Consider the following 55,772-nt stretch of genomic DNA (forward strand, 5'->3'; position numbering starts at 1 on the left):
TTGTGGGAGCGGCGATGCGGCGACCCGACTTGCCCCGCGATCGGTTCTCAAGGATAAGGCGGTGGACTCAGTTCCAGCCAGCCCGATCCATCAAGCGAATGGCTTCGGCCTGGCGCTTGCCAGCGACTTCCACCGGAATGCTGTCGGCCTTGAAGCTACCCCAGGCCGCCACTTCCGCCGATGGCTTCACCTTCGGGTTGGCCGGGAACTCCTGGTTGATGTCGGCAAACAGCTTCTGCGCCTCTTCGCCGGTCATCCACTCCACCAGTTTCTTTGCCGCTTCCGGATGCGGCGCATGCTTGGTCAGGCCGATGCCCGACAGGTTGACGTGCACACCGCGGTCACCCTGGTTGGGCCAGAACAGCTTCACCGGCAGATCGGGCTTTTCCTTGTGCAGGCGCCCGTAGTAATAGGTGTTGACGATGCCCACGTCGCATTGGCCGGCGGCAATGGCCTGAAGCACTGCGGTGTCGTCGGAGAACACGTCGGTCGACAGGTTGTTGACCCAGCCCTTGATCAGTTTCTCGGTCTCAGCCTCGCCGTGGTTCTCGATCAGGGTGGCGGTCAGCGACTGGTTGTAGACCTTCTTCGCCGTGCGCAAGCACAGGCGGCCTTCCCAGTGCTTGTCGGCCAAGGCCTCGTAGGTGGTCAGCTCGGCGGGTTTGACCCGGTCGGTGGAGTAGGCGATGGTCCGTGCGCGCAGGCTCAGGCCAGTCCAGTCGTGTGACGAAGCGCGGTACTGCGGCGGAATGTTCTGGTCGATGGTGGCCGACTTGATCGGTTGCAGGATGCCCATCTGCTCGGCTTGCCAGAGGTTGCCGGCATCGACGGTGAGCAGCAGGTCGGCCACGCCGTTCTCGCCCTCGGCCTTGATGCGCTGCATCAAGGGCGCTTCCTTGTCGGTGATGAACTTGATCTTGACGCCGGTCTTGGCGGTGTAGGCGTCGAACACCGGCTTGATCAGCTCGTCGATGCGCGAGGAGTACACCACCACTTCTTCCGCCGCCTGGGCGGTGCCGCCGAACAGAGTGAGGACCAGGGCGGCCAGTAGGGGCTTGCGGGGCAACATTGGGGTACTCCTCGCTGGGTTGAGAGCTGCAAATGGTAGTGAATCCCATTTTCCCGCTCATCTGCTTAGCCGTTACCGAATGTTGCAAGGGGCTGCTGCGCAGCCCCAGCGACCCTCAGGCCTTGGCCAACTCCGGCAGGTCCCCGGACAACCCCAATGCCTGGCGCACGAACAGCGCCTTGGCCTCCGGCATCTGCTCCACCAGCTTCAGCCCACTGTTGCGCAACCAGCGCAGCGGCAACGGGTTGGCCTGGAACAACCGCTCGAAGCCTTCCATCGCCGCCATCAGCGCCAGGTTGTGCGGCATGCGCCGCCGTTCGAAGCGGCTCAGCACCTTCACATCGGCCAGGCGCTCGCCGCGCTCGCTGGCACGTACCAGCTCTTCGGCCAGCACGGCGGCATCGAGGAAGCCCAGATTGACCCCCTGCCCCGCCAGCGGATGGATGGTGTGGGCGGCGTCACCGATCAGCGCCAGCCCTTCATCGACGTAACGCTTGGCATGGCGCTGGCGCAGCGGCACGCAGACCCGCGGATCAGCCTCGAGCACGTCACCCAGACGGCCTTCGAAGGCACGCTCAAGCGCCTTGCGGAAGGCCGTATCGTCCAGCGCCATGGCCTGCTCGGCCTGCTCCGGCGTGGTCGACCAGACGATCGAGCACCAGTCCTGGCGGCCATCACGCGACAGCGGCAGGAACGCCAGCGGGCCTTCGTCGGTGAAGCGTTGCCAGGCCGTGGCGCGGTGCGCCTCACTGCACCGCACGCTGGTGACGATGGCGTGATGCAGGTAATCCCATTCGCGGGTCTGGCAACCGGCCAGGCGACGTACGGCCGAATTGGCGCCGTCAGCGGCGACCACCAGCGGCGCGCGCAGCTTGCGACCATCGGCCAAGGTCACCAGCCACTCGTCACCGGAGCGGCGCAACTGCTCCAGGCGGGCATTGGCCAGCAGCCCGACATCGCTGTCGTGCAGGCGCTCCAGCAGGCCGTCCTGGACCACACGGTTCTCGACGATATGCCCCAGCACCTCGGCATGCACACTGGCCGCGGAAAAATGAATCTCGCCGGTGCCGCTGCCATCCCAGACGTGCATGTCCGAGTACGGCGAGACACGGCGCCGGGCGATGCCCTCCCAGGCCCCCAGGCGCTCGAGAATGCGCTGGCTGGCCGCCGACAGGGCACTGACCCTTGGTTCGAAAGGCGCCTCGCCGTCAAACGGCTTGACCGACAACGGCCCACCGTCGAGCAGGAGCACCTCCAGGCCACTGTGGCGCAAGGCCAGGGCCAGGGCGCTGCCGACCATACCGGCACCGACAATCAACAGATCTGCGCGCATTTCCATGCCTTACGCCTGCCTCGCTTGCGGCTTGAGCCGCACGTATAAAGTTTTGTCGACCCGCGCCACCAGCTCGCCGGCGCCATCGCGGATCTCCACCTGCAACCGCGGCAGGTACTTCTTGCCGCTGGCGGTCTGCTGGCGGATCTCGTCCAGCAGCGCGTCGTCGACGTGGAATTCGGCATACACCGGGCCCTTGCCCGGCGAGATGAAATCGATGGAAGCGGCCTTGTCCCAGACGATGTACTCGCGCCCCAGCTGCTCGATCAGCAGCAGCATGTAGAACGGGTCGACCATCGCGTAGAGGCTGCCACCGAACTGGGTACCGACGTAGTTGCGATTCCACCGCGTGAGCTTCATGCGCACCTTGACGCTGCGCATGTCCGGGCTGATTTCCTGGATGTGGATGCCGGCGCCCAGGTAGGGCGGGTAGAAGTTCAGCAACCAGCGCAGCATCCGCGCTCGCCGTGCGAGCCGGCGCGCAGCGCTCATGGGCGGCCCCGCGGGTCGGGGCGAGTGCCGAGGCCCATGGCCTGGCGGGCGAACCAGCTTTTCGCCGGCGGCAGCAAATCCAGCCCGAGCAGGCCAATGTTGCGCCCGGCCGCCAGCAGCGGCTGGCTGCTGCCGAACACACGGGTGACCTGGTCGGAGAAGCCGATGGTCAGGGCCTGGTCGAGGCGCTGGCGCTGGTGATAGGCCTGCAGCGTGGGCAGATCGCCCGGCAGCGCCGGGCCGGCCAGCAAGGCGTCCGCCAGCGACTGCACATCGCGCAGCGACAGGTTGAAGCCTTGGCCTGCGATCGGATGCAGGCTGTGGGCGGCATTGCCCAGCACCACCAGGTGCGGGCGCACCTGCTCCTCGGCCTCGACCAGCGACAGCGGGTAGAGATGACGGGCACCGACCTGGCGCAGGGCGCCGAGGCGGTAGCCGAAGGCTTCCTGCAGTTCGCGCAGGAAGCTGCGCTCGTCGAGCTCGGCCAGGCGTTTCGCATCCATCCCCTGGCGGGTCCAGACCAGCGCGCAGCGGTTGTCCGCCAGCGGCAGCAGGGCCATCGGCCCTTGCTCGGTGAAGCGCTCGAACGCCTGCCCGGCATGGGCCTCGCCTGGGGTGATGTTGGCAATCAGCGCGCTCTGGTCATACGGCGTGTGACGCACATGGATGCCCAACTGCTCGCGCAGGCCCGAACGGCCACCATCGGCCAGCACCGCCAGGTCGCACTCCAGCACGGTGTCGTCGTCCAGCTGCAACCGATAGCCACCAGCGATGGCCTGCATCGCCTGCACTTGCGCCGGGCAGCGCCAGCTGACCACCTCGTTGTCGATGGCCTGCCACAGGCACTGGCCGAGCCAGGCGTTCTCCACCACATAGCCGAGCGCCGGGACGCCTTCCTCCAGCGCATCCAGGCGCGTTGCGCCGAAGCGGCCACGGTCGGATACCTGGATCTGCCGGATCGGCTCGGCGCGGCGGCTGATGGCCTGCCACAACCCCAGCCGCTCGTAGATCTGCCGGGTGCCGTAGGACAGTGCCGAGGAACGCGCGTCGTAGCTGGGCTGGAAGCTGTCGCCCGGGGCGAACGGCTCGATCAGCAGGATCGTCCAACCACGCGCCTTGGCCGCGGCCTGCAGCGTCAGGGCCAGGCTGGCGCCGACCAGGCCGCCACCGATGATCGCCAGGTTGACCCGGTTCATGCGGCGTCCTTGCGGGCTTCGTGCATCAGTGCCTCGATCTCGGCGACCGTGCGCGGCACGCCTGAAGTGAGGATTTCACAGCCTTGTCTGGTTACCACCACGTCGTCCTCGATCCTTACGCCGATGCCGCGCCATTTCTTCGCCACGGCCTGGTTGTCGGCCGCGATATAGATGCCCGGTTCGACGGTTAACGCCATGCCCGGCTCGAGCACGCGCCACTGGCCACCGACCTTGTATTCGCCCACATCGTGCACGTCCATGCCCAGCCAGTGTCCGGCGCGGTGCATGTAGAAGGCACGGTAGGCCTCGCTGTCGATCAGCGCCTGCACCTCGCCCTTGAGCAGGCCCAGCACCACCAGCCCTTCGGTGATCACCCGCACGGTCGCCTCGTGGGCATGGTTCCAGTGCTTGCCCGGGGCGATCTCGGCGAACGCCGCGGCCTGGGCTGCGAGCACCAGCTCGTAGATGGCCTTCTGCTCGGGCGAGAAGCGCCCGCTGACCGGGAAGGTGCGGGTGATGTCGCTGGCGTAGCAGTCGATCTCGCAACCGGCGTCGATCAAAACCAGGTCACCGTCCTTGAGCGGCGCGTCGTTCTGCTGATAGTGCAGGATGCAGCCATTGCGCCCGGCGGCGACGATCGAGCCGTAGGCCGGCATCTTCGCCCCGCCCTTGCGGAACTCGTAGTCCAGCTCGGCTTCCAGGCTGTACTCGTGCAGCCCGGCGCGACAGGCCTGCATGGCGCGCACATGGGCACGGGCGGAGATCGCCGCGGCCTCGCGCATGACCTTCACTTCCGCCGCCGATTTATACAGGCGCATGTCGTGCAGCAGATGATCCAGGGCAACGAACTCGTTCGGCGGCTGGGCGCCCAGGCGGGCCTTGGAGCGGATCACATTGATCCACTCCATCAGCCGGCGGTCGAATTCGGGATTGCCGCCCATGTTGCTGTAGACCCGCTCGCGGCCCTCGATCAGGCCCGGCAGGATCTCGTCGATATCGCTGATGGGGAAGGCATCGTCGGCGCCGAAATCACGCACCGCGCCTTCCTGGCCGGCCCGCAGGCCATCCCACTGCTCACGCTCGGGATTGCGCTCGCGGCAGAACAGCACGTACTCGCCATGCTCGCGGCCCGGGATCAGCGCGATCACCGCCTCCGGCTCGGGGAAGCCGCTCAGGTACTGGAAATCGCTGTCCTGACGATAGACATGCTCGACGTCGCGGTTGCGGATGGCAACTGCGGCGGCGGGCAGGATGGCGATGCTGTTGGGGACCATCTGCGCCATCAGCGCCTTGCGCCGACGGGCGTACTCCGCCTTGGGTATGTGGCTCATGGGCAAACGACCCCGATCAGATCAGTGCAGCGATGGCTTTGGCGCGGGCGCTTCGGGCTTGGCCAGCTCGGTGTACAGCAGCAGCGGGGCGACGCGCAGGTACTCCATGACTTCCATGTAGTCGCTTTCGCCGTCCTCGGACTCTTCCAGCGCTTCCTGGACCTGCGAGATGGCCACCAGGTCCTGGAGCACTTCCTTGGCATCGGTGGACAAGTCCTTGCCACCGGCGTTCAGGCCGAAGCCGGTGATGAAGCCCTGGCACCACTGGCCCAGCGCGGTGGCGCGGTCGCTGAGTGCGGCATCATCGGAAGGCAGCAGCAGGACGATGGCGACGTCGTCGCCGGTCAGCTCGGCCTTGACCATCTCTTGCAGGCCGACCAGGGCGTTGCGGACAGTGTCACCGGGTTCGGTCTCGAGCAGCTGGGCGGCGTCGGCCAGCCAGGCATCGGCATCGAAGCCGGCGCCGGCGCAGCTGCGGCCGATCAGCAGGCCGTGCAGCTCGGCGGGGGTGACTGGGTGGCCATTGCTCGAAAGCAACATGGCGAAGGCAATGTAGGGCGATTGGGTATTGGGCATGGGCAGCTAGGCGCCAGACGGCGCAATGACTAGAATGGAGACCTTGTATCCTAGCACCGGCAGGCGCGCCAAGACCATCGGCACTGGCCGTCGCGCCCTTGGGGCAGGCATGATCGCCAGGCGAGTCACGGAATCGAGTGCAATCCATGCAAGAGAACGACCTGCAAGCGCTGATGAGCCGGTTCGAGTTGCTGATCGAACGGGTCGAGCAACTAAAGCGGCAAAACGCACTCTTAGTAGCTCAGGAACGATCCTGGCGCGAGGAGCGCGCCCACCTGATCGAAAAGAACGAGATCGCCAAACGCAAGATCGAATCGATGATCCTGCGCCTCAAGGCCCTGGAGCAAGACTCATGAGTTCAAGCAATAGCGTCACCGTCCAGATCCTCGACAAGGAATACTCGATCATCTGCCCGCCCGAGGAGCGCAACAACCTGGTCGGCGCCGCCCGCTACCTGGATGGCAAGATGCGCGAGATCCGCAGCAGCGGCAAGGTGATCGGCGCCGACCGTATCGCCGTGATGGCCGCGCTGAACATCACCCACGAGCTGCTGCACCGCCAGGAACGCCCCGAAGTGGCCAGCGGCGGCACCACCCGCGAACAGGTGCGAGACCTGCTGGAACGGGTCGACCAAGCCCTCTCCGACGATCCGGTTAGCAAAAACGACTGAGATTGGTATACTGGCGCCACTCCCTGGGGGATGCGCCAGTCGGTTATGTCCCTGAGCCGATACGCACAACCACGGGGGTTGCACGCTGGGGCAGGTGTGCATGTCCGCCCGACGGAAAGCCTTAACGCCCCCTGCAATCTCCACCTTGAACTTTCGGGTTCAAGGGCTACACCGATAGCGGTCTTGTCGGGGAGCCTGCTTTCAGAACTGCCCGCCTTCCACGGCGGGCTTTTCGTTTCTTCAGGGATCGCCCGTGCCATGACCGACACCGCGCCGCTTACCCGCCCCCAGCTTCGCCGCCTCCTGCGCAATGCCCGCCGCGCCCTCACACCCGCCCAGCAACGCCAGGCCGCCGAAGGCCTCTATCGCCAGTTGGCGCAGCATCCACTGTTCCGCCGCGCCCGGCATATCGCCCTGTACCTGCCCAATGATGGCGAGATCGACCCGCGCCTGCTGCTGCGCGAGGCGCATAGGCGCGGCAAGCACGTGTACCTGCCCGTGTTGCACGCCTGGCCCGCCACACGCATGGTGTTCCAGCGTTTCGAGCCAGGGGAAAAGCTGCGACCCAACCGCTTCGGCATCGCCGAACCTGTAGTCGAGCGCAAACGCCAAAGGCCGATCTGGGCGCTGGACCTGATCCTGCTGCCGCTGGTCGGTTTCGATGAGATGGGGGGGCGCCTGGGCATGGGCGGGGGCTTCTATGACCGCAGCCTGGCCTATCAGGGCCGGCGCAAGGCCTGGAAAAAACCATTGCTGCTAGGGCTGGCGCATGAATGCCAGAAGGTGGAGCGGCTCAACCAGGCAAGCTGGGATGTACCGTTGCAAGGCACGGTGTCAGACCGTGGTTGGTACCTGGCGGCGAAATGAACCCGCGATCAGCGGTGCTGTTGCTGCGCCGGATCGACGGGCGCCTGCTGATAGGCGGCATCGAGCTTGCGCTCCCACAAACCTTGCGCGTAACCGGTGGTGACCACGCCCAGGCCGAAGATGAAGGCCAGGATCCAAAGCAGGTCCGGTTTACGTTGTTTCATTGATTGCCCCCCAAGAACAACTGTCCAGGCTCGGCGGCTTTCTTGATGGCTGCCGGAGCGTATAGCTTAAAATCGGCGCATTTTCCGACAACATGAGTCGCTAGGCAAACGTTGACGCCAACCGACTGTCGGTTTCATGCAACGAGTTATTTCAAACTCTTTCAGGAGCAGCATCCATGGCCTACTGGCTGATGAAATCCGAGCCCGACGAGCTCTCCATCGAAGCCTTGGCACGCCTGGGCAGTGCCCGTTGGGACGGGGTACGCAACTACCAGGCGCGCAATTTCCTGCGGGCCATGAGCGTAGGCGACGAGTTCTTCTTCTACCACTCCAGCTGCCCGCAACCAGGGATCGCCGGCATTGCCCGGATCAGCGCCGCGACCTACCCGGACCCGACTGCCCTCGACCCGCAAAGCCACTACCACGATGCCAAGGCCAGCGCCGAGAAGAACCCGTGGAGCGCGGTGGATGTCGAGCATGTGCAGACCTTCCGCCAGGTACTCGGCCTGGGCCTGCTCAAGCAGCAGGCGGCACTGGAGGAACTGCCACTGGTGCAAAAGGGCAGCCGCCTGTCGGTGATGCCGGTGACCGCAGAGCAATGGGCGGCGATCCTCGCGCTGAGCTGATTGTGCGTCTATTGTCAGGGGTTTGACCAATATCAACGCGCCAGGATGCGCGTCGCGCCAGGATAAGGCGTGCAAGCCGCAGGATGCAGACCGATGAATCGAAAAGCCCCCAGAATCTTCGCCTCCGCCTTGGTGTTGCTGCTATTGGCGGCTGGCGGGCTGGGCTACTGGAAGTCCCTTCACGATCGCCTGCCCGAAGGCCTGAGCATGGGTAACGGGCGCCTCGAATCCACCGAAGTGCAGATCGCCAGCAAGGTCCCCGGGCGCCTGGCCGAGGTGCTGGTCGATGAAGGCGACAAGGTCACCCGCGGCCAACTGCTAGCGCGCATCGACACCCGCACCATGGAGGCCCAGCGCAGCCAGGCCGAGGCCGAAGTGCTGCGCGCCCGCGAGAACTACGCCGCCGCCCAGGCCAGCGTGCAGCTGCGCCAGAGCGAACTGCTGCTGGCCAGCCAGGAGCTCAAGCGGGTGCGCGAAATCTACCAGCGCAAGTTCGCCAGCCAGCAACTGCTCGACCAACAGCAGGCCCGCTACGACACCGCCACCTCTGCCGTGGTCGCCGCCCGCGCCCAGCTGGCGGCGATCAAGGCGGCCATTGGCGCCGCCGAGGCCCAGGTCGCCCAGCTCACCAGCGAAATCGACGACAGCAGCCTGCGTGCCCCCATCGACGGCATCATCCAGCTGCGCCTGGCCGAGCCTGGCGAGGTGCTCGGTGCCGGTGGCCGGGTGCTGATGCTGATCGACCCCAGCGACCAGTACATGAACCTCTACCTGCCCGCCGCCACCACCGGCCGGCTGACCGTGGGCGACCAGGCGCGGATCGTGCTCGACGCCCTGCCCGAGCAGGCCCTGCCGGCGAAGATCGCCTTTGTCGCGGCCAAGGCGCAGTTCACCCCGAAACAGGTTGAGACCCGTGACGAACGGCAAAAGCTGGTGTTCCGGGTCAAGCTGCGCCTGACCGAGCCGAGCGCCGTGCCCCAGGCCAAGCCGGGCATGCCCGGTGCCGGGTACGTGCGCACCGCCGACGTGGGCTGGCCGGCCAACCTGCAATGAACGCGGCGACAGCGCTGCAGGCCGACGACGTCAGCCACCGCTATGGCGATCTGCAGGCCCTGCACCCTCTCGCGTTCAGCCTGCCGGCCGGCACCCGCTGCGGCCTGATCGGTCCGGACGGCGCCGGCAAGTCGACCCTGCTCGGGCTGATTGCCGGGGTCAAGCGCCTGCAACAGGGTGAGTTGCAGGTGCTCGGCGGCTCGATCCGGCAACGCCGCCACCGCACCGCGCTGTACCCCAAGGTCGCGTTCATGCCCCAGGGCCTGGGCAACAACCTGTACCCGGAGCTGTCGATCCGCGAGAACATCCGCTTCTTTGCCACCCTGTTCGGCCTCGGCCGCGCTGAGTGCGAGCAACGCATGGCCAGCCTGCTGCGCGCCACCGACCTCGAACGTTTCGCCGAGCGCCCGGCCGGCAAGCTATCGGGCGGCATGAAGCAGAAGTTGGGGTTGTGCTGCGCGCTGATCCACGAGCCGGACCTGCTGATCCTCGACGAGCCGACCACCGGCGTCGACCCGCTGTCACGGCGGCGCTTCTGGGAACTGGTCGAGCAGGTGCGCGCCCAGCGTCCGCAACTGACCCTGCTGGTGGCCACCGCCTACATGGAGGAAGCCGAGCAGTTCGAACACTGCCTGATGCTTGATGCCGGTCGCTTGCTGGCTGCAGGCCTGAGCCGTGAGCTGGCTGCGGCCACGCCCAGTGGCAAGCTCGACGATGCCTTCACCCACTTTCAGGGGGCCGGCCGCGAGCAACCCGAGCCGCTGCGGATTCCGCCACGCCAGGTCGATGATGGGCCGATCGCCATCGAGGCCCACGACCTGACCTTGCGCTTCGGCGACTTCACTGCGGTGAACAAGGTCAGCTTCGCCATCGGTCGCGGCGAGATTTTCGGCTTCCTCGGTTCCAACGGCTGCGGCAAGACCACCACCATGAAGGTGCTCACCGGGCTGATGCCGGCCAGCGAAGGCAGCGCCAGCCTGCTTGGCCGCCCGGTGGACGCCGGCGACCTGGCCACGCGCAAGCGGGTCGGCTTCATGTCCCAGAGTTATTCCCTGTACGGCGAGCTGAGCGCCCGGCAGAACCTCGAGCTGCATGCTCGCCTGTTCGACCTGGCCAAGGCCGACAGCGCGCCGCGCATCGCCGAACTCATCGAGCGCTTCGACCTTGGCGCCATCGCCGACCAGCCTTCCGGCGCCCTGCCCCTGGGCCTGCGCCAACGCCTGTCGCTGGCCGTGGCGGTGCTGCACCGCCCGGAAGTGCTGATCCTCGATGAACCGACCTCGGGCGTCGATCCGGCGGCCCGCGACGACTTCTGGCGCCTGCTGGTGGAGTTGTCCCGCGAGCAGGGCGTGACCATCTTCCTGTCCACCCACTTCATGAACGAAGCCCTGCGCTGCGACCGTATCTCGCTGATGCACGCCGGCCGGGTGCTGGCCTGCGACACACCGCAGGCCCTGCAAATCCAGTTCGGCGGCGACACCCTGGAAGACGCTTTCGTGCGTTGCCTCGAACAGGCCCAGGACGCGCCCACCCAGACCCAAGCCGACGCCACGCTGGAGCAGGCCGCTGCCCCAGCGCCTGCTCTGCGCCAGGCATTCAGTCTGCGCCGCCTGCTGGCCGTCGCCAGCCGCGAAGGCAAAGAGCTGCTGCGCGACAAGGTGCGCCTGGCCTTCGCCCTGGCAGGGGCATTGTTCATGATGGTGATCTTCGGCTATGGCATCTCGCTGGATGTGGAAAACCTCGCCTTCGCTGTCTATGACCAGGACCAGAGCCCGCAGAGCCGCGCCTACCTAGAGGCCTTCCGTGGCTCGCGCTATTTCGCCGAGCGGCCGCCGATCCGCGATGCCCGCCAGCTGCACCAGCGCTTGCAGCGCTCGGAGATCAAGCTGGCCCTGGAGATCCCGCCGGGCTTTGCCCGCGACCTGCACGCCGGGCGCCAGCCGGTGGTTGCGGCCTGGCTTGACGGTGGCATGCCGTTTCGCGCCGAGACCAGCCGCAACTATGTCGAGGCCGTGCACCAGGCCAACCTTGAACAGCTCGCGGCCCTCGGACCGAACCCAGTCTCGCGCCAGCAGCCGGTGCGCCTGGAAACGCGCTTTCGCTACAACCAGGACGTGGTCAGCGTGAACGCCATCGGCCCCGGCGTCATGGCGCTGATCCTGGCCTTCATCCCGGCCATGCTCACCGCGCTGGGCATCGTGCGGGAAAAGGAACTGGGCTCGATCACCAACTTCTACGCAACGCCCCTGACCCGCCTGGAGTTCCTGCTCGGCAAGCAGGCGCCGTACCTCGCGGTGAGCCTGGTCAACCTGGCGCTGCTGGTGGCGATGAACCGCTGGCTGTTCGGCGTGCCGCTCAAGGGCAGCCCGCTGGCCCTGGCCTGCGGCGGCCTGGCCTACCTGCTGGCGACCACCAGCCTGGGCCTGTTGATCTCGGCCTTCACCCGCACGCAGATCGCGGCGATCCTCGGCACCCTGATCATCACCAGCCTGCCGACCATCCAGTTCTCCGGGCTGATCGTGCCGCGCTCGTCGCTGGAGGGCGCGGCGGCGCTGATGGGCCAGTTGTTCCCGGCCGGCTACTTCCTCGACATCGCCGTCGGCACCTTCACCAAGGCCCTGGGCCTGCGCGAGCTGTGGCCGCAGTGCCTGGCGCTGCTGGGCTTCTTCGCCGCCTTCACCGGGCTGAGCCTGATCATGCTGAAAAAGCAGGAGGCCTGAGATGAGCCGGCTCTCCCACACCTTGCGCCTGGGCCTGAAGGAACTCACCAGCCTGCGCCATGACAGCGTGTTGCTGCTGTTCCTGCTGTACGCCTTCAGCGTGGCGATCTACATGCCTGCCGCAGGTTCGGTAATAGGCGTGCACAACGCCAGTGTCGCAGTGGTCGACGAAGACCACGGCGCCATCTCGCGCAAGCTCGCCGAGTCGCTGCAACCGCCCGAATTCCAGCCCGCCGTGGCACTGCCGGCGGATCGCCTGGACCAGGCGATGGACAGCGGCCAGTACACCTTCGTGATCAACGTGCCGGTGAACTTCCAGGCCGACCTGCTGGCCGGGCGCTCACCGGAGCTGCAGGTCAACGTCGATGCCACGGCCATGAGCCAGGCCTTCATGGGCGCGGGCTACATCGGGCGGATCTTCGAACGCGAGTTGCTCGAATACGCAGGCCGCAGCACCAGCAGCCCGGCACTGCTCAATCCGAAGGCGCTGTTCAACCCCAACCTCGAAGGCGGCTGGTTCCTGGCGGTGATCCAGATCGTCAACAACATCACCATCCTGGCCATCATCCTTACCGGCACCGCGTTGCTGCGCGAACGCGAGCACGGCACCCTCGACCACCTGCTGGTGCTGCCGCTGACGGCACTGGAAATCATGCTGGCGAAGATCGCCAGCAACGCCCTGGTGGTGGTGGCCTGTACCTGGATATCGCTGGAAGTGGTGGTCAAGGGCGCCCTGGGCGTGCCGCTGGCGGGCTCGATGGGGCTGTTCCTGGGGGTGACTGCGCTGTACCTGTTCGCCAGCACGGCACTGGGCATCTTCCTCGCCACCCTGGCGCGCTCGACACCGCAGTTCGGCCTGCTGGCGATCCCGGTGATCATCCCGATGCTGCTGCTATCGGGGGGCAGCACGCCGCTGGACAGCATGCCGCAGTGGCTGCAGTGGGTCATGCAGGGCTCGCCTTCGACCCACTTCGTCAGCCTCGGCGCGGCGATCCTGTTCCGCGACGCCGGGCTGAGCGTGGTGTGGCCGGACATCGCGGCGCTGGCCGCGATCGGCCTGGTGTTCTTCGGCGTGGCCCTGGCGCGCTTTCGCCGCAGCCTCGCCGCCTGATCACTGCACGATCAGGTTGTTGAACAGCAGGTCCTCGACGATCGGCTTGCCCTCTTCGGACTCCATCACCTGCTGCACCTGTTTCAGGGCTTCCTGGCGCAGCTTTTCCTTGGCCTCGACGTTGCTCATGTTGTCCACGCCCTGCTGGGTGAACAGCGCCACCAACTGGTTGCGGATCAGCGGTTCGTGATGCTTGACCGCCGTGGCGGCGGCATCCCCGGTCACGCGCAGGGCGACGTCGGCCTTGTACACGCGCAGCTTGGGGCCGCCGTCGAGGGCGTAGTTGCCAACGAAGGGCGGGCTGAGGCTGATATAGGCGACCTTGGGCTCGCCTTCCTTTTCCTCGGCCATGGCCGCCGCCGGCAGCATCAGGGCCAGCACCATCAAGATCCACGCTTTCACGAATTCGCTCCTAAATACAGTTGCCGCCAGCTTACCCAGCGCGCCGGCCAAACCCAAGCCCGGGCTTATGCCAGCTCATCAGGGCCGACCATGCTCGTTGACCCTCGGGGTGGCCCTCCTACACTTATCGGCCACCACACGCAAAGGAATAGCCCTGATGAAAGCCTTGTTGTGCAAAGCCCTGGGCCCGGCGCGGGACCTGGTCCTGGAAGAGGTCGCCAGCCCCGTGCCGAAGAAGAACGAGATCCTCCTCGACGTGCACGCCGCAGGGGTCAACTTCCCCGACACCCTGATCATCGAGGGCAAGTACCAGTTCAAGCCACCGTTGCCGTTCTCGCCGGGGGCGGAAGCCGCCGGCGTGGTGGCCGCGGTCGGCGAGAAGGCCGGTGCGTTCAAGGTCGGCGACCGGGTCATGGCCCTGACCGGCTGGGGCGCTTTCGCCGAGCAAGTGGCGGTGCCGTTCTACAACGTGCTGCCGATCCCGGCGGGCATGGACTTCACCACTGCCGCCGCGTTCGGCATGACCTACGGCACTTCGATGCACGCCCTCACCCAGCGCGGCCAGCTCAAGGCCGGTGAAACCCTGCTGGTGCTCGGTGCCTCGGGTGGCGTCGGCCTGGCGGCGGTGGAAATCGGCAAGGCCCTCGGGGCACGGGTGATTGCCGCGGCCAGCAGTGCCGAGAAGCTGGCGATCGCCAAGGCGGCCGGGGCCGACGAGCTGGTCGACTACAGCAAGGCCAGCCTCAAGGACGAGATCAAGCGCCTGACCGGCGGCCAGGGCGTGGATGTGATCTACGATCCGGTCGGTGGCGAGTTGTTCGACCAGGCTGTACGGGGGCTGGCGTGGAACGGCCGGTTGCTGGTGGTGGGGTTCGCCAGCGGGACGATCCCGCAGTTGCCGGTGAACCTGGCGCTGCTCAAGGGCGCGGCGGTGGTCGGGGTGTTCTGGGGCGCCTTTGCCCAGCGCCAGCCGGAGGACAACGCCGCCAACTTCCGCCAGCTGTTCGCCTGGCATGCAGAGGGCAAGCTGAAACCGCTGGTGTCGCAGACCTACGCGCTGGCCGAGGGCGGCGCCGCGATCGAACGTCTGGCGCAACGCCAGGCAGCGGGCAAGCTGGTGGTAACGGTTCAGCGCTGACCTTTTTGCCCTGTCACTGGCTCACAGTGACAGGGCAGACCCCGCAGTTCTTCTATTCATATTCCTAAACGGTAGTTCATAAACTTTTTCTAAACGAATAGGGTATATCGACCGGACCACCGGACCAGCAAACGTCTGTCGCCATCAGCTGAGGCGACGCTTTCAACTTTGTGAGGTTAGGAATGGTCAGGATCACAATCACCCCAGTGCATAACGCCAGGGCATTGAGTGCAGCCAAGGAGCGGTACTGATGTCCAGCCAACCAACTACCCGATTCCACAGCGATCACGACAGCTCGCCGCTGCTGCTACCGGCCAAGGTGCTGCGCAACGACGAAGAGGCCCTGCAGGCCGCCCGCGAACTGGCCGAGGTGGCCCGCCAGCAGGCCGCCAAACGTGACCAGCAGCGCAAGCTGCCATGGGCCGAGATCGAACAGTTCACTCGCAGCGGCCTGGGCAGCATCAGCGTGCCCACGGCCTTCGGCGGTCCCGAGGTGTCGTTCGAAACCATCGCCGAAGTGTTCCGCCTGATCAGTGCCGCCGACCCGGCGCTGGGGCAGATTCCGCAGAACCAGTTCGGCATCCTGCAACTGGTGCGCCTTACCGCCACCCAGGCGCAGCAGGAAGCGATCTTCCGCGCCGTGCTCGACGGCTGGCGCATCGGCAATGCCGGCCCCGAGCGCGGGACCAAGGACACCCTGACGCTCAAGGCGCGCATTACCCGCGAGGGCGACGGCTATCGCATCAGTGGCGAGAAGTTCTATTCCACCGGTGCCCTGTACGCCCACTGGGTAGCGGTAAAAGCCCTGGACGATGACGGCCGGCAACGCCTGGCCTTCGTTCGTCGCGGCAGCCCGGGGCTACGCATCGTCGACGACTGGTCCGGCTTCGGCCAGCGCACCACCGCCAGCGGCACCGTGCTGCTCGACCAGGTGCCGGTGGACGCCGACCTGGTGCTGGACAACTGGCGCCTGCGTGAAGAGCCCAGCATCCAGGGCGCCGCCTCGCAGCTGATCCAGGCGGCCATCGACGCCGGCATCGCCGAAGCGGCCATCGAGGACACGATCCAGTTCGTGCGGGAGAAGTCCCGGCCCTGGATCGAGGCCAAGGTCGAACGCAACAGCGACGATCCCTATGTGATCGCCGACATCGGCCGCCTGAAGCTCGAACTGCACGCCGCCGAAGCCCTGCTGCGCAAGGCCGCCAGGGTGCTCGACGAAGTGAACGCCGGTGTGATCGATGCCGCCGCCGCGGCCCGTGCCTCGATTGCCGTGGCCGAAGCCAAGGTGCTCACCACCGAGATCTCGCTGCAGGCCAGCGAGAAGCTGTTCGAGCTGGCCGGCAGCCGCGCCAGCCTGGCCGAGTTCAACCTCGACCGGCACTGGCGCAACGCCCGGGTCCACACCCTGCACGACCCGGTGCGCTGGAAGTACCACGCCGTCGGCGCCTACCACCTCAACGGCACCCTGCCTGCCCGCCATTCCTGGATCTGATTTACGGCCCAGGGGCTGCGGTGCAGCCCTTTCGCCGGCAAGCCGGCTCCCACAGTGAGGCTTCACAGAAATCCTTGTGGGAGCCGGCTTGCCGGCGAAAGGGCCGCACAGCGGCCCCAAGTGCCCGGAGAGCACAATGACTGCATCCATCATCACCACCGACGCCCAGGCCCTGGCCGTCGCCGACGAACTCGCCCACTACCTGCGCGAAGACAGCGCCCTGCGCGACCGCGAGCGCCGCCTGCCGCATGCCGAACTCGAACGTTTCGTGCAGTCCGGCCTGTGGGGCATCAGCGTGCCCAAGGCCTTTGGCGGCGCCGGCGTGTCCAGCGCCACCCTGGCCAAGGTCATCGCCCGCATCGCCCAGGCCGACGCCTCGCTCGGGCAGATCCCGCAGAACCACTTCTACGCCCTGGAAGTGCTGCGGGTGAACGGCAATCCCGAGCAACAACAACGGCTCTACGCCGAAGTCCTCGCCGGCCGCCGCTTCGGCAACGCCCTGGCCGAGCTCGGCACGAAGAACGCCCACGAGCGCACCACCCGCCTGAGCCGCGACGGCGACCATTACCGCATTGATGGCCGCAAGTTCTACTGCACCGGCGCGATCTACGCCCAGCGCATCCCGACCCTGGTGATCGACGAGCAGGGCGTATCGCACCTGGCCTTCGTGCCCGCCGACAGCCAAGGCATCGAGGTGATCGATGACTGGAGTGGCTTTGGCCAGCGCACCACCGGCAGCGGCTCGGTGGTGTTCAACCATGTGCCGGTCCGCGCCGAAGACGTGGTGCCGTTCCAGAGCGCCTTCGAGCGCCCGACCACGGTCGGCCCGCTGGCGCAGATCCTCCATGCCGCCATCGACACCGGTATTGCCCGCGCCGCCTACGAGGACGCCCTGCACTTCGTGCGTACCCGCAGCCGACCCTGGATCGACTCCGGCCTCGACAAGGCCAGCGACGACCCGCTCACCTTGAAGAGCTTCGGTCATCTGGCAATCCGCCTGCATGCTACCGAGGCCCTGCTCGAACGCGCGGGTGAAATCCTCGACATCGCCCAGGCCGACAGCAACGACGAGACCCTGGCCGCCGCCTCGATTGCCGTCGCCGAGGCCCGGGCGATCAGCACCGAGATCTCCCTGGCCGCCGGCACCACCCTGTTCGAGCTGGCCGGCAGCCAGGCCACCCTGGCCGAGCACAACCTCGACCGCCACTGGCGCAACGCCCGGGTGCACACCCTGCACGACCCGGTGCGCTGGAAGTACCACGCCATCGGCAATTACTACCTCAACGACGAGAAACCGCCGCGCCGAGGGACCATCTGATGGCCAAGCAGATCCTGCTCAATGCCTTCAATATGAACTGCATCGGGCACATCAACCACGGTTTGTGGACCCACCCGCGGGACACTTCGACCCAGTACAAGACCCTCGACTACTGGACCGACCTGGCCCGCTTGCTGGAGCGGGGGCTGTTCGACGGGCTGTTCATCGCCGATATCGTCGGCACCTACGATGTCTATGGCCAGTCGCTGGACGTAACGCTCAAGGAGTCGATCCAGCTGCCGGTCAACGACCCGCTGCTGCTGGTCTCGGCCATGGCCGCCGTTACCAGGCATCTGGGCTTCGGCCTCACCGCCAACCTGACCTATGAAGCGCCTTACCTGTTCGCCCGGCGCCTCTCCACCCTCGACCACCTGAGCAACGGCCGGGTCGGCTGGAACATCGTCACCGGCTACCTCGACAGTGCCGCCCGGGCCATGGGGCTGGAACAGCAACCCGAGCACGACCGCCGCTACGACCAGGCCGACGAGTACCTGCAGGTGTTGTACAAGCTGCTCGAAGGCAGCTGGGCCGACGATGCCGTGGTCGCCGACCGCGCGCAACGCGTGTATGCGCGGCCGGACAGGGTGCGCAAGGTCGAGCACCATGGCGAGTTCTACAAGGTCGAAGGCTATCACCTGTGCGAGCCTTCACCGCAACGTACACCGGTACTGTTCCAGGCCGGCAGTTCGGCGCGCGGTTTGGCCTTTGCCGGCAACCATGCCGAGTGCGTGTTCATCAGCGGCCAGGAAAAGGCCGCCACCCGCGCCCAGGTCGACAAGGTGCGCGCAGCGGCGCAAGCCGCGGGTCGCGACCCGCAGGCGGTCAAGGTATTCATGGGCATCACCGTGATCGTTGCCGCAACTGAAGACCAAGCCCACGCCCTGCACGCCGAATACCTGCATTACGCCAGCGCCGAGGCAGGTGTTGCGCATTTCGCCAGCTCCACCGGTATCGATTTCTCACGCTACGAACTGGACGAACCCATCGGTTTCGCCAAGGGCAATGCCATCCAGTCCGCCACCCGCCAATTGCAGGACAGCGCCTGGACTCGTCGCCGCCTGCTGGAGCAGCACGCCTTGGGCGGCCGCTACGTGACCCTGGTCGGCGACCCCGGGCAGGTGGCCGAGCAACTGATCGGCTGGATCGACGATACCGGCCTGGACGGCTTCAACCTGACCCGCACCGTCACCCCGGAAAGCTTCGAGGCTTTCATCGACCTGGTAGTACCCGAACTGCAACGCCGTGGCCGCTACAAGACTGCCTACGCCGAAGGCACCCTGCGCGAGAAGCTGTTCGCCAGCGACCATCCGCACTTGCCCGCTGACCATCCCGGATCCTCCTACCGCAACACCCCCACCCCTGCCCCGACTGGAGCCCTGCACCATGCTTGAAAAACTGTTCCGGCCCGTCGCGGCCATCGCCCTGGGCCTCGGCCTGTCCGCCGCTGCCTTCGCTGCGGAGCCACTGAAGATCGGCACCACCGCCGCCTTCGCCATCCCGTTGGAAGCGGCGGTGGCGGAAGCCCACAAACAAGGCCTGGAAGTGAAGCTGATCGAGTTCAGCGACTGGATCGCGCCGAATGTCAGCCTCAACAGCGGCGACATCGACGTGAACTACTTCCAGCACATCCCCTTCCTGGAAAACGCCAAGGCCGCCGCCGGCTTCAACCTGGTCCCCTATGCACCGGGGATCATCAACAACGTCGGGCTGTACTCGAAAAAGTACAAAAGCTTTGCCGAGCTGCCCGAAGGCGCCAGCGTGGCCATCGCCAACGACCCGATCAACAGCGGCCGTGGCCTGCAACTGCTGGCCAAGGCCGGCCTGATCACCCTCAAGCAGGGCGTGGGCTACAAGGCCACCGAGGACGACATCATCGCCAACCCGAAGAAGATCAAAATTCTCCAGGTAGAAGCGGTGCAGCTGGTGCGCGCCTATGACGACGCCGACCTGGTGCAGGGCTACCCGGCCTATATCCGCCTGGCCAACACCTTTGACGCTACGTCGGCGCTGCTGTTCGACGGCCTGGAGAACAAGGAGTACGTGATCCAGTTCGTTATCCGCCCACAGGAGAAAAACGACCCGCGCCTGGCCAAGTTCGTCGATATCTACCAACACTCGCCGGTCGTGCGCGCCGCCCTCGACAAGGCCCACGGCAAGCTCTACCAGGCCGGCTGGGAAGGCTGACATGGCCCAGGCCAGCGCCCTGAGGGCGCCCATCCCGCCCGCCGAACCGTTCAAGGCCGAGGAAACGGCCCTGCGCCCGGAAGTGAACCAGGCGCACATCCGCTTCATCGGCCTGGGCAAGACCTATCCGGGCCAGGTCCAGCCGGCGTTGCAGGGCATCGACTTGAACATCCGCCGCGGCGAGATCTTCGGCATCATCGGCCGCAGCGGTGCCGGCAAGTCTTCGCTGCTGCGCACCATCAACCGCCTGGAACAGCCCAGCCAGGGCCGGGTGCTGATCGACCAGGTGGATATCGCGCCGTTCGACGAGGACCGCCTGGTCGCCTTGCGCCGGCGCATCGGCATGATCTTCCAGCACTTCAACCTGATGTCGGCCAAGACCGTGTGGCAGAACGTCGAGCTGCCGCTGAAGGTGGCCGGCGTGGCCAAGGCCGAACGCCAGCGCAAGGTACGCGAGCTGCTGGAACTGGTGGGCCTTGAGGAAAAGCACCATGTATACCCGGCACAGCTGTCCGGCGGGCAGAAGCAGCGCGTCGGCATCGCCCGGGCGCTGGTGCATGACCCCGAGATCCTGCTGTGCGACGAAGCCACCTCCGCGCTGGACCCGGAAACCACTGCCTCGATCCTCGAGCTGCTGCGCGACATCAACCAACGCCTGGGCCTGACCGTGGTGCTGATCACACACGAGATGGCGGTGATCCGCGATATCTGCCAGCGCGTGGTGGTGCTCGAGCGGGGCGAGATCGTCGAGCAGGGCGAGGTCTGGCAAGTGTTCGGCACACCGCGCCACGACGTCACCCGTACCCTGCTCGCACCGCTGCAGACCAAATTGCCGGCCGCCTTGCAAGCCAGTCTGCGTGCCCAGCCGATCAGCCGCGACGCGGCTGTGGTGCTCAAGCTCGACCTGGTGGGCGAGCCGGAGCTGAGCGCCCTGTTCAGCGATCTGGGCGGACGCGTGCGGCTGCTCCAGGGCGGCGTCGAGACCATCGGCGAGCATGCCTTGGGGCAACTGATCCTGGCCGTGCGCGGCTCGCCGCTGGACACCCACCAGTTGCTCGAACGCGCCCGCCGCTGGGCCGCGGATGTGGAGGTACTTGGCCATGTGGATTGATCGCCTGCTGCAAGGCTTGCTCGACACCCTGTTGATGGTCGGCGTGTCCTCGCTGGTCGCGCTGGTCGTCGGGGTACCGATGGCAGTGCTGCTGGTCACCAGCGACAAGGGCGGGATTTTCGAGGCCGCCGCGCTGAACCGGGTGCTGGGCGCCATCGTCAACCTGTTCCGCTCGATCCCGTTCCTGATCCTGATGGTCGCGCTGATCCCCTTCACCCGCCTGGTGGTCGGCACCACCTATGGCGTGTGGGCCGCCGTGGTGCCGCTGACCATTGCCGCCACGCCGTTCTTCGCGCGTATCGCCGAGGTCAGCCTGCGCGAGGTGGACCACGGCCTGATCGAAGCGGCACAGGCCATGGGCTGCCGGCGCTGGCACATCGTCTGGCACGTGCTGCTGCCCGAGGCGCTGCCGGGGATCGTCGGCGGCTTCACCATCACCCTGGTGACGCTGATCAACTCCTCGGCCATGGCCGGGGCGATCGGTGCCGGAGGCCTGGGCGATATCGCCTATCGCTACGGCTACCAGCGCTTCGACAGCCAGATCATGCTGACCGTGATCGTGATGCTGGTGGCGCTGGTGGCGGTGATCCAGCTGGGTGGGGACCGTTTGGCCAAAGGGTTGAACAAGCGTTGAGCCTACCGCGGGGCAAGCCCGCTCCCACGACCAGTGGAAGCGAGCTTGCCCTGCGATACGGTCTCAGCCCCAGTGCAGCTCCGCCGCCGGCACCGGCCGCCCGAACCAGTACCCCTGCCCCAGCTGGCACTGCTGCTCCAGCAGGAAGCGCGCCTGCTCGGCCTGCTCGACGCCCTCGGCATGCACCTGCATGCCCATGCTCCGCGCCAGGGCGATGATCACCCGCACGATGGCGATGTCATCGTCGTCATGGGGCAAACCCGCGACGAAACCCTGATCGATCTTCAGCTTCTGCACGGGCATGCGCTTGAGTCGCAGCAATGACGAGTAACCCGTGCCGAAATCGTCGATGGCCAAGGTCACGCCAAGCTCGCGCAGGCGATGCAGCTGTTCCAGGGCGACCTCGGGGTCTTCCATCACCGCGCTCTCTGTCACTTCGAGCTCGAGCAGCGACGGATCCAGCCCGGTATCGTGCAGCGCATCGGCCACCTGGCGGTACAGGTCACGCTGGCTGAACAGGCGACTGGAGATGTTCACCGCCACGAACGCCAGCTGCCGCCCTTCGGCCTGCCACTGCATCATCTGCGTACACGCCTGGCGCAACACCCAGGCGTCGATTTCGGCAATCAGCCCGGTACGCTCGGCGATGGGGATGAACTCCCCTGGAGGAACCAGGCCACGCACAGGATGCTGCCAGCGCACCAGCGCCTCGACGCCGATCATCCGCGCGGTGAACAGGTCGTGCACCGGCTGGAAGAACACCCGCAGTTCCTGCTGTTCGAGCGCCCGGCGCAATTCACCGGCGGTCTCGACCCGCTGCTGGGCATGGGCGGTAAGCTCCTCGGTGTAAAGCGCATAGCAGGCGCGGCCATTGCTCTTGGCCTTGAACAGCGCCGAATCGGCGTTGCGCAGCAGCTGCTCGGCGCTCAGTGCATCGTTGGGGAACAGGCTGATGCCGATGCTGGCACTGATGAACAGGCGGTTGCCCTCGAAGCAGAACGGTTCTTTCAAGCGTTCGATGATCGATTGCGCCAACTTGCCGGCCTGGCCGACCTGCTGGCAGCTCTCGGCCAGCACGCCGAACTCGTCGCCCCCCAGGCGCGCCAGGGTCACGCCGTTGCCCAGCACCTCGCGCAGGCGTTCGCCAACCAGCTTGAGCAGTTGGTCGCCAATGGTGTGGCCGAGGCCATCGTTTATGCTCTGGAAGTGGTCGAGGTCGAGCAGCAGCAAGGCGCAGCCACGCTTGTTGGCCTGCGCCGCGGCCATCGCCTGCATCGCGCGATCATTGAACAGCAGGCGGTTGGGCAGGCCGGTGAGCGGGTCGTGATGGACAAGGTAGGCCAGCTCTTGCTCGGTGTGCTTGATCACGCTGATGTCGCTGAACACCGCGACGTAATGGCTGAGTTCACCACTGTCGTCACGAATGGCACAGATCGTCTGCCATTGCGGGTAGATCTCCCCGCTTTTACGGCGGTTCCAGATTTCTCCGCTCCATTCGCCCTGCTCCGCCAGCGCGGCATAGATCTGCTGGTAGAACGGCGCGCCATGCCGCCCGGACTTGAACTTGCTCGGACGCTGACCGATGACTTCTTCCTGCTGGTAGCCAGTAATACGCATGAACGCCCGGTTGACGTGCACGATCAGGCCGTTGCGATCGGTCACCAGCACCCCTTCCAGGGTGCTGTCGAACACCGCCGCGGCCATGCGCAGGCGTTCGCGGTCCTCGCTGCGCAGGCGGGCGCCGATGCCGATGAAATCGAGCAGGCGCGCGCGGGAAACGAAGATCAGCGCGGCACTGAGCAAGACCCAGAGCACGACATTGATCTGTCGCCCCACGGCCAGGGCCAGCGGGTCCTCGGTCATGCCGTGCAGGACCAGCTCGGACAGCGCCAGCCAGAGAATCGAAAGCAACACGTAGAGCCCGGCCATGCGCAAGGCGTCGCGAACGGAAACAGACATGTAGGGTGGATGAGCCCATGAAAAAAGAAGGGGCATTATAGGGGCTGAAACACCCTGTGACTTCCTATCCAAAAGCGCGACTGGTTTTATTTCCCCGCCAAAGGATAATGCCAGCGTTGTTCCGCCTGTTTTCCGAGGGTATTTCCCGTTATGTGGTATTACGGTCTGCTCGACTTGTCGGCCTGGCAACTGGTCGCCGTCACCCTGCTGATGACCCATGTGACCATCGTCAGCGTCACTATCTACCTGCACCGCTACTCGGCCCACCGCGCCCTGGAGCTGAACGCGGGCCTCAAGCATTTCTTCCGTTTCTGGCTGTGGCTCACCACGGCGCAGAACACCCGCGAGTGGACCGCCATCCACCGCAAGCACCACGCCAAGTGCGAAACCCCCGACGACCCGCACAGCCCGGTGCACAAGGGCCTGGGTACCGTGCTGCGCAAGGGCGCCGAGCTGTACCGGGAAGAAGCGCGCAACGAGGAGACGCTGCGCATCTACGGCAAGAACTGCCCGGACGACTGGATCGAGCGCAACCTCTACACCCGCTACAAGCTCGGCGGCATCGCGCTGATGGCAGTCATCGACCTGCTGCTGTTCGGCACCATCGGCATCACCATCTGGGCGATCCAGATGATGTGGATCCCGTTCTGGGCCGCCGGCGTTGTCAACGGCCTGGGCCATGCCGTGGGCTATCGCAACTTTGAATGCCGCGACGCCGCCACCAACCTGGTGCCGTGGGGCATCATCATTGGCGGCGAGGAGCTGCACAATAACCACCACACCTATCCCAACTCGGCGAAGCTCTCGGTACGCCGCTGGGAATTCGACATGGGCTGGATGTGGATCCGCCTGCTGAGCCTGCTGCGCCTGGCCAAGGTGCAACGCGTGGCGCCCATTGCCCACCGGGTGGAGGGCAAGGCATCGCTGGACATGGACACCGCCATGGCCATCCTCAACAACCGCTTCCAGATCATGGCCCAGTACCGCAAGCTGGTGATCGGCCCGCTGGTCAAGCAGGAGCTGGACAAGGTCGATACTTCGGTACGCCACCGCTTCCGCCGTGCCAAGCGCCTGCTCTCGCGGGAAACCAGCCTGCTGCAGGATCGCCACCACGTGCGCATCGAGTCGCTGCTGGCCCACAGCCAGGCACTCAAGACCATCTACGAAAAGCGCCTGGCGCTGCAGCAGATCTGGGCGCGCACCAGCGCCAACGGCCACGACATGCTCGCCGCCATGAAGGACTGGGTACACGAGGCCGAGGCCAGTGGCATCCAGTCGCTGCGTGACTTCGCCGCCCAGCTCAAGACCTACTCGCTGCGCCCCAACGGCGCCTGAGCACCGTTGATCGGCATGCCCCGCAGTGGGGCGTGCCGACCGGAACTTCCCCCCCTGCAATCGACTCAAATCCGGCATATCGCCCGCGTGGCGGGCCGGACCGTGGCCGCACGCCCATCGTCGAGAACCGTTCCGTGCTCATGGCCAAAGATCTCCCACCCACCTCTACCGGCACCCCGCGCCCCGAAGCTGCTCAAACCCTGCTCGCCCTGTTGCACGCTCAAGGCGAAGTGGCCCGCCTGAGCGAACGCGAGCAGCTGTACAGCTCGCTGCTCGACAGCGTCAACGCCGTGCTCTGGGCCTTCGACTGGGAAACCCGCCAGGTGCTCTACGTCAGCCCCGCCTACGAACGCATCTTCGGCCGTCCGGCCAGCCTGGTGCTGGCCGACTACAACGAATGGCGCGACGCCATCTACCCGGACGACCTGGAGTACGCCGAGCGCAGCCTGGCCCAGGTGCTGGTCAAGGGTACCGTCGAGGACCGCGAGTACCGCATCCTCAACGCCGCCGGCGAGGTGCGCTGGCTCAGCGACAAGTGCTATATCAACCAGCAGCGCGAGGGTGACCAGCGGGTGATCATCGTCGGTATCGCCGAGGACATCACCGAGAAAAAGCAGCTCGAAGGTGAGTTGCAGCGTCTAGCCACCACCGATGTGCTCACGCAGAGCAGCAACCGCAGGCATTTCTTCGAGTGCGCTCAGCAGGCCTTCGACAGCGCCCGCGAGGACGGCACGCCGATGGCCTTCCTGCTGCTGGACATCGACGATTTCAAGCACATCAACGACAGCTATGGTCACCAGGAAGGTGACCAGGTACTGCAACGCATCGCCGACAGCGGCAAGGCCGTGCTACGTCGGGGCGATCAGTTCGGGCGCATAGGGGGAGAGGAATTCGCCGCCGTGTTCCCCGGCTGCACCGCGCAGGTGGCCGAACAGATTGCCGAGCGGTTGCAGCGGGAAATCCAGCGGTTGAGTTTCAGCCATGGAGAGCAGACCTACGGAGTTACCGTAAGCCAGGGGCTGACCGGGCTGCAAGATGAGGATGAAACGCTCGACAACCTGTTCGCCCGGGCGGATGCGGCCATGTACCGTGCCAAGCGCCAGGGCAAGAACCAGATCGTGAAAGGCTGAAGCGGGTCACTTCGCGGCGGCGGCACTCCATTCATAATCGATCGGCCCGCTACGTGGCCCAGCCAGTATCCCCTCAGGCTCTTTCTCCAGACCTTCCTTGAAGCCAACTTCGAGAAAATGTCGTTGCTGATCGGTGATTTCACCCGCCAGAGCAATAGCCTGGGCTGTGTAGCGCTTGATCAGTGCAGCCCTCTTGGAATCTTTCGAATAGCTCACAGGCACCTCCGAGATGTGGAAAGTACGTTGCGGGCTCATTGCCGCAACGGATATCACGAGACTTCCGCCCGGATCGCGAGCGAAGCCAAGCGACTGGTACAGGGGCTCGGCCCCCGGGTCCGGCTGTTGAACCTCAATTCGCGAGTACTTGAGCATCCTTGCGTACTCTGCAACCGCCAACAACGACAGTGACGCCACCAGCCCCCTCAATGGGTTCTCCGGGCCCGGCTTGCCCTCCAGCAGGATGATCTTGATGCAGCGCCTGCTTCGCCGGGGGCTGGCATAGCAGAGCCCACAGAGCTCTCGCGCAGACCACAACGACAGGTCGAAGCCTTTGAGGTCGAAGTCCGTCCATCGCGGCACCTCCTCCCAAGGAAAGTGGTGGGTCTGCTCGCCTCAGCCCTGAAAAGCCTCGAAAGCCCTGTGACCAATAGGTTCAAAACATACCTTGTCGACGTCAAGCCCAGGTCTGGGCGCACGTTGGCTCTCGCAGAATGCTTCCTGGGCCAGCTTTCGCGCTTGCGATCGAAAGACCTGATAGCGCAGACCACGGTGTCTGTACGTACTCATCTTCAACCGCAACCTTCCTGCCATTCCGTTGTTGGAGTGGAGGGAAAGCTACGCCTGAAGGACTTCTCTGGATACGAACAACCGTCCGCAATATCTGTAGGAATGCTCCCAAGCCTGATGCAATCCCGGCGGCGCGCTGATCAAGCCTGGCGCTCCTCATCTTCGGCCGGGCCTGCATCAGTAGCCGGCGCAATAACCGGCGCAACCTCCGGCTCGCTCGCAGCAGCTTCCGCCACCAGACGCTCGGCCTCCTCCCGTGCCAGCGCCTCCGGATCCACCTTGCGCAGCCGCGACAACTCTGGCAACCCCAGCTTGAGCAACCGCGCCGTCTTGCTGCTGGCGATCTTCTCCAGCCCCTCGCTGGGCCTGAGTCGCGACAGTTGTCCGGCCAGGTTCATTGCCAGGATCTCCCGGGAGTAGACGCCGCCACCCAGTTGATACACCGCGGCGATCAGCTCGCGCAGGTCGAGCGGCAAGCGCCAGCGGGTGCGCAGGGCCGAGCCGAACGGTGCGCCGAACTCGTTGAGCGACAACTCCACCTGGTCCTCGTCCAGCTCGCCACCGGCCAGTCGCCACTCCTGCAAGGTGCGCAGTACCGCCAGGTCGCCCAGGCAATGCAACAAACCCGCGCAGTAGCAGCGCCCTTCGTCCACTTCGAGCATGCGCGCCAAGGTGCGTGCATAGTCGGCGGCATGCAGCGAAAGGTTCCAGTAGTGCGCGGCATGCCGCGCTAACAGAGGGTCACTCAACCTCGCGCTGCGCTTGAGCGTGAGCCCGAGGATCAGGTTCATGCTCTGGGTGCTGCCAAGCTTGTTCAGCGCCTGCAGCAAGGTCTGCACCGGCGCTTCGCGGTGCAGGGCGGCGCTGTTGGCGGCAGCGATGAGCACGCCGGTGATCTGCGGATCGTTGCGTACCTCTTCCTCGAGCACCTTGAGGTTGAGGCCATGGGGGTTGAGGGCACGCTTGATCGCCACCTGCACATCGGCGAACAGCGGGCCGCCATCGGCGGTGGCGCGGCGTTGCTCGAGGTAGGCCGGCAGTTGTACGCCGGGCTGCAGCGGCGGCACCGGGCAGGCAATCTGCTCGCCCACCTCCAGCAGCAGGTTTTCCAGGCGCTTGCGCAGGTTGTCCAGGTCGAGCGGCTTGCTGAGGTACGCAGTGGGCTGCAGTGGCACGGCCTCGCGCACGCTGGCGCTGTCAGTGCGATCGCTCATGAGGATAAATGGCAATCCAGGCCTGTCGCCCTTGGCGCGCACCTTGCGCAACAGGTCGAGGCCATCGAGGCCGGCGAGTTCGCGGGCGGCAATGATCAGGTCAGGCTTGCTCGCCAGCGCGCTCAGCGCCTGCGAGCCATCGGCGCAAACCTGCAAGCGCGCATCGCAGCGCACGCTGAGCAGCATTTCGCTAAGCATGTCGCGTACCCAGGGGTCACCCTCGGCAATCAGCACGCAAGGGGGTAGGGGGTCGGCAGCGCTCATGAGCGAGTCTCCAGAAAATGACGCGCGATCCATCGCAGCTTCCACGGATTCCTCGTACAACCTTAGCGCCTGATGCCTACGAACGGCACAAAAAAACCCGCCGAGGCGGGTTTTTTTCTGAAACGTGTCACATATTTCAGGCCAGTTCGGCGAAGCACTCTTCGATGATGGCCAGGCCCTTGTCCAGCAGGGCGTCTTCGGCGGTCAGCGGTACGAGGATACGCAGGACGTTACCGTAGGTGCCGCAGGACAGTAGGATCAGGCCTTTGTCACGCGCCTTGGCGACCACCTGGGCAACAGCGGCGGCGTTCGGGGTGTGGGTGCCTTTCTCGAAGACTTCCACGGCAATCATCGAGCCCAGGCCACGGACATCGCCAATGATCGAGTGCTTCTTCTGGATTTCACGCAGGCCGGCGGTCAGGCGCTCGCCAACGGCCTTGCTGCGATCCAGCAGCTTCTCTTCCTCGAACACTTCGATCACCGCCAAGGCTGCGGCGCAAGCGATCGGCGAGCCGGCGTAGGTGCCGCCCAGGCCGCCCGGGGCGATGGCGTCCATGTACTCGGCCTTGCCGCACACACCGGCCAGCGGGAAGCCGCCGGCGATGGACTTGGCGAAGGTGGTCAGGTCAGGCGCGACGCCCATCTGCTCCATGGCGAAGAAGGTGCCGGTACGGCCAGCGCCGGTCTGCACTTCGTCAGCGATCAGCAGGATGCCGTGCTGGTCGCACAGGGCGCGCAGGCGCTGCATCAGTTCTTTCGGCGCAGGCAGGAAACCGCCTTCGCCTTGCACCGGCTCGAGGATGATCGCGGCGATGTCACGCGGCTCGGCGTCGTTCTTGAAGATGCGCTCGACCGAGGCGATGGCGTCGTCAACGCTGACACCGTGCAGTTCGCTCGGGAACAGGGCGCGGAAGATGCCGCCTGGCATCAGGCCCATGCCGGCGGAATACGGCACGACCTTGCCGGTCAGGCCCAGGGTCATCATGGTGCGGCCGTGGTAGCCGCCGGTGAAGGCGATCACGCCGGCACGGCCGGTGGCGGCACGGGCGATCTTCACGGCGTTTTCAACGGCTTCGGAGCCGGTGGTGACCAGCAGGGTCTTCTTGTCAAAGTTGCCTGGTACCAGCTTGTTGATCTTCTCGCACAGCTCGACGTAAGGCTCGTAGGCCAGCACCTGGAAGCAGGTGTGGCTGACCTTGGTCAGCTGCTCTTGCACGGCCGCAACCACTTTCGGGTGCAGGTGGCCGGTGTTCAGTACGGCGATGCCGCCGGCGAAGTCGATCAGTTCGCGGCCTTCAACGTCGATCACCGTCGAGTTCTTCGCGGTATCGACGAAGATCGGGTGGATCTGGCCAACGCCACGTGGGACGGCGGCGACACGACGTTGCATCAGGGATTCGTTGGTCTTGCTCATAGTGCCCTCAATTGCGCCGGTTCTGCGGCGCTTTTATTCGGGGGTGGCTGGACGCAGGCGTGCACAGTATTCGTTGATCGACTGTCACGCATGCCCTGGCCACCGGGTACCGCTATGTCAAAAAGGCCAGCGAGACGTCGCTCTCGCGCCCCGCTGGCAGAGGTAAAACCGCTTACCTGGTGATCAGACGCTGATGCACAGGTATTTGATCTCGAGGTAGTCCTCGATACCGTATTTGGAACCTTCGCGGCCCAGGCCCGAGGCCTTGATGCCACCGAACGGCGCGACTTCGTTGGAGATCAGGCCGGTGTTGATGCCGACCATGCCGTATTCCAGGGCCTCGGCGACGCGGAACACGCGGCTCATGTCACGGGCGTAGAAGTACGAGGCCAGGCCGAACTCGGTGTCGTTGGACATGGCGATGACTTCGGCCTCGTCCTTGAAGCGGAACAGCGGCGCCAGCGGGCCGAAGGTCTCTTCCTTGGCGACGGCGGCGGTTTTCGGCACGTCGACCAGGATGGTCGGCTCGAAGAAGTTGCCTTCGATGAGCTTGCCACCGGACAGCACCTTGGCGCCCTTGGCGACGGCGTCCTCGATGTGCTCCTGGACCTTGGCGACAGCCTTGCCGTCGATCAGCGGGCCAGTGGTGGTGCCTTCTTCCAGACCGTTACCGATCTTCAGCTTGGCCACGGCGGCTTTGAGCTTCTCGGCGAAGGCGTCGTAGACACCGTCCTGCACGTAGATACGGTTGGCGCAGACGCAGGTCTGGCCGTTGTTGCGGTACTTGGAGATGATCGCGCCCTCGACCGCCTTGTCCAGGTCGGCGTCGTCGAACACGATGAACGGCGCGTTGCCGCCCAGCTCCAGGGAAACTTTCTTGATGTCCTTGGCGCACTCTTCCATCAGCTGGCGACCGATTTCGGTCGAGCCGGTGAACGACAGCTTGCGCACCAGGGAGTTGCCGGTCAGCTCGGAGCCGACTTCGCCGGCGCTGCCGGTAATGACGCTCAGCACGCCAGCCGGGATGCCGGCACGGGTGGCCAGCTCGACCAGGGCCAGGGCGGAGTACGGGGTCTGCGAAGCGGGCTTGAGCACCATGGTGCAACCGGCGGCCAGGGCCGGGCCGGCTTTACGGGTGATCATCGCGGCCGGGAAGTTCCACGGGGTGATGGCGGCGGTGACACCGATCGGCTGCTTGATGACGATCAGGCGCTTGTCCGGTTGGTGGCCAGGGATGACGTCACCGTAGACGCGCTTGGCTTCTTCGGCGAACCACTCGATGAACGAGGCGGCATAGGCGATCTCGCCCTTGGCTTCGGCCAGCGGCTTGCCCTGCTCGGTGGTCATCAGGCGAGCCAGGTCGTCCTGGTGCTCGATCATCAGCTCGAACCAGCGGCGCAGCTTGCCGGCACGCTCCTTGGCGGTCAGTGCGCGCCAGGCCGGCAGCGCCTTGTCGGCGGCCTCGATGGCGCGGCGGGTCTCGGCGGCGCCCATCTTCGGCACGCTGCCGATGACTTCACCGGTGGCCGGGTTGGTCACCTTGATGGTCTGACCGCTGTCCGCATCCAGCCATTCACCGTTGATGAAGGCCTGCTGGCGGAACAACTGAGCGTCTTTGAGCTGCATGTCGGCTTCCCTTTACTGCGAATTTTGATTGTTGAAAAGGCGCCCTCGATGCGGGGGCGGCCGTCAGGAATTCGTGCACCAGGGTGTTCGACGCCTGGGTGCCGAGCGTTTGAAATCTCAAACGGAATGCTAAGCGGGCGCTGGGGGGTTGGACAATAGGCTGTTCGAAAAAAAGAACGAGTGGTCGGAATTCAGATCAGTGGAAATGCATCGCGGGGCAAGTCGTATCGGTGCGCCGATGGGACTTGACCCGCGATAGGGCCTTGGGAGGTTAGTCCATCAGAACGCCTTGTCGAGTTCGATCACCAGCGCCCGGTAGCCCACGCTGCCCGGCTGGCGACTGTGCACTTTCAGCTCCACCGCCACCTCCTGGGTGCCGCGACGCACTTCATTGAGCACACTGGTTGTCAGCTTCTGGGGCGTGAGGAAGTTCACCGAAGCCGAATAGATGAACTGGGTATCGGTATCGGCCCGATACGCCACCACCGAGGTGATCGGGCTGTACCACTCGTCACCACGCTCCTTGCCGTACTGCCAGACCTGCTCGACCGTGCCCTTGGCCTCGTCGATCTTGTATTCCACCGCCCGGCTGTAGTTGCCTGCCAGCTTGGTCGGGCCGAAGTCCCGGCCCCAGCCGTTGTCGAACACGGTCAGCGTGCCGCGCCCGGTCAGCCAGGCGGTGTGCTGGGTCCAGGACCACTCGAAGCCCTCGCCCACGGGCTTGAGCACCTTGTCCTGCAGGCGCGCCGGCCAGCCCTGGGGCGCGGCAAGAACCCACTTCACCTGCTTGTCGCGACCGATCTTTACCACGCCCTGGTGCCGTGCTGAAACGATGATGCTGTCGTCATCGGCGTCGTAGTCGATGGCGTTGACGTGGGCCCAGTTGCGTCCGGTACCGACGCCGGGAGTGTCGCCGAACGGCAGGTCGCCCTCGGCCAGCTCGTTGGCCAGCCGCTCGTCCTGTTTCTGCACGCCGTTCGGCAGCTGGATCGCGGCCTTGCCCAGGGTTTCCAGCAGCTCGCCGCGGTACGGGTCGAGGATCTGGTTCAGGTCCCAGAAGTCGAGCACGTCGCCGGCCTCGTTGACCTCGATGATATGGTCGCGGATCGAGCGCACACGCTTGCCATCCGGGCGGCGGTAGTCGCTGGTGCCGACCCGCAACAGGTAGGTGCCGTTGGGCGTCTCGCGGATCTCGTGGGAGAAGTCGGCGAACTTGTCCGGCAGGTTGCGCTGCCAGATACGCCGGCCAAGCAGGTCGTACTTGGAGTAGGTCTGGCCCTGGCCCCAGATCAGCTTGCCGTCGCGGGTCTGGTGGAAGCCCATGGTTCCGCCCAGGCCGTCGCGATGGTTGGAATCGTGGATCTGCTCGATATCTATGTACCAGCGCACATCGCCGTTGCTGTCGGCGATCCAGTTGTTGCCCACCGAGTCCCACTCGGCGGCGCCGCCCAGGCCGTTCCACTTGAAGGCACGCCCGCCGGGGATCTCGGCCAGCAGGTGGTTGAACAGGTACAGCCGCTGCTCGAAACCGGGCGCGACCTTGACCGGCTCGACCTCGGGCAGCGCCGCCGTCTGCTTCGCCACCACCGGCAGGCGCACTGCCGGTGCGTAGATCTCGTAACGCTCGCGGATGCGTTCGCCATCGAGCTTGTAGCTCACCTCGATCTGGTTGACGTGGTCGGGGTACAGGCCGAACACCGGAATGCCGCCGTAGGTCCACAGCGAGCGGTCGGACACGTCGTAGACAATATCGATACCGCGCTCGCCGCGTCCCAGCACCCGCACATGGGCGGCGCTCAGGGTGCGCCCGCCATCACGGATGATCGCGGTCAACGGCGCCAGACGGTATGGGTTGACCACCACGTCGCCGAGCAGGGCTTCGTCGCGGTCGGGCACCTTGGCGGTGAGGCAGGCGCCTTCAGGCAGGTCGTGGGGTTGGGTCTTGGCGTTCATGGCAAAGCTCCTTGTGCTCAGAAGTCGTAACGGGCGGTGGCGCCCACGGTGCGCGGGGTGCCCAGCACGCCGGCATAGCCGCCGTTGGCGGAGTTCCACAGGCTGGTGAAGTAGGTCTTGTCGCCGGCGTTCTTCACCCACAGCGACAGGTCGAGCACGCCGTCGCCCTGGTCCAGGCGCACGCCAGTGGACAGGTTGACGATGGCGTAGCTGGGGATCTGGCCGTAGTCGGAATCGTCGATGGTGCCGACTGCCCTGGAGCGGAAGGCGTAGCTGGCGGTGACGTAGGGCTCGATACGCTCGGTCAGCTGCCACTTGTACTGGCCGTTGAGGTTGGCGATGTACTTGGAGGCGCCGACCACCTGGTGACCGGACAGATCGCAAGTGGCGGCGGCATTGGCCAGGCTCACCTCCGGCGGGCACGGTGCGTCGTCGTACTCGGTGTAGCGCACGTCGTTCCACGAGCCATTGAAATTCACGGTCAGCCCGCGGACCGGCAGGGCCGTGGCTTCGAACTCCAGGCCCCGCGAGCGCACGCTGCCGGCGTTGGCCAGGTACTGCACGCGGTTGGCCTCGTCATAGACGTTGGCCTGGTAGCCGTGCACTTCGGTCCAGAACAGGTTGGTGTTGAGCTGCAGGCGGTTGTCCAGCAGCGTGCTCTTGATGCCGAGTTCGGCGTTGTTGGCGCGTTCGGTACCCACCAGCAGCGAGTCTGTGCCCAGCCTTGGCGCGGCGCCGATGGTGAGGTTGACGCCACCGGACTTCTCGCCGTGGGACAGGCTGGCATAGCCCAGCACCGCGTCGCTGAAGCGGTAGCTCAGGCTGAGCAGCCCGGAAGGGGCGAAGCTGTACTGGTTGAGGTCACCTGAATCGTAGGCGCCCACCCTGCCCTGGCGAGCCGCGGCCGCCGCACCGGTGACGGCCGCGCCGCCGGACGGGGCGTCGCGGGTCACCCAGGCGCTTTTCTCCTCGTAGGTGCCACGCACCCCGGCGGTGAAGTCCAGGCGCTCGGTCAGGTGCCAGGTGCCCTGGGCGAACAACGCGTAGCTGTCGGTATCGATATGACCGTTGCCGATTGTGGTGACGTTGGCCAGGGCGCCAGCCGGGGTCAGGTTCCAGATGTCGGCTTGCGGTCCGTTGTAGGTAAACGATTTGTTGTCCAGGTCCTGCTTGAAGTAGTAGGCCCCGAGTACATAGTCGAAGAAGCCGCCGGTGGGCGAAGCCAGGCGGATTTCCTGGGAGTACTGCTTGTCACGGACCGAAACCCCGGCGCTGTGGAACACCGGCACGTTGAGGCCGTCGTCGTTGCGCGGCGTGAAGTCCCACCAGCGGTAGGCGGTGATCGAGGTGAGGGTGAAGTCGTTGGGCAGGGTCCAGTTGGCTTCCACCGAAGTACCGCCCTGGAACACCTTGACCATCTGGTCGGCGTCGAAGTTGACCTTGCGATCCTTGCCCGACACCAGGGTGGCGCCGGCCTGGGCGGCCAGGCTCTCGTAACGGTTCACGCCGTTGATGGTCGGCCCGGTGCTGTACAGGCTGAGGATGCCGTTGTCGGAGTTTTCTTCGTTGTATTCGCCGATCCAGCGCAGATTGAAGGTTTCGCTAGGCTTGAACAGCAACTGGGTGCGGAAGCCCTGGCGCTTGCCGCCGTTGAGATCGTGGCCGTTGTAGACGTTCTTCACATAGCCGTCGTCCTCGGTGTGATAAGCGCTGATGCGCCCGGCGAGGGTGTCGGTCAAAGGGCCGGAGAAACTGCCCTGGGTCTGCCAGTAGCCATCCTCGCCCAGCGATGACTGCACGCTGCCCTCCTGGTGGAAGGTCGGCTTGCGGGTGGTGATGTTGAGCACCCCGGCGGTGGTGTTCTTGCCGAACAGCGTCCCCTGCGGGCCGCGCAGCACTTCCAGTTGCTCGACATCGAGCAGGTCGAACACCGCCATGCCCGGGCGGCCGAGGTAGACGTTGTCGAGGTAGATCCCGACGCTGCCTTCCAGGCCATCGCTGGCCGGGTTGTTGCCCAGGCCGCGAATGGAGATGCTCGATTGGCGGGCGTGCACATAGGCGACGTTGGTGCTCGGCACCAGTTGCTGCAAATCCTGCACGCGATAGATGCGCTGGGTCTCGAGGGTTTCGCTGCCCAGCACGCTAATCGGCGTGGGCACGCTCTGCGCGGTCTCTTCGCGTCGCCGGGCATTGACGGTGACGGTGCCGAGCTGGGCTTCCTGCGTCACCGCTGGGGCGGCGTTGGGCTCATCGGCAAAGCTGCTGCCGGAAGCGGCCAGCAGCACTCCAGCCGCCAGGGGTTGCAGGGCGAACAACGAGGCGCGCGCGGGCCAACGGGAAAGTCGGGACATGCAGATGCTCCTTGAGGCAAGGGCCCAGGCGAGCATTTCCGTTGGCGGAACCGAATCGCGGTCAGGCTGGCTTATATTCTTTTAAGAGATATAAATATTTGTAATTCATATTTTGTGGAATAAGAGACTCCCTTTATAAGGTTCCCAACCCTTCCCAGCAATTGCATTCCACCGAAAGTTTCCATGTAGAAAATGCATATCGACCTGCGCCAGCTCCGCCACTTCATCGCCCTTGTCGAGCACCGCAGCTTCGTCGCCGCGGCGGCTGCGGTGAACCTTTCGCAATCGGCTTTCAGCCGCAGCATCCAGACGCTGGAGCACAACGTCGGCTGCCGCCTGGTCGACCGCGCCAGCAAGGAACTGGCGCCGACCCGCCAGGGCCTGCTGGTGCTGGAGCATTCGCGGCGCCTGGTGCATGGGGCGCACAATCTGGTCAACGAGATCAACCAGTTCAACGGCGCCACCACCGGCGTGGTGCGCTTTGGCTCGGGGCCGGCGCCCGCTGGCGGGCTGGTGCCGCGGGCGGTTGCACGCTTCGTCGCCGAGTACCCGGCGGCGCGCACCTGCTTCCAGGTGGACAATTGGCAGGCCTTGAACCGCCGGCTGATCGCCGAGGAGATCGAGTTCTTCGTCGCCGACACCCGCCAGTTCGAAGCCGACCCGGATTACCAGGTGCACAAGCTCCCCCCACAACGCTGGCATTTCTGTTGCCGCGCCGGGCATCCGCTGACCGAGCGTGGCGAAGTGCGGGCGCAGGACCTGTTCGACTATCCGCTGGCGACCACCTTCCGCCCGCCGAACATCCGCAAGATCCTCAGCGACCTCAGTGGGCGCCAGGACTTCCTGCCCAGCGTGGAATGCGAGCATGGCTATGCGCTGCTCAATGTGGTGCTGCACTCGGACACCATCGGCATTGCCTGCAGCGCAAACCTGCGGCCGTATGAAGGGCTGGTGGCGCTCAAGCTGGCGGACCTGGCACCGGAACAGGAAGAGGCGTTCTACACCCGCTATGGGGTGGTGAGCCGGGTGGGGTATGGCTTGTCGGCGCTGGCGCAGGGATTGGTGAGGCAGTTGGTGGCCTGTGACGCCGAGTTGTAGCAAACAGGGGCCGCTTTGCGGCCCCAACGGTCTCAGCCCTTGCGCGTGGTCCGGCTCAGTTGCCCATCCACCCCCACCGGCACCTCGCCAGCCAGGGTCACGCGGCGCACGATGCGCGGCTGCGTACCGTAGTCATCCACCGCATAGTGCTGCGTTGCGCGGTTGTCCCAGATCGCCACGTCCCCGGCCTGCCAGCGCCAGCGCACGGTGTTTTCCAGGCGTGTCACATGCCCCTGCAGTACCGCGAACAGATGCTGCGAGTCGGCCAGCGAATAGCCCTTGATGCGTTTGACGAAATGCCCCAGTTGCAGCACGCGCTCGCCACTGACCGGATGCACGCGCACCACCGGGTGCTCGGTCTCGTACACCGTCGAAGTGAACACCTTGCGGTAGCGCTCCAGCTTGGCCGGGTCGACATCCGGTTTCACGCTGGCGTAGTCGTACTCGTTGCTATGCACCGCCCACAGCTGGTCGGCCAGCGCACGCAGCGGTTCGGGCAATTCCTGGTAGGCCGCAGCGGTGTTGGCCCACACCGTGTCGCCACCGGAGGCCGGGGCCACCACGCTGCGCAGGATCGAGGCCTTGGGGTAGGCATCGACGAAGGTCACGTCGGTGTGCCAGGAGTTGGCCCGCTGCCCCTCGGCGCCATCGAGCTGGAGCAGGTAACTGGTGCCGTCGACCACAGGCACCGTGGGGTGGGCGATCGGCTCACCCAGCAGTTGGGCGAAGGCCTCCTGGCCGATGTCATCGAGGTGGTCCTGGCCACGGAAGAAGATCACCTTGTGCTGCACCAGCGCCGCCTGGATGGCATCGATAGTGGCCGGATCAAGGTCGGCGGACAGCTTGATGCCGCGAATCTCGGCGCCGATGCGCCCGGCAACGGGGTGAATATCGAGTTCGAGGGTTTGCGGCGCGGTGGCCAGTGCGGCGTTGCTCATGGTCGTGCTCCTCAGGGTTGTTGTCGGGTCAGCGGGCGGCCTGGACGGCCTGGTCCTGTTGCAGGGCGTGATCGATGAAGCGTGGTTCGACCCAGTCGGCCACCTGGAAACCACGGCGGATCAGGCGCTCCTTGGCGGCCAGGTCGACGCCCTGTTGCAGCAGGCCGACGAAGCCAGCGTCCAGGCGTGGGTCGAAGTACTCGGCAAGGTTTTCCTCGGCCAGGTCGTCGCGCAGGATCGACTTCGGCCAGTTGGCGGTATTGGCCACGAGGTCCACATAGGCCTCGCGGTTACGCTCGTCGCGCAGCCACTTCGCCGCCTGTTCCTGGGCATTGACCAGGCGCTGCACCAGGTCAGGGTGCTGGCGAATGAACGCGCCTGTGCCGAGCAGCACCGCTTGAGTACTGCCGGCCCCTTGCAGGTTGCGTGAGTTGACCGGCAACTCGACCAAGCCCCGCTCGCGCAGCGACAGCAGGTTGGACAGACCCCAGGTGGCGTCGATCTGCTTGGCGGCCAGGGCGGCATTGGCGGCGTTGAAGTCGAGGTTGATCACTTTCAGTTCACGCTCGGACAGCCCCTGGCTGGCCAGGGCACTGGCGAACGACAGCTGGTTGGCGGTACCGCGGAACACTGCCACGCGCTTGCCCTTGAGATCCTGCAGGCTGTGGATGCCCGAGCCCGGCACCACGCCGAGGTAGCTCTTCACGCCACGCACCCCAGCCGACAACACGCGGGTGTCGAGGCCGCTGGCCTTGCCGATGATCGCGGCCAGATCACCCAGGTAGGCGAAGTCCGCCTGGCCGTTGGCCAGGGCTTCGTTGACCACGGGGCCTGCGCCCTTGAAGAAGCGCCAGTCGATGCGGATGCCGTCCTTGGCAAACTCTTTCTCCAGCAGTTGCTGGTCGCGCAGCACATCCACCACGCCGCCGGCACTGGGCTTGCTGCCAGCGCTGAGATCGGGCACGGCGATACGGATCACATCCGGCTGGGCGGCATGGGCTGCCACGGGCACGGCACTCAACAAGGCGGCGAGCAACGGGCTGAGCAGGTGGCGGAAGGTGGTTTTCATGGCAAGGCTCCTTGGCAGGCTGCCACCGGCGATGGCCGGCGCTATGGGCCAGAAGCTAGGCAGGTCCGGTTAGAACCTACAAAGATCAAAACTTCATTTTTTAGTAACCAGAAGACATAACCCAGGCGCCATGCGGGCCTGCGACGGGCTTGCAGGAAACGCATGGAAAATATGAGGAAAACGCAACGAGACGGGGCTTTCGCATGCATCGGTCGCATGCTCTTATCTCTTGAATGTTACTTATGTGAAATTTTAATTCCATAAATGAATAAACAAGGAACGGTTTGGGAGATGCCCCGATGAGCGAAGTCTTGAGCGCAAGTCCGCGGCGCCTGTGGGGGCCGCTACGCGGCCCTTTCGCGACACAAGGCCGCTCCTACCTGCCGTGGATCGTGCCGTTGGCGGTGGCGGCCTTGTGGGTCGTCGCCAGCCGTCAGCACTGGATGAGCGAACAGATCCTGCCCGCCCCCGCGCTGGTCTGGCAGAGTGCGCTGGAGTTCGGCTCAGGCGAACTCTGGGGTCACCTGTGGATAAGTCTGCAGCGCCTGATCTGGGGGCTGCTGGCAGGAATCGCCAGCGGCCTGCTGCTGGGCACCTGGCTGGGCGGGTCGCGACGGGCGCAGACTCTGGTGCTGCCCACCTTCGTCGCCCTGGCGCAAATCCCGACCCTGGCCTGGATCCCGCTGTTCATGCTGTTCTTCGGCATCGGCGAGCTGCTCAAACTGGTAGTGCTGGTCAAGGCGGTGGTGGTGCCGGTCACGCTGCACACCCTGGTCGGCGTGCGCGACGCCCAACCCAAACTGCGCGAGGCCGCCGCCGTCCTGCGCCTGCCTCCTCACCTGCTGTTCCTGCGCCTGTTGCTGCCCGCCGCGCTACCGGCATTTCTCGCCGGTGTGCGACTGGCCCTGGCCACTGGCTGGACCTCGCTGCTGGCTGTGGAACTGCTGGCCTCCAGCGAAGGCATCGGCTACCTGATGGTCTGGGGGCGGCAATTGTTCATGCTCGACCTGGTGTTCCTCTGCATCCTGCTGATCGGCCTGGTCGGCGCACTGATGGATCGCGGCTTCTCGCGCCTGGAACACAGCTTGTTGCACTGGCCGCAACCGGCCACTGGTGAGCAGTTGCGCGGCCAGGTGCCACGCGGCTGGCAAAGCCTGCTGCTGCCTGCGGGGCTGTTGCTGCTGTGGCAGGCCGCCAACAGCCTTGGCTGGGTCGATGCCAACATCCTCTCTTCACCGCTGGATGTGCTGCGCAGCCTGTACGCAGGCCTGCTCGACGGTTCGTTACCCGAGGCCCTGCGTCTGAGCCTGCAACGCACCCTGACCGGTCTGTTGATCGGCGGTGGCGCGGGGTTCGCCCTGGGCTTGCTGCTGGGTCTGTCAGCCAACGCCGAGCGCCTGCTCGGCCCGAGCCTGTCGGCGTTGCGCCAGGTGGCGCTGTTCGCCTGGGTGCCGCTGCTGACCGCCTGGTTCGGCCTGGGTGAGGGCGCCAAGCTGGTGTTCGTCGCGCTGGCGGCGTTCTTCCCGCTGCTGATCGCCACTCAACGCGGCATCGCCAGCCTCCCGCCACAGCTGGGCGAGGCGGCGCAGGCCCTGCGCCTGGACCTGCCGCACCGTCTGCGCCTGCTGGTGCTGCCCGGCGCCGCTCCGGCGATCTTCGCCGGGCTGCGCCTGTCACTGATCTATGCCTGGCTCGGCACCATCGGCGCCGAGTACTTCATGCCTTCGGACGGCGGCATCGCCAGCCTGATGATCGGCGCCCAGCAATTATTCCGCATGGACCAGGTGATGGCCGCCATGGTCCTGATCGGCCTGGTCGGCGCCCTGCTCGGCCACCTCGGCCAACGCCTCGAATCGCGCGCCACGCGCTGGAGATCCGCATGAATGCCTTCATCACCCCGGCCCTGCACGCGGCCAACCAAGCTGATGCCACACCGCCGCTGGTCAGCTTCGAGAAAGTCGGCAAGACCTTCAGCGTCGATGGCCAGCCGTTCGAAGCCATTCGCGACTTCGACCTGTCGATCGAACAGGGCGAATTCATCGCCATCGTCGGCTCGTCGGGCTGCGGCAAGTCCACCTTGCTGCGCCTGTTGGTGGGGCTGGACACCGACTACAGCGGCCAGATCCGCGTCGATGGCCAGCCGGTCAACGGCATCGGCGGTGAACGCGGCATCGTGTTCCAGGAGCACCGCCTGTTTCCCTGGCTGACGGTGGCGCAGAATATCGGCCTGGGGTTGGTCAATGAAAAGCTCACCCAGGGCGAGCGCGCCCGGCGTGTCCACGAGTACGTGCAGTTGGTAGGGCTTATCGGCTTCGAGTCAGCCTATCCGCACCAGCTTTCCGGCGGCATGGCACAGCGCGTGGCCATTGCTCGCGGCTTGGTGGCCAGCCCACGGATCCTCCTGCTGGACGAGCCCTTCGGCGCCCTCGACGCCTTGACCCGTCAACAACTGCAGGACGAGCTGCTGGCTATTCGTGAACGCGCGGGGATCACCATCCTGCTGGTCACCCACGATGCCGAGGAGGCGACCTACCTGGCCGACCGCGTGGTGGTGCTGGAGCCTCGTCCCGGGCGGATCAAGGCCGTGGTGCCGATCGACCTGCCGCACCCGCGCCGGCGTACCGGCGTGGCGCTGCATGGCCTGCGGGAAAAGGTCCTGCACCAGATCACCAGCGACCAGGCTTACATAAACCCTGCTTCCGTGGGGGTGGAGGGGCTGCGCCCGGAACTCATCGCATTGTAGGCATCAAGACCATTCGGCAGCCGGGAAAAATCGCTCGAGCCACGGCACATTGCCCACTTGCTCGGCATAAGCCACTCGCTCGAACGGTTGACCACTGCGCATGTCGAAGGCAGGCGAGCCCGGGTTGCGGTTCACCTCGCGGAGCCTGAACTTGAGGAAGCGAAACTGCTCGCCCTGCACGCTGCTGATGTCGTCGATCAAGAACGTGCTACCGGGTTTGAACAACACTTCCGCCTCTTGCCAGTTCAGTGACAGCGGCGCCACCGGCCGGCCGCTGAGCTGTTGGCCACCGACCAGTTCGTACAAAACAGTGTTTTCATCGAAATGCTCCGCCACCTCGGCAAGCGGCAGATCGACAACGTCCTTGGGCAGCATGAACCGACGAGGGATATAGGGGCTTTCCGTAAAAGAGGTAAAGTCGGTCGAGACCAGTAAATCGCCCACCTTGATTGCCCCTTCCCGGTATCGTGCCCCCAGCGCGACCCGGCCCCCCCTTCCTCCGCGCCAGAGCAGCGAGGCCTGGCTGCCAGGCAATATCTCCAGAGAGTCGGCCAGCCTGTCGATGAAGTCGTCCAGCATTTCGCTGGCAAAGCCCTGCAAGCGGGTACGGTCCCCCCTGAACAGGTCGTTCACCTTGGCCATGTGACTGCTGTACTCCATGGCCAGGTCGTTATGCAACGCGCCTTCCTGCCTGAAGGTATAGAAGCGCTTGCCGCTCACTTCGACATAGTGGTGCCCGTATGCGTCGACCGGTGCCATATGCCCTCTGTACTCCGGCAAGCCGGTGCCCTCCAGCAAGCGTGCCTGGCGATCGAGCAACGCCTGTGACAGCCTCTGCCCAAGCACCTTGTCGGGCTCCATGTAGGTATTCCAGAACTGCGTCGTCAGCGCACCCGGGTCCCCCTCCGGTGCGTACAGCCGCCAGTTCCCGTCCAGACCGCGACGCACCATCAGGCTTTCGCGGATCTCGAGGTCATCCAGGTCCTTCAGCACCATCCAGCTTGACCAGGTGCTGCTGTAATGAACGGGCAACACCGACTCGCCCACCTGAATCCATCCCCGTCCTCGCCCATCGATACTGACACCTTGCAACAAGCCGCCTGTCTGGATCGGGTCATCCACAATGAGGTTGCTGTCCAGGTCGTCGAGTAGCTGTCGAACGCGTCGCGCTTCCCTCGCCGGTTGCAGGAAGGCCGCCGCGATTCCGGCGAAATGCGGTGGCTCGCGGTACTTCAGGGCCCGCATGCCCAGCCCTGTATCGATGATGGCAAAGACAACCACCAACGCATCAGCTATTGAGTCAACTATTGCCTGGCTGCGCTCGCGCTGGGTACGGGCGCGGACCGCCGTGTCGATATCCAGGGTCAGGCGGGCGGCCCCCGCGCCCAGCATGACCAGGCCGATAGGCCAGGCCATAAGCGAGAAGCTGCCAAAGACGTTGATAAACGCGCCCAGATAACCGCGCCACATCTGCTTGCGCAGGTCAGCGTTGCTGACCAGGTTGTGCAGGGCCAGGCCGAGATCGGCCTTGGCCCAAAGCATCAGAGTGTCGAACAGGTCTGGCAGGTGCAGCGCCTGCCCCTCGCCAAACGGCCATAGCGCATGCCCTGGGGAACCGCTCTGGTCGCGTACCGCCGACAGCCTCGCCTTCCGCGTATCCAGGGACATGTCAGAGTCGGCCCGTTCCACGGCGTCCAGCCAGGCCTGCGCGTCATCGGCCTGCACACGGTCGGCGGCCCAGCGGACCATTGCTTCATGATCGGCAAAGGCGCGAAGAGGGTGTTCCAGGGAAGGGGCGTAGAACACTACGCGCCCAGAGCTGTGACGCAAGGTGACCAAGTGGCCGTTGCCTACCGGAAAGTGGCACACGGCAAACTGCGCGCCATGCCCTGAGCGGGACAGTGCCGCCAGCGTCAGGGGTGTATCTGTGGCGATGCCGAGCCAATTCCGCAGATTCTGCTTGTCGACCGGCTCAAGCAGACCGACGCCGACACCGTGGTCGATCGCGGCCAGAAAACACGCGCGGGCCAGGATAGGAAAGTCCAGCCCCTCCTTGCCCCAGAAACGTTCCGCCCTGGCCCTTGTCTCGGCAGCAAAATCCAGCGCCCACAGGTAATCCATCACCGTCTTCGGCAACAGTGCCACCTCATTCTCAGCACCATACAGCCCGGCGCCAGGGCCCTGGGTGTAAAAGCCTCCGTAAGTCGCCAGGGTGTCGGAAGCACTTTGGAAGCCACCGCCGAAGCGGCGTATCAGCAGCTCGGTGAAACGCATGGATTGCCGGGGCGGACCGCTATGGCGCCAACCTGTCGTCGTGGCGGCACCGACGGCGCTATCGAACACATGCCACCAGACCTGGTCCGGGTCCAGAGGCTTGCCCGTGTGCTTGAGCAAATAGGCAGCGGCGTGTTCGTGCGCCAACCGGTAGGGATCGGGCCAGCCATCAAGATAGGCTTGAGCCTTGTCCATCAGTGCCCGCGCGTCGCCCAGCGAAGCCAGGCTGCGTGCGAAATGGTCGAGGTCGAGGGGCATGCTGAGATTCACTTGGCAGCGGGGTGGCTCTCGATTGAACCGCGCTCCGTGAGCCTTTCGGCACTATCGCAGTACCACCAGGACCAGCCCTGGCAATGCATGCTGCTGTCGTAAAGATACGATGCGCCTGCCCGGCGCAGCCCGATATCGGCCGCACCAGACTCTCGACGCAGGTGCAGGTCTGGATCACCCGGAACATGTCCGGTGTCATGGAAAAACAACCCTGTATCAAGGCCATGGACGTCACCGACACAGATGGGTATCATGCGCCCCGTTGCACTCGTAGCTCAGCTGGATAGAGTACTGCCCTCCGAAGGCAGGGGTCGTGGGTTCGAATCCCGCCGAGTGCGCCATGACTTCGGCTGCCAGCTGTGTGTTTTCACCGGTGACGGCAAAACAAAAAGCCCCGCTCAGATCAATCTGGCGGGGCTTTTGCGTTTCCGGGCCTCAGCCCTGCACGATGATCTGGCCTTGCAGGTCCCTGACCATGGTTTCAATGACCGGCTTCATTGCCTTGAATTCTTCAGGCGTGCACACCGCCTTCGGATGCTTGAACTGCATGCGCCGCTCGACCACCACGGCATTGCCATCGCGAGTGTAAAGGGCACTGTAGTCGAAGCTGCCTTCCTTCACGGTAACGGCCTTGGGCGTCGCCAGGACAGTGACTTCGGCAGGGAACTCGAAGCGTGCCTTCTCCACCGTTTCGTTGGAAATGCAGACGAAGCCCTGGGTGCGTTCGTTTTCGGCGGCAAAGCCATAGACCATCTGCGAGATACCGCCGACCAGGCTGCTCAGTGCCGGAAGCCCCACTGGGCCTGGCAGGTTCACCAGGTTCTCGGTATGACCCTCGACCTGGCTATGGAAGTGCTCCGGCGCCACCGATGGCTGGATCAGGATCTTGCCGCTGCCCCGCTGCCCGTAGGCATTGAGCACCTGCTCGACCATACGGTCGAGGTCGGCCGGTTTCATCGACTTGGCACCATAGCGGTTGACCTCGCTGGCCCAACCCTCGATCGTCGAAGCACCGGTGAAGTCCGCGGCGCCCGTGCCCTTGACCTTGAACAGCATCTCACCGACCTGCTTGCCAAACTGGGAAGCCGGGGTCTTGCCGAATTCGCCCGAGGCGGTCAGCAGCGTGGTCTTGTCCAGGTCCATCAGCGGCAGGTAGCCGGCGGCCACAGACGGGTCGGTCGAGTCCAGGTACAGGTCCAGGCTCGGTACGTAGGTCAACACATGGTTGAGCACGCCCAGCGTCGGCACCTTGGGCAGGTGGTAGGCGTTGCCAAGGTTGACCAGGGCAGGCGAGCTTTCGATGGCCGCGGCCTTGAGCAATGCCTCGAGCAGGGCGACATGGTCCTTGCAGTCGCCATAGCGGTTGTCCAGCACGCTCTGCGCCGAATGCGGAACTACCCCGCCGGCACCGACATAGACCGCCACGTAGCGGATGTTCTCACGTACCCAGTCGCTGAGCTTGAGCGCCTTGGCCCGGGCATCGGGCAGGTTCGCCGTCAACTGCTCGGCCAGTGCGGCGATGGCCGGCGTCACTTCCACGCCGGCGCGCGCCTGGTAGCTGGCGGCAAGCCCTGCGTAATCCTTGAAGGTCGACACCGCGAGGTACTGACCATAGTCCAGATAGGACACAGCGCTCGCCTCGATCCTGGCCCTGTCGGCGGGTACGAAGTCCCAGCGGTAGACCTTGCGGCCCTTGCCGGCCTTGGGCGAGGACGCCTTGAAGCCACGGGCATCAGCGTACAGCGGCAGATCCGCCGGCAGGTCGTAGATCAGCGAGAACTGCTCCACGGGGTGGAAATCCGGGCCGGTGAGGTCCTCGAAGTGGCCGGGGAACAGCGCAGTGTTGCGATGGCGCTTGTAACGCAGCACCAGGCGATCGCCGACGGCCACTTCGGGGAAGATCACCACCTTGACCCGGGAGTCCTGGAACATCGGCGCGTAGGTGGACGCCTGCTCCTGCTGCTCCTTGATCTGCGAGGCATCGACCATCACCTTGCGCCCGTCGGGCTTCTGGGTGAAGGCTTCGTCGACCTCCAGGGTTTCGTACGAGCGGTTGTAGCTCAGCGGCTGCTGGGCCTTGGCCTGGATGGCCCGCTCTTCGTTGATGCGCGAGACCGACTCGACCGCCACCTGGAAGCTGCCGTCGGTCTGCACGGTGAAGGTCTGTACGACCTTTTCCAGGGTGACAGAGTGGTCGGTGCCATCGTCCCGGGCCTGGGCGGGCGTGATGCAGGCAAGGGTGAAGGCCAGCACCCCGGCCAGGGGTGCAAGGTAAGACGTGAACATGAGGATCCTTCTCTCGTAAAACGGGTTATTACAAAAAACGCTAATGATACGCATTTTTGTCATAAAGCTGCAGGCCGCGCCGTAGATGAAAGCTTGCACGTTTGTGCGGAAATACACATTGCCACCTCTCCCGCGCCAGTAGTCATTGGTGATAGCGTGGGCATCTTCCGTTTGCGTAAACGGTCACCCTCCCCCCTGCAAAGGAATGCGCACACCCATGCCATTTACCAAGCTATCCGCCGCATCGCTCCTGCTGGCCAGCGTGGCCATGTTCTCGATCCCGGCCCAGGCCAACCTCTCCCAGCAGCAGTCCGCCGCCATCATCAAGGCCTACGACGGCAGCGATCCGGCCGACTTCAAGCAGTTCCTCGGCAAGCTGGCCGGCAGCGACCTGGCCAAGGCCGACAAGCTGGACGACACCCTCAAGCTGTACCTGGCCGGCAAGCCCCTGGCTGCCGAGCAGCAGGACGAGATCAACCGCCTGCTGGGCCTGTACACCCGCATCAAGTACGGCAAGGCCGCCAAGGAGACCCTGCGCGAGCTGGTGGAGATCCCGACCGTTCGCAAAGAGGGCGTGCCACAGCACGAAAACCCGGATTTCCTCAAGATCGCCGACAAGATCAAGGCCCTCGCCGAGGGCTTCGGCCTGCAGTTCCGCAATATCGACAACCGCGTCTACGAGATCACCCTCGGCGAGGGCAAGGAAGTCATCGGCATCCACGCCCATGCCGACGTGGTACCGGTGACCCCGGAAAACTGGAAGCTCAAGGACGGCACCAAGCTCGACCCGTTCAAGGTCACCCTGGTGGGTGACCGCATGTACGGCCGCGGCACCGAGGACGACAAGAACGGCATCGTCGTCGCGCTCTACGCGCTGAAAGTAGCCAAGGACGAAAAGCTGCCGCTGGCGCGCCAGTTCAAGCTGCTGGTGGACACCACCGAGGAAACCACCGGTGATGCCATCCCCTACTACTTCGAACGCAACGCCACCCCTGACTACAACCTGGCGCTGGACGGCGGCTACCCGGTAGTGATCGCCGAGAAGGGCTATGGCACCGTCATGGCCACCTTCGCCAAGCGTCCCGGTGATGGCAAAGGCGCCGAGGTGATCAACCTCACCGGCGGCCTGGCCACCAACCAGATCCCCGGCAGCTCGGTAGCGACCCTGACCGGCGACAAGCCGGCCGAACTGGCCAAGGCCCTGGAAAAAGCCGGCGCGGCCTACGTCAAGCGCCATGGTGGTGACTTCAGCATCGATGCCAAGGTCGACGGCAAGCAGGTGCTGCTGACCGTGACCGGCGTTTCGGCGCACTCCTCCGAGCCCGAGTCCGGGGTCAACCCGGTGGCGCGCATGCTCGACTTCCTCAACGGCCTGGGCAAGGACGTGCCGCTCAAGCACAACCACATCACCGACGCCGCCCGCTACGCCGCCGACAACTGGGGCCTGGACTACCTAGGCAACAAGCTTGGCGTGGGCTTCAAGGACGACTTCATGGGCCCGCTGACCACCTCGCTGACCTTCGTCGGCCTGGATGACAAGGCGCTGAAGCTGGCGGTGAACCTGCGCATTCCCAAAGGCAAGTCGCTCGACACCCTCAAGGGTGAGATCTCCGGCAAGCTCGACAGCTGGGTTGCCAAGAGCAAGACCAAGGTGGCCTTCGACTACAGCATGGACGAGCCGATGTACCGCAACCCCGAGGGCGAGTGGGTCAAGGCCCTGCTGGCCGTGGCCAGCGAGAACCTGGGCATGAAGCACGAGTACGGCACTTCCGCCGGCGCCACCTCGGTGCACGACCTGCCCAATGGCGTGCAGTTCGGCCTGGCCATGCCGGATGTGAAGTACACCGGGCACAACGACAACGAGTTCAAGACCGTGGAGCAGTTCATGCTCGACCTGCAGATCGTCAGCGAGATGGTGGCGCGGATCGGGCAGATGCCGAAGCTTTGATGATTCACCCGGGGCCGCATTGCGGCCCCTTGCCACGATGACGTTTTTCAATCACCTCGATGCCGTTTCCTGCATTGCCGTGCAGAGCGCCGTGCCGGATGCTTTATTTACTCCGACACCGCGCTTTTTCACCCACCGAGGCCCGTATGAAGAACGTCGAACAAATCCTCAAAGCCAAGTCCCAGCACCAGACCGTCTACACCATCAGCCCTGATGACTCGGTGCTGGATGCCTTGAAGCTGCTGGCGGAGAAGAACGTCGGTGCATTGCCGGTGATGGAAAACGACCAGGTCGTAGGTATCGTCAGCGAGCGCGACTATGCCCGCAAACTGGTGCTCAAAGGGCGCTCATCGGCTGCCACGCCGGTACGGGAAATCATGAGTTCGCCGGTGGTCACCGTGGAGCCCAAGCAGAACCTCGAGTACTGCATGAACCTGATGACCAACCGCCATCTGCGCCACCTGCCCGTTGTGGATAACGGCAAGCTGCTGGGGCTTTTGTCGATTGGCGACCTGGTGAAGGAAACCATCGCCGAGCAGGCCAACCTGATCCTGCAGCTCGAGCAATACATCCGCGGCGAATGATCCCGCCTAGTGGTAAGCGCGCTCCAGTTCGTCCAGCTGATGGTCGAAGCTGCGCAGGCGCGCCGACCAGGTGTACACCAGCACTTCCAGATCGCGATTGAGCACGGCGGTATTGCCGCCGTCGCGCACCGGGGCATCGCACAGGTCCAACTGGTAGCGCTCGCGGGCCATCGCCGTGGCCACGCTGGACAGGTCGCGGGCGTTGGCCAGCCAGTGATGGTGGTGGTCGTGCACCTCGCGGTCGAGCTCCCGGCACTGGCGCTTGAGGGCGTCGAGGCTTTGCTCCAACGGTGTGCCCTTGAGCTCGCCCATTACCTCCTCGAAGGTGCGCCCGGAGTGCCAGTAACTGCCCCAGAAGTAGCGGTCGAACACCGTCTCGACCCGGCGCAGGGCGACCTTGGTGTTCCAGATGGTCAGTAACGTTCGCCCCTGGGCCACCTCACGCTTGTTCAGGTGCAAATGCTGCCAGGCGATCCAGGCCAGGCCGCAGAGCGCCACCGCCGCGGTAACGGCGGCGGCGGCATAGAGAAACTGCACGGCCTGGTTCATCTGGTGGGTGTGCCGGATACCGTAGAAGTAGCCGGCGGTCAGGGTGCCCAGGATCGTCACGGTGCACCAGAATCCTGGTGCGTAGGGATCTTTCATTGCGCCATCCCCTCTTGTTTTACCTGAGCATAGCAACGGCCCGATCACCCATCAGGTGCCGCTCGGCGCTTTATTTGCGGGGGCGACGCAGTGCTTCGTTGAGTTGGTCGAAGGGTACCGCCCAATCGGCGTCCTCTATGATGCTTTCCTTCAAAAAGGTTCTTTGCGCCTCGGTCCAGAACGGTGCGTCCACCAGCTTGATCTCGTTCTTCAACGGCGAATGAGTGGTGATGAACTGGTCGATGCTGGTGGCATCGTCCGCCAGCCCCAGTTGCTTGAACAGGTCGGCAAATGGATGGTTCGGTGCTTCCATGATTCCTCCTCGGGCCGGGCGGGTCGTCCACGACGCCAACCCGGCGTTGGTTGCGAGCATCAGCTCAATTCGCGCACTTCGGCGTGCGGCACCAGCTTCAAGTATTGCTCCATGCTCATGTGGATCAGATGATCGTGGTCACCTGCCTCGAGGTAGACATCGCCCTGGCGGGTAAGACTCCGGTCGAGCAGCATGGGAATGTTGTAGGCGTCGCCCAGGGCCGGGATGGCGCCGCGCTCGCAATCGCCGAACAGGCTCGGCAGGTTACTCTCGCGGGTCAGTTGCCAGGCGCCGGTCATGCGCACCTCGGTCATGTCCAGATGCCGGTTGGCCGGCAGCACGGCCATGATGAAGTTGCCATGGCGGTCATCGAGCATCACTGACTTGGCGACCCGCTCGGCGGGTACGCCGGCCGTGCGCGCCGACTCCAGGCTGGTGGCCGAATGGGGATGGGGAATGATGTCGTAGTCGCAGTTGGCCTGGTCCAGGCGCTGCTGAAGGGTCTTGGCCATACGCATGATGCACCTCCGGTTTTGCCCCCATCCTCAAGTTTAGGCTGTGGCCCGACAGCCAAGGCTAAACTTCAAGGACAGGTCCGCATGAGGTGACGACAGGTGATCGCCCAGCGCTGGCGCATGCTGCTGTTGCTGTTGATCCTCGGCTTCGTGCCGAGTGGCCAGAGCGCGCCTGGCGCAAATGTATGGCTGTTGAGCGTCGATGATGCCATCGGCCCGGCCAGCGCCGACTATCTGCTGCGTGGGCTGGACCAGGCGCAGGCACAAGGCGCGCAACTGGTGGTGATCCGCCTCGATACCCCCGGCGGGCTGGACAGCGCCATGCGCCAGATCATCAAGGCCATTCTCGCCAGCCCCGTGCCGGTGGCCACCTACGTCGCCCCGGGTGGTGCCAGGGCAGCCAGCGCCGGCACTTACATCCTCTACGCCAGCCATATCGCGGCCATGGCCCCGGGGACCAACCTCGGCGCCGCGACCCCAGTGCAGATCGGCGCTCCCGGCAAAGCTGAACAACCCGCCACGAACAGCGAAGAAGGCGCATTGGCACGCAAACAGGTCAATGACGCTGCGGCCTACATCCGTGGCCTGGCCCAGCTGCGTGGGCGCAACGCCGACTGGGCGGAGAAGGCGGTGCGCGAGGCCGTCAGCCTGTCGGCCAGCGAAGCCCAGCGCTTGCAGGTAATCGACCTGATCGCCAACGACCTCCCCGACCTGCTGCGCCAGCTCGATGGCAAGTCACTGCTCGTCGCAGGCCAGACCGTGCAACTGCGCACCCATGAGGCCAGCGTGACCGAACACCTGCCGGACTGGCGCACCCGCCTGCTCGCAGTGATCACCAACCCCAGCGTGGCGCTGATCCTGATCATGATCGGCGTGTACGGCCTGCTGTTCGAATTCATGAACCCGGGCTCCGGGGTCGGCGGCGTGGTCGGCGGCATCTGTCTGCTGCTGGCGCTGTATGCCCTGCAACTGTTGCCGGTGAGCCATGCCGGGGTGGCGTTGATCCTGCTCGGGGTAGCGTTCATGGTCGCCGAGGCGTTCCTGCCCAGCTTCGGTGTGGTCGGCTTCGGCGGCATCGTCGCCTTCGTCGTCGGGGCGGTGATCCTGATGGACACCGATGCCCCCGGCTTCGGCATCCCGCTGGCGCTGATCATCAGCCTGGCGGTGCTCTCGGCACTGTTGCTCGGCGGCGTGCTGGGCATGGCGCTGAAAGCGCGCCGGCGCGCCCTGGTCAGCGGCGATGCCGGGCTGGTGGGCAGCCTGGTCACGGTGACGCAGGTGCGCACCGACAACCCGTTCTGCGGCTCGGTACAGGCCCAGGGCGAACAGTGGCAGGTGCAGTGCGCGACACCGCTGCAACCTGGCCAGCACGTGCGGGTGACGGCCCGTCATGGCGTGACCCTGGAGGTCAGCGCCACTGCGCCCACGGCGCAAGGAGAGTAGACGATGTTCATGCAATTCGGTTTCAGCGCCGTGCTGGTGCTGCTGGCCATACTGCTGCTGTCGGCGCTGCGCATCCTGCGCGAGTACGAGCGCGGCGTGGTGTTCCAGCTCGGGCGCTTCTGGCAGGTCAAGGGCCCGGGCCTGATCATCCTGATTCCGGGGATCCAGCAGATGGTGCGCGTCGACCTGCGCACCGTGGTGCTCGATGTGCCGCCCCAGGATGTGATCACCCGCGACAACGTCTCGGTCAAGGTCAACGCCGTGCTGTACTTTCGCGTGCTCGATCCACAGAAGGCGATCATCCAGGTCGAGGACTTCCTCGCCGCCACCAGCCAGCTGGCCCAGACGACTCTGCGGGCGGTGCTCGGCAAGCACGAGCTGGACGAACTGCTGGCCGAGCGCGAGCAGCTGAACTCGGATATCCGCGAAGTGCTGGACGCGCAGACCGACGCCTGGGGCATCAAGGTGGCCAACGTCGAGATCAAGCACGTCGACCTCAACGAATCGATGATCCGCGCCATCGCCCGCCAGGCCGAGGCCGAGCGTGAGCGGCGGGCCAAGGTGATCCATGCCGAAGGTGAGTTGCAGGCGTCGGAGAAACTCATGCAGGCGGCGCAGATGCTGGGCAAGGAGCCGGGGGCGATGCAACTGCGCTACATGCAGACGCTGGGTTCGATTGCCGGGGACAAGAGCTCGACCATCGTGTTTCCGATGCCGATGGATCTGCTCAAGGGGCTGGTGGATCGTCAGCGCTGAAAGCAATCGCGGGGCCAGCCCGCTCCCAGAACCGTGGGAGCGAGCTGGCCCCGCGATGATCAAATCAGATCGGCGCGCGGCGCAGCGTCGCCAGGAACGTCGCCGCGCCAATGAACAGTCCAGCAAAGGTACGGTTCAGGCGCTTCTGCTGCTTCGGCGTACGCAACAGGCGCAGCACCCGCGAAGCCAGGCCGGTGTAACCCGCCATCACCAGCATGTCGACGCTGATCATGGTCACGGTGATCGCCACGTACTGGGGCAGCAACGCCTCGTGCGGGTTGATGAACTGCGGCAGCACCGCGAGCATGAACACCAGCGCCTTGGGGTTGCTGACGTTGACCAGGAAGCCACGGAACACCAGGCTCAGCGGCTTGCCGATAGGCCGCACACCGGACTCGTCGCTCATGTCCATCGGCAGGGCTTGCCATTGCTTGTAGGCGAGGTAGACCAGGTAGGCGACGCCGAACCACTTGATGACCTGGAAGGCCGTGGCGGAAGCAGCGAGGATGGCGCCGACACCGGCGGCGATGACGGCGATCTGCACGATCAGGCCCAGTTGCAGGCCCAGGGCGTTCCAGTAACCACGCCAGAAACCGTACTGCAGCCCGCTGGACATCGAGGCGATCGCCCCGGCACCCGGCGACAGGCTGATCACCCAGCACGCGGCAAAGAAGGCCAACCACGTTTCCATCGACATCGCACACCTCGCTCGAACATTTGTTACAAAGCGTTAAGCTACGGTGCTGGCGAAAAAATAACCAGTAAATTCTGCGGCTTCAGTCGGTATCGATCGATTCCGGCTTGACCGCAGTGGTGGCCTCGGCGCCACGCCAACGGCGCACGGCTTTCTGGAAGAACTGGCTGTTGGGCACCTGCACCAGCGCGCCACCCGCTTCCGGCGTTTCCATCAGCGTGGTGTACAGCAGGTTGATGGCGATCACCCGACCCTTCACCCCTGGCTTGTCGAGGGTGTCGACCAACTCGACCACATCGCCGATACGAAACGGCCCGACGGTGAAGATCAGCACCGCGCACAGCAGGTTGGACAGCACGCTCCAGATAGCGAAGAACGCCACCGCCGCCACCGCGACGAAGCCCGACAGCGCGGTCCACAGCACCGTGGCCGATACACCCAGGCGCTCAAGCACGAACAGCAGCGCGCTGCCCATGATCAGCCAGCGCAAGGCGCCGCGCACCGGCACCATCAGTTCGTGTGGCAACGGGTAGCGCTCGCCCAGGCTTCTCAACCCGCGAGCGACCATGCGCTGCAGGACGAACGCGGCGATCAGGATCAGCAGAATCTGCAGCCCCAGCCACATCGAGTCCATCCACTGCCCCGGCAACAGCGAGCGCAGCTCCTCCATCAGGACAGCGCCTCGAGTTCGGCCTGCATGCTTTCGAGGGTTTCCAGGGCCTCCATCCAGGCCTCCTCAAGCTCGCCTTCGCGTTGCTTGAGCTTGGTCTGGCGGGCCAGCAGGTCGCGCAGTTCGTCCTTGCGCGCGGCCTCGTACACGCCACCGTCGCCCAGGGCGGTCTCGACCTCGGCCAGGTCCTTGTGCACCTGGTTGAGCTCGGTCTCCAACTTGTCGGCCGCCTTCTTGTGCGGCGCCAACTGCTGGCGCAGGGCCGCGGCCGCCTGGCGCTGGGCTTTCTTGTCGGTCTTGTCCGGGTTGGCCGGCGTGCTGCTCACCGGCGCGTTGCGCTGGCGGAACTCGACCAGCCAGCGGCTGTAGTCGTCCAGGTCGCCATCGAAGGTGTCGACCTTGCCGTCGGCCACCAGCAGGAAGTCGTTGGTGGTGCTCTTGAGCAAGTGACGGTCGTGGGAGACCACTACCACGGCACCCGCGAACTCCTGCAACGCCATGGTCAGCGCCAGGCGCATCTCGAGGTCCAGGTGGTTGGTCGGTTCGTCGAGCAGCAACAGGTTCGGGCGCTCCCAGGCGATCAGCGCCAGGGCCAGGCGGGCCTTCTCGCCACCGGAGAAGTTGACCACCGGCTCGTCGACACGGTTGCCGTGGAAGTCGAAACCACCAAGGAAGTCGCGCAGGGTCTGCTCACGCTCGCCCGGTGCGATGCGTTGCAGGTGCAGCAACGGGCTGGCCTTGTCGTCCAGCGAGTCGAGCTGATGCTGGGCGAAGTAGCCGACGGCGAGGTTTTCGCCACGCACCAGGCGCCCGGACAATGGCTGCAGCTCACCGGCGAGGTTCTTGATCAGGGTCGACTTGCCCGCGCCGTTGGGGCCGAGCAGGCCGATGCGCGCACCCGGCGCCAGCTGCAGCTTGACCTTCTCGAGGATGGCCTTGTCGCCATAGCCCAGACGGCCTTCGGACAGGTCGAGCAGGGGGCTGGAGATCTTCTCCGACTCACGGAAGACGAAGTCGAAAGGCGAGTCGACGTGGGCCGCCGACAGCTCCTCCATGCGTTCCAGGGCCTTGATCCGGCTCTGCGCCTGACGGGCCTTGGTAGCCTGGGCCTTGAAGCGGGCGATGTACTTTTCCATGTGCGCGCGCTGCGCCTGCTGCTTCTCGTAGGCCTGCTGCTGTTGCGCCAGGCGTTCGGCGCGGGTGCGCTCGAAGGCGCTGTAGCCGCCCTTGTAGAGATTGAGCTTGCGCTGTTCGACGTGCAGCACATGGTCGACCACGGCATCGAGGAAGTCGCGGTCGTGGGAGATCAGCAGCAGCGTGCCCGGGTAGCCCTTGAGCCAATCCTCCAGCCAGAGGATGGCGTCGAGATCCAGGTGGTTGGTGGGCTCGTCGAGCAGCAGCAGGTCGGACGGGCACATCAGGGCCTGGGCCAGGTTCAGGCGCATCCGCCAGCCACCTGAGAAGTCGCCGACGCGGCGGTCCATCTGCTCGTTGCTGAAGCCAAGGCCGGCCAGCAGCTTGCGGGCGCGGGCATCAGCGGTGTAGCCGTCGGCACTGTCCAGTTCACTGTGCAGGCGCGCCAAGGCAGTGCCATCGTGGGCCTGTTCGGCGGCGGCCAGTTCGGCCTGGACCTTGCGCAGGCGCACGTCACCATCGAGGACATAGTCCACGGCGATACGGTCGAGGGTATCGACCTCCTGGCGCATGTGGGCGATGCGCCAGTCGCCGGGCAGCTGGCAGTCACCGGCATCGGGCGACAGCTCGCCGCGCAGCAAGGCGAACAGGCTGGATTTGCCGGCACCGTTGGCACCGATCAGGCCGGCCTTGTGGCCGGTGTGCAGGGTCATCTCGGCGCCTTCTAGCAGGCGCTGGGGACCACGCTGTAAAGTGAGGTTCGATAGTCTGATCATGATGGTCGCGGAGTCTACCAGCTTCCCCGATCACTGGCGCGAGTGAAACCATGCACACCGACCTGTGGAATCATGCCCTGGCCCTCTATGCCCGGCC

The 55,772-nt window shown here is 65.1% G+C and carries 49 protein-coding genes, 1 tRNA gene and 1 other RNA gene (1 of these 51 running past the window's edge); 26 read left to right on the plus strand and 25 right to left on the minus strand.

Going from position 1 to position 55,772, the window contains the following annotated elements:
* Window positions 1-67 precede the first annotated feature (67 nt).
* From ACODS9_RS19265 to ACODS9_RS19290, 6 genes are all read right to left on the minus strand, one after another.
* Entirely contained in the window at window positions 68-1,069 is a 1,002-nt protein-coding gene (locus ACODS9_RS19265; protein WP_489094518.1) for an extracellular solute-binding protein, read from the minus strand.
* Window positions 1,070-1,184: 115 nt separating this feature from the next.
* A complete protein-coding gene (locus tag ACODS9_RS19270) occupies window positions 1,185-2,402 on the minus strand; it encodes a 2-octaprenyl-3-methyl-6-methoxy-1,4-benzoquinol hydroxylase (RefSeq protein ID WP_167335940.1) in 1,218 nt (405 codons plus the stop codon).
* A gap of 9 nt (window positions 2,403-2,411) precedes the next feature.
* The gene (locus ACODS9_RS19275) at window positions 2,412-2,894 is read right to left on the minus strand and encodes a DUF4442 domain-containing protein (RefSeq protein WP_023633020.1); all 483 of its coding nucleotides are present in this window, start codon (window positions 2,892-2,894) and stop codon (window positions 2,412-2,414) included.
* Window positions 2,891-4,090, minus strand: coding sequence for a 2-octaprenyl-6-methoxyphenyl hydroxylase (gene ubiH, locus ACODS9_RS19280; protein WP_046853726.1), 1,200 nt, complete (start codon window positions 4,088-4,090; stop codon window positions 2,891-2,893). Before ubiH ends, ACODS9_RS19275 begins: the two co-directional genes overlap by 4 nt.
* Window positions 4,087-5,421: a Xaa-Pro aminopeptidase gene (pepP, locus tag ACODS9_RS19285; RefSeq protein WP_489094519.1), complete on the minus strand. Its 1,335-nt coding sequence runs from the start codon at window positions 5,419-5,421 to the stop codon at window positions 4,087-4,089. Before pepP ends, ubiH begins: the two co-directional genes overlap by 4 nt.
* 21 nt (window positions 5,422-5,442) lie before the next feature.
* On the minus strand, window positions 5,443-5,997 hold the full coding sequence (locus tag ACODS9_RS19290) for a YecA/YgfB family protein (RefSeq protein WP_038707024.1): 555 nt from the start codon (window positions 5,995-5,997) through the stop codon (window positions 5,443-5,445).
* Between the two features lie 146 nt (window positions 5,998-6,143).
* Here ACODS9_RS19290 and ACODS9_RS19295 point away from each other — a divergent pair, with 146 nt between their 5' ends.
* From ACODS9_RS19295 to ACODS9_RS19310, 4 genes are all read left to right on the plus strand, one after another.
* On the plus strand, window positions 6,144-6,353 hold the full coding sequence (locus tag ACODS9_RS19295) for a TIGR02449 family protein (protein ID WP_023631616.1): 210 nt from the start codon (window positions 6,144-6,146) through the stop codon (window positions 6,351-6,353).
* Window positions 6,350-6,667, plus strand: coding sequence for a cell division protein ZapA (locus ACODS9_RS19300; RefSeq protein WP_046853724.1), 318 nt, complete (start codon window positions 6,350-6,352; stop codon window positions 6,665-6,667). Before ACODS9_RS19295 ends, ACODS9_RS19300 begins: the two co-directional genes overlap by 4 nt.
* A 17-nt stretch (window positions 6,668-6,684) precedes the next feature.
* Window positions 6,685-6,864: non-coding RNA, 6S RNA (gene ssrS, locus ACODS9_RS19305), on the plus strand.
* A gap of 61 nt (window positions 6,865-6,925) precedes the next feature.
* Window positions 6,926-7,534, plus strand: a complete 609-nt coding sequence (locus ACODS9_RS19310) for a 5-formyltetrahydrofolate cyclo-ligase (protein ID WP_038707025.1) — start codon at window positions 6,926-6,928, stop codon at window positions 7,532-7,534.
* A gap of 8 nt (window positions 7,535-7,542) precedes the next feature.
* Here the strand turns inward: ACODS9_RS19310 and ACODS9_RS19315 are convergent, their stop codons facing one another.
* Window positions 7,543-7,698, minus strand: a complete 156-nt coding sequence (locus ACODS9_RS19315; protein WP_011536298.1) for a hypothetical protein — start codon at window positions 7,696-7,698, stop codon at window positions 7,543-7,545.
* A 176-nt stretch (window positions 7,699-7,874) separates the two neighbouring features.
* Between ACODS9_RS19315 and ACODS9_RS19320 the strand changes: the two genes are divergently transcribed.
* The 4 genes from ACODS9_RS19320 to ACODS9_RS19335 all read left to right on the plus strand — a co-directional run bounded on the left by ACODS9_RS19320 (window position 7,875) and on the right by ACODS9_RS19335 (window position 13,208).
* Complete coding sequence (locus ACODS9_RS19320) at window positions 7,875-8,324, plus strand: EVE domain-containing protein (protein ID WP_489094520.1); 450 nt, start codon at window positions 7,875-7,877, stop codon at window positions 8,322-8,324.
* A gap of 93 nt (window positions 8,325-8,417) precedes the next feature.
* On the plus strand, window positions 8,418-9,377 hold the full coding sequence (locus ACODS9_RS19325; RefSeq protein ID WP_046853721.1) for an HlyD family secretion protein: 960 nt from the start codon (window positions 8,418-8,420) through the stop codon (window positions 9,375-9,377).
* The gene (gene rbbA, locus ACODS9_RS19330; RefSeq protein ID WP_401107116.1) at window positions 9,374-12,097 is read left to right on the plus strand and encodes a ribosome-associated ATPase/putative transporter RbbA; all 2,724 of its coding nucleotides are present in this window, start codon (window positions 9,374-9,376) and stop codon (window positions 12,095-12,097) included. Before ACODS9_RS19325 ends, rbbA begins: the two co-directional genes overlap by 4 nt.
* Before the next feature lies 1 nt (window position 12,098).
* A complete protein-coding gene (locus ACODS9_RS19335; protein ID WP_046853719.1) occupies window positions 12,099-13,208 on the plus strand; it encodes an ABC transporter permease in 1,110 nt (369 codons plus the stop codon).
* On the opposite strand, the gene ACODS9_RS19340 is transcribed toward ACODS9_RS19335, so the two are convergent.
* Window positions 13,209-13,610: a flagellar basal body-associated protein FliL gene (locus ACODS9_RS19340; RefSeq protein ID WP_046853718.1), complete on the minus strand. Its 402-nt coding sequence runs from the start codon at window positions 13,608-13,610 to the stop codon at window positions 13,209-13,211.
* 157 nt (window positions 13,611-13,767) lie between these two features.
* Between ACODS9_RS19340 and ACODS9_RS19345 the strand changes: the two genes are divergently transcribed.
* From ACODS9_RS19345 to ACODS9_RS19375, 7 genes are all read left to right on the plus strand, one after another.
* Window positions 13,768-14,748, plus strand: a complete 981-nt coding sequence (locus tag ACODS9_RS19345; protein ID WP_489094521.1) for an NADPH:quinone oxidoreductase family protein — start codon at window positions 13,768-13,770, stop codon at window positions 14,746-14,748.
* Between the two features lie 250 nt (window positions 14,749-14,998).
* Window positions 14,999-16,240, plus strand: coding sequence for an SfnB family sulfur acquisition oxidoreductase (locus ACODS9_RS19350; RefSeq protein ID WP_489094522.1), 1,242 nt, complete (start codon window positions 14,999-15,001; stop codon window positions 16,238-16,240).
* Between the two features lie 136 nt (window positions 16,241-16,376).
* The gene (locus ACODS9_RS19355; protein ID WP_489094523.1) at window positions 16,377-17,558 is read left to right on the plus strand and encodes an SfnB family sulfur acquisition oxidoreductase; all 1,182 of its coding nucleotides are present in this window, start codon (window positions 16,377-16,379) and stop codon (window positions 17,556-17,558) included.
* Entirely contained in the window at window positions 17,558-18,949 is a 1,392-nt protein-coding gene (locus ACODS9_RS19360; RefSeq protein ID WP_401107108.1) for an LLM class flavin-dependent oxidoreductase, read from the plus strand. Before ACODS9_RS19355 ends, ACODS9_RS19360 begins: the two co-directional genes overlap by 1 nt.
* A complete protein-coding gene (locus tag ACODS9_RS19365; protein ID WP_401107105.1) occupies window positions 18,942-19,742 on the plus strand; it encodes a MetQ/NlpA family ABC transporter substrate-binding protein in 801 nt (266 codons plus the stop codon). Before ACODS9_RS19360 ends, ACODS9_RS19365 begins: the two co-directional genes overlap by 8 nt.
* A 1-nt stretch (window position 19,743) precedes the next feature.
* Window positions 19,744-20,853: a methionine ABC transporter ATP-binding protein gene (locus tag ACODS9_RS19370; RefSeq protein ID WP_489094524.1), complete on the plus strand. Its 1,110-nt coding sequence runs from the start codon at window positions 19,744-19,746 to the stop codon at window positions 20,851-20,853.
* Entirely contained in the window at window positions 20,843-21,487 is a 645-nt protein-coding gene (locus ACODS9_RS19375) for a methionine ABC transporter permease (RefSeq protein ID WP_023632119.1), read from the plus strand. The genes ACODS9_RS19370 and ACODS9_RS19375 overlap by 11 nt, the downstream gene beginning before the upstream one ends.
* 63 nt (window positions 21,488-21,550) lie before the next feature.
* Here ACODS9_RS19375 and dibA read toward each other — a convergent pair whose 3' ends face one another.
* Entirely contained in the window at window positions 21,551-23,446 is a 1,896-nt protein-coding gene (dibA, locus tag ACODS9_RS19380) for a phosphodiesterase DibA (RefSeq protein ID WP_489094525.1), read from the minus strand.
* 150 nt (window positions 23,447-23,596) lie between these two features.
* Between dibA and desA the strand changes: the two genes are divergently transcribed.
* Both desA and ACODS9_RS19390 read left to right on the plus strand, forming a co-directional pair.
* Complete coding sequence (gene desA, locus ACODS9_RS19385) at window positions 23,597-24,781, plus strand: delta-9 fatty acid desaturase DesA (protein WP_217867887.1); 1,185 nt, start codon at window positions 23,597-23,599, stop codon at window positions 24,779-24,781.
* A gap of 140 nt (window positions 24,782-24,921) precedes the next feature.
* The gene (locus ACODS9_RS19390) at window positions 24,922-25,911 is read left to right on the plus strand and encodes a GGDEF domain-containing protein (RefSeq protein WP_046857663.1); all 990 of its coding nucleotides are present in this window, start codon (window positions 24,922-24,924) and stop codon (window positions 25,909-25,911) included.
* 6 nt (window positions 25,912-25,917) lie between these two features.
* On the opposite strand, the gene ACODS9_RS19395 is transcribed toward ACODS9_RS19390, so the two are convergent.
* From ACODS9_RS19395 to ACODS9_RS19420, 6 genes are all read right to left on the minus strand, one after another.
* Window positions 25,918-26,490 (minus strand): hypothetical protein, encoded by a 573-nt coding sequence (locus ACODS9_RS19395; RefSeq protein WP_489094526.1) that lies wholly within the window; start codon window positions 26,488-26,490, stop codon window positions 25,918-25,920.
* Window positions 26,491-26,837: 347 nt separating this feature from the next.
* Entirely contained in the window at window positions 26,838-28,175 is a 1,338-nt protein-coding gene (locus ACODS9_RS19400; protein WP_401107087.1) for an HDOD domain-containing protein, read from the minus strand.
* 136 nt (window positions 28,176-28,311) lie between these two features.
* Window positions 28,312-29,589, minus strand: a complete 1,278-nt coding sequence (gene gabT, locus ACODS9_RS19405; protein WP_094010935.1) for a 4-aminobutyrate--2-oxoglutarate transaminase — start codon at window positions 29,587-29,589, stop codon at window positions 28,312-28,314.
* 183 nt (window positions 29,590-29,772) lie between these two features.
* Window positions 29,773-31,215 (minus strand): NADP-dependent succinate-semialdehyde dehydrogenase, encoded by a 1,443-nt coding sequence (gabD, locus tag ACODS9_RS19410; RefSeq protein ID WP_046853707.1) that lies wholly within the window; start codon window positions 31,213-31,215, stop codon window positions 29,773-29,775.
* Between the two features lie 279 nt (window positions 31,216-31,494).
* A complete protein-coding gene (locus ACODS9_RS19415; RefSeq protein WP_401107081.1) occupies window positions 31,495-33,168 on the minus strand; it encodes an aryl-sulfate sulfotransferase in 1,674 nt (557 codons plus the stop codon).
* A gap of 17 nt (window positions 33,169-33,185) precedes the next feature.
* Window positions 33,186-35,519: a TonB-dependent receptor gene (locus ACODS9_RS19420; protein WP_489094527.1), complete on the minus strand. Its 2,334-nt coding sequence runs from the start codon at window positions 35,517-35,519 to the stop codon at window positions 33,186-33,188.
* 192 nt (window positions 35,520-35,711) lie between these two features.
* Between ACODS9_RS19420 and ACODS9_RS19425 the strand changes: the two genes are divergently transcribed.
* On the plus strand, window positions 35,712-36,617 hold the full coding sequence (locus ACODS9_RS19425) for a LysR family transcriptional regulator (protein WP_489094528.1): 906 nt from the start codon (window positions 35,712-35,714) through the stop codon (window positions 36,615-36,617).
* A 32-nt stretch (window positions 36,618-36,649) separates the two neighbouring features.
* Here the strand turns inward: ACODS9_RS19425 and ACODS9_RS19430 are convergent, their stop codons facing one another.
* Together ACODS9_RS19430 and ACODS9_RS19435 are read right to left on the minus strand one after the other, a co-directional pair.
* Entirely contained in the window at window positions 36,650-37,555 is a 906-nt protein-coding gene (locus tag ACODS9_RS19430) for a TauD/TfdA dioxygenase family protein (protein ID WP_263159785.1), read from the minus strand.
* A gap of 28 nt (window positions 37,556-37,583) precedes the next feature.
* Window positions 37,584-38,624, minus strand: coding sequence for an ABC transporter substrate-binding protein (locus tag ACODS9_RS19435; RefSeq protein ID WP_489094529.1), 1,041 nt, complete (start codon window positions 38,622-38,624; stop codon window positions 37,584-37,586).
* 299 nt (window positions 38,625-38,923) lie between these two features.
* On the opposite strand from ACODS9_RS19435, the gene ACODS9_RS19440 reads away from it, so the two are divergent.
* Window positions 38,924-40,507 (plus strand): ABC transporter permease, encoded by a 1,584-nt coding sequence (locus ACODS9_RS19440; RefSeq protein WP_489094530.1) that lies wholly within the window; start codon window positions 38,924-38,926, stop codon window positions 40,505-40,507.
* Window positions 40,504-41,367 carry an ABC transporter ATP-binding protein gene (locus tag ACODS9_RS19445; RefSeq protein WP_489094531.1) on the plus strand — a complete coding sequence of 288 codons (864 nt, stop codon included), beginning with the start codon at window positions 40,504-40,506 and terminating at the stop codon, window positions 41,365-41,367. The genes ACODS9_RS19440 and ACODS9_RS19445 overlap by 4 nt, the downstream gene beginning before the upstream one ends.
* 3 nt (window positions 41,368-41,370) lie before the next feature.
* Here ACODS9_RS19445 and ACODS9_RS19450 read toward each other — a convergent pair whose 3' ends face one another.
* Window positions 41,371-43,899 carry a dermonecrotic toxin domain-containing protein gene (locus tag ACODS9_RS19450; RefSeq protein WP_489094532.1) on the minus strand — a complete coding sequence of 843 codons (2,529 nt, stop codon included), beginning with the start codon at window positions 43,897-43,899 and terminating at the stop codon, window positions 41,371-41,373.
* Between the two features lie 276 nt (window positions 43,900-44,175).
* On the opposite strand from ACODS9_RS19450, the gene ACODS9_RS19455 reads away from it, so the two are divergent.
* Window positions 44,176-44,252: transfer RNA gene (locus tag ACODS9_RS19455), tRNA-Arg, on the plus strand.
* A gap of 94 nt (window positions 44,253-44,346) precedes the next feature.
* Here ACODS9_RS19455 and ACODS9_RS19460 read toward each other — a convergent pair.
* Window positions 44,347-46,197 (minus strand): DUF3857 domain-containing transglutaminase family protein, encoded by a 1,851-nt coding sequence (locus tag ACODS9_RS19460; protein WP_489094533.1) that lies wholly within the window; start codon window positions 46,195-46,197, stop codon window positions 44,347-44,349.
* 217 nt (window positions 46,198-46,414) lie between these two features.
* Here ACODS9_RS19460 and ACODS9_RS19465 point away from each other — a divergent pair, with 217 nt between their 5' ends.
* Window positions 46,415-48,145 carry a dipeptidase gene (locus ACODS9_RS19465; protein WP_489094534.1) on the plus strand — a complete coding sequence of 577 codons (1,731 nt, stop codon included), beginning with the start codon at window positions 46,415-46,417 and terminating at the stop codon, window positions 48,143-48,145.
* 146 nt (window positions 48,146-48,291) lie between these two features.
* Window positions 48,292-48,729, plus strand: a complete 438-nt coding sequence (locus tag ACODS9_RS19470; protein WP_023629224.1) for a CBS domain-containing protein — start codon at window positions 48,292-48,294, stop codon at window positions 48,727-48,729.
* Window positions 48,730-48,735: 6 nt separating this feature from the next.
* On the opposite strand, the gene ACODS9_RS19475 is transcribed toward ACODS9_RS19470, so the two are convergent.
* The 3 genes from ACODS9_RS19475 to ACODS9_RS19485 form a co-directional block, all read right to left on the minus strand.
* Window positions 48,736-49,374 (minus strand): hypothetical protein, encoded by a 639-nt coding sequence (locus tag ACODS9_RS19475; protein ID WP_023629225.1) that lies wholly within the window; start codon window positions 49,372-49,374, stop codon window positions 48,736-48,738.
* Between the two features lie 70 nt (window positions 49,375-49,444).
* A complete protein-coding gene (locus tag ACODS9_RS19480; protein ID WP_023629226.1) occupies window positions 49,445-49,687 on the minus strand; it encodes a DUF2789 domain-containing protein in 243 nt (80 codons plus the stop codon).
* A 59-nt stretch (window positions 49,688-49,746) separates the two neighbouring features.
* The gene (locus ACODS9_RS19485) at window positions 49,747-50,205 is read right to left on the minus strand and encodes an aminoacyl-tRNA deacylase (RefSeq protein WP_023629227.1); all 459 of its coding nucleotides are present in this window, start codon (window positions 50,203-50,205) and stop codon (window positions 49,747-49,749) included.
* A 96-nt stretch (window positions 50,206-50,301) separates the two neighbouring features.
* Between ACODS9_RS19485 and ACODS9_RS19490 the strand changes: the two genes are divergently transcribed.
* Entirely contained in the window at window positions 50,302-51,645 is a 1,344-nt protein-coding gene (locus ACODS9_RS19490) for an NfeD family protein (protein WP_046853697.1), read from the plus strand.
* A gap of 3 nt (window positions 51,646-51,648) precedes the next feature.
* On the plus strand, window positions 51,649-52,401 hold the full coding sequence (locus ACODS9_RS19495) for a slipin family protein (protein ID WP_023630586.1): 753 nt from the start codon (window positions 51,649-51,651) through the stop codon (window positions 52,399-52,401).
* A gap of 64 nt (window positions 52,402-52,465) precedes the next feature.
* Here ACODS9_RS19495 and ACODS9_RS19500 read toward each other — a convergent pair whose 3' ends face one another.
* The 3 genes from ACODS9_RS19500 to ACODS9_RS19510 all read right to left on the minus strand — a co-directional run bounded on the left by ACODS9_RS19500 (window position 52,466) and on the right by ACODS9_RS19510 (window position 55,675).
* The gene (locus tag ACODS9_RS19500) at window positions 52,466-53,098 is read right to left on the minus strand and encodes a LysE family transporter (RefSeq protein ID WP_110697095.1); all 633 of its coding nucleotides are present in this window, start codon (window positions 53,096-53,098) and stop codon (window positions 52,466-52,468) included.
* Window positions 53,099-53,177: 79 nt separating this feature from the next.
* Window positions 53,178-53,765, minus strand: coding sequence for a mechanosensitive ion channel domain-containing protein (locus ACODS9_RS19505; RefSeq protein ID WP_401107056.1), 588 nt, complete (start codon window positions 53,763-53,765; stop codon window positions 53,178-53,180).
* Window positions 53,765-55,675, minus strand: a complete 1,911-nt coding sequence (locus ACODS9_RS19510; RefSeq protein ID WP_401107054.1) for an ATP-binding cassette domain-containing protein — start codon at window positions 55,673-55,675, stop codon at window positions 53,765-53,767. Before ACODS9_RS19510 ends, ACODS9_RS19505 begins: the two co-directional genes overlap by 1 nt.
* 50 nt (window positions 55,676-55,725) lie before the next feature.
* Here ACODS9_RS19510 and ACODS9_RS19515 point away from each other — a divergent pair, with 50 nt between their 5' ends.
* Window positions 55,726-55,772, plus strand: the start of a protein-coding gene (locus ACODS9_RS19515; RefSeq protein ID WP_489094535.1) for a TIGR02444 family protein. The gene runs 433 nt beyond the window's last position; the window shows 47 of its 480 coding nt (coding positions 1-47); the start codon lies at window positions 55,726-55,728; its stop codon lies beyond the right edge, outside the window.

The sequence above is a fragment of the Pseudomonas sp. FG36 genome, assembly GCF_057809275.1.

What these genes read in the sequence shown, in the direction of transcription:
- ACODS9_RS19265 (WP_489094518.1), bottom strand. Translation starts at nt 1,069, where the DNA reads ATGTTGCCCCGCAAGCCCCTACTGGCCGCCCTGGTCCTCACTCTGTTC.
- ACODS9_RS19270 (WP_167335940.1), bottom strand. Translation starts at nt 2,402, where the DNA reads ATGCGCGCAGATCTGTTGATTGTCGGTGCCGGTATGGTCGGCAGCGCC.
- ACODS9_RS19275 (WP_023633020.1), bottom strand. Translation starts at nt 2,894, where the DNA reads ATGAGCGCTGCGCGCCGGCTCGCACGGCGAGCGCGGATGCTGCGCTGG.
- ubiH (WP_046853726.1), bottom strand. Translation starts at nt 4,090, where the DNA reads ATGAACCGGGTCAACCTGGCGATCATCGGTGGCGGCCTGGTCGGCGCC.
- pepP (WP_489094519.1), bottom strand. Translation starts at nt 5,421, where the DNA reads ATGAGCCACATACCCAAGGCGGAGTACGCCCGTCGGCGCAAGGCGCTG.
- ACODS9_RS19290 (WP_038707024.1), bottom strand. Translation starts at nt 5,997, where the DNA reads ATGCCCAATACCCAATCGCCCTACATTGCCTTCGCCATGTTGCTTTCG.
- ACODS9_RS19295 (WP_023631616.1), top strand. Translation starts at nt 6,144, where the DNA reads ATGCAAGAGAACGACCTGCAAGCGCTGATGAGCCGGTTCGAGTTGCTG.
- ACODS9_RS19300 (WP_046853724.1), top strand. Translation starts at nt 6,350, where the DNA reads ATGAGTTCAAGCAATAGCGTCACCGTCCAGATCCTCGACAAGGAATAC.
- ACODS9_RS19310 (WP_038707025.1), top strand. Translation starts at nt 6,926, where the DNA reads ATGACCGACACCGCGCCGCTTACCCGCCCCCAGCTTCGCCGCCTCCTG.
- ACODS9_RS19315 (WP_011536298.1), bottom strand. Translation starts at nt 7,698, where the DNA reads ATGAAACAACGTAAACCGGACCTGCTTTGGATCCTGGCCTTCATCTTC.
- ACODS9_RS19320 (WP_489094520.1), top strand. Translation starts at nt 7,875, where the DNA reads ATGGCCTACTGGCTGATGAAATCCGAGCCCGACGAGCTCTCCATCGAA.
- ACODS9_RS19325 (WP_046853721.1), top strand. Translation starts at nt 8,418, where the DNA reads ATGAATCGAAAAGCCCCCAGAATCTTCGCCTCCGCCTTGGTGTTGCTG.
- rbbA (WP_401107116.1), top strand. Translation starts at nt 9,374, where the DNA reads ATGAACGCGGCGACAGCGCTGCAGGCCGACGACGTCAGCCACCGCTAT.
- ACODS9_RS19335 (WP_046853719.1), top strand. Translation starts at nt 12,099, where the DNA reads ATGAGCCGGCTCTCCCACACCTTGCGCCTGGGCCTGAAGGAACTCACC.
- ACODS9_RS19345 (WP_489094521.1), top strand. Translation starts at nt 13,768, where the DNA reads ATGAAAGCCTTGTTGTGCAAAGCCCTGGGCCCGGCGCGGGACCTGGTC.
- ACODS9_RS19350 (WP_489094522.1), top strand. Translation starts at nt 14,999, where the DNA reads ATGTCCAGCCAACCAACTACCCGATTCCACAGCGATCACGACAGCTCG.
- ACODS9_RS19355 (WP_489094523.1), top strand. Translation starts at nt 16,377, where the DNA reads ATGACTGCATCCATCATCACCACCGACGCCCAGGCCCTGGCCGTCGCC.
- ACODS9_RS19360 (WP_401107108.1), top strand. Translation starts at nt 17,558, where the DNA reads ATGGCCAAGCAGATCCTGCTCAATGCCTTCAATATGAACTGCATCGGG.
- ACODS9_RS19365 (WP_401107105.1), top strand. Translation starts at nt 18,942, where the DNA reads ATGCTTGAAAAACTGTTCCGGCCCGTCGCGGCCATCGCCCTGGGCCTC.
- ACODS9_RS19370 (WP_489094524.1), top strand. Translation starts at nt 19,744, where the DNA reads ATGGCCCAGGCCAGCGCCCTGAGGGCGCCCATCCCGCCCGCCGAACCG.
- ACODS9_RS19375 (WP_023632119.1), top strand. Translation starts at nt 20,843, where the DNA reads ATGTGGATTGATCGCCTGCTGCAAGGCTTGCTCGACACCCTGTTGATG.
- dibA (WP_489094525.1), bottom strand. Translation starts at nt 23,446, where the DNA reads ATGTCTGTTTCCGTTCGCGACGCCTTGCGCATGGCCGGGCTCTACGTG.
- desA (WP_217867887.1), top strand. Translation starts at nt 23,597, where the DNA reads ATGTGGTATTACGGTCTGCTCGACTTGTCGGCCTGGCAACTGGTCGCC.
- ACODS9_RS19390 (WP_046857663.1), top strand. Translation starts at nt 24,922, where the DNA reads ATGGCCAAAGATCTCCCACCCACCTCTACCGGCACCCCGCGCCCCGAA.
- ACODS9_RS19400 (WP_401107087.1), bottom strand. Translation starts at nt 28,175, where the DNA reads ATGAGCGCTGCCGACCCCCTACCCCCTTGCGTGCTGATTGCCGAGGGT.
- gabT (WP_094010935.1), bottom strand. Translation starts at nt 29,589, where the DNA reads ATGAGCAAGACCAACGAATCCCTGATGCAACGTCGTGTCGCCGCCGTC.
- gabD (WP_046853707.1), bottom strand. Translation starts at nt 31,215, where the DNA reads ATGCAGCTCAAAGACGCTCAGTTGTTCCGCCAGCAGGCCTTCATCAAC.
- ACODS9_RS19415 (WP_401107081.1), bottom strand. Translation starts at nt 33,168, where the DNA reads ATGAACGCCAAGACCCAACCCCACGACCTGCCTGAAGGCGCCTGCCTC.
- ACODS9_RS19420 (WP_489094527.1), bottom strand. Translation starts at nt 35,519, where the DNA reads ATGTCCCGACTTTCCCGTTGGCCCGCGCGCGCCTCGTTGTTCGCCCTG.
- ACODS9_RS19425 (WP_489094528.1), top strand. Translation starts at nt 35,712, where the DNA reads ATGCATATCGACCTGCGCCAGCTCCGCCACTTCATCGCCCTTGTCGAG.
- ACODS9_RS19430 (WP_263159785.1), bottom strand. Translation starts at nt 37,555, where the DNA reads ATGAGCAACGCCGCACTGGCCACCGCGCCGCAAACCCTCGAACTCGAT.
- ACODS9_RS19435 (WP_489094529.1), bottom strand. Translation starts at nt 38,624, where the DNA reads ATGAAAACCACCTTCCGCCACCTGCTCAGCCCGTTGCTCGCCGCCTTG.
- ACODS9_RS19440 (WP_489094530.1), top strand. Translation starts at nt 38,924, where the DNA reads ATGAGCGAAGTCTTGAGCGCAAGTCCGCGGCGCCTGTGGGGGCCGCTA.
- ACODS9_RS19445 (WP_489094531.1), top strand. Translation starts at nt 40,504, where the DNA reads ATGAATGCCTTCATCACCCCGGCCCTGCACGCGGCCAACCAAGCTGAT.
- ACODS9_RS19450 (WP_489094532.1), bottom strand. Translation starts at nt 43,899, where the DNA reads ATGCCCCTCGACCTCGACCATTTCGCACGCAGCCTGGCTTCGCTGGGC.
- ACODS9_RS19460 (WP_489094533.1), bottom strand. Translation starts at nt 46,197, where the DNA reads ATGTTCACGTCTTACCTTGCACCCCTGGCCGGGGTGCTGGCCTTCACC.
- ACODS9_RS19465 (WP_489094534.1), top strand. Translation starts at nt 46,415, where the DNA reads ATGCCATTTACCAAGCTATCCGCCGCATCGCTCCTGCTGGCCAGCGTG.
- ACODS9_RS19470 (WP_023629224.1), top strand. Translation starts at nt 48,292, where the DNA reads ATGAAGAACGTCGAACAAATCCTCAAAGCCAAGTCCCAGCACCAGACC.
- ACODS9_RS19475 (WP_023629225.1), bottom strand. Translation starts at nt 49,374, where the DNA reads ATGAAAGATCCCTACGCACCAGGATTCTGGTGCACCGTGACGATCCTG.
- ACODS9_RS19480 (WP_023629226.1), bottom strand. Translation starts at nt 49,687, where the DNA reads ATGGAAGCACCGAACCATCCATTTGCCGACCTGTTCAAGCAACTGGGG.
- ACODS9_RS19485 (WP_023629227.1), bottom strand. Translation starts at nt 50,205, where the DNA reads ATGCGTATGGCCAAGACCCTTCAGCAGCGCCTGGACCAGGCCAACTGC.
- ACODS9_RS19495 (WP_023630586.1), top strand. Translation starts at nt 51,649, where the DNA reads ATGTTCATGCAATTCGGTTTCAGCGCCGTGCTGGTGCTGCTGGCCATA.
- ACODS9_RS19500 (WP_110697095.1), bottom strand. Translation starts at nt 53,098, where the DNA reads ATGTCGATGGAAACGTGGTTGGCCTTCTTTGCCGCGTGCTGGGTGATC.
- ACODS9_RS19505 (WP_401107056.1), bottom strand. Translation starts at nt 53,765, where the DNA reads ATGGAGGAGCTGCGCTCGCTGTTGCCGGGGCAGTGGATGGACTCGATG.
- ACODS9_RS19510 (WP_401107054.1), bottom strand. Translation starts at nt 55,675, where the DNA reads ATGATCAGACTATCGAACCTCACTTTACAGCGTGGTCCCCAGCGCCTG.